We start from the raw sequence: 57,208 nt of genomic DNA, 5'->3' as shown, positions 1-57,208 counted from the left end.
AGCGGCGGCGAACCGTCGGGCCGGCGCGCGAAGGCGATGGCGCGGCCCGCGGCCCAGGTGCCGCCTTCCAGAATGCTGGCGAGCGGCAATGTCTCAGGCGTGCGGCCGAGTTTTGCGCGGACCAGTTCGGCCAGGCGATCGAGCAGCGCCACGGTCAGCGCGCGCCACTCGACGACAAGCAGGGAGTCCACCGCATGCGCACGTTCGGCGTCGGCGGCGTCGCGCAGGCGCAGCACCTCGTGATCGACGAACAGGCCGCCATTGCGATACTCGGCAAGCCCGGTCAGGCCGTCGATGTCGGTCACGTCAATTCCGGCGCGCTGGAGCGGTTCGATCAGCGAATAGCTCAGCCATTGCGACAGCTTGTGCAGGGGCACGAGGCCCGAGGTCGCATCGCTGGCCTTGATCGCCGGATGGCGCCAGCAATCGCCGAGCGGAATTCCGGCAAGCTCCAGTCGAGACGGCCAGATCGGTCCGAGCTGGTTCAGCACTGCGGATAGGATCGCGGGCGCGGGAACCGCGCCGCCATTCGCCTGTGCCGCGATGTGATCGAACAGGCCGCCCGGCCGCGGCGTGTCGTGCGAGCCGAACACGTCGGCGCGCTCCGCCACCAGCTTGCCCAAGCGCCGCAGCAGATCGGTCCGCCCCTCGAGCCCGAGCAGCGGATTGGTGTCGCTCACTTGAAACGCCGAGCTGAGCGCGGCGAGCGGCAGTTGCGCGAGCACGTCGGCATCGGCCCTGAAGGGCGCGCGGGCATCGCGGGAGAAAAGACCGCTCGCATACATGTCGAGACTTGCAATCGCGAGTCCCTCCGACCGGCCGATCTCTTGTCGCGTCACAGCGTCGCGGTATCGCCACGCCGCACCCGCGCCGGCATCGAGCAGCACGCTGACGATGGCAAGGTCGAACTCCGCGCGCGCCCGCGCCGCGCGATCGGGCCACGACGCCGCGTCTGCAAGCCGCGCCCAACGGTCGACGCCGCCAAGCACAAAATGGCGCCACCGCGCATGGAACGGAATCTCCAGCGTCGGATAGGCCTTTCGCGTCACCGCGAGCACGGCATCAGCAACGCCGTCCATGCGATCGAGATCAACAGTGAAATGGGTGAGTCCGCCGGCAAGGCCGATGTCAAGTATCTCCCCGGCACGCGCGCGAACCGCTGCTGCGCTGAGCAGCGAACGGGCCTGCAATTCCAAAGCGTCTGCCATCAATCGATCAGTATTTTTCCAGCGAACGCCCGACAACGCCGTCGACGTCCTTCTCCGGCGCGATGTCGGTGGAGTAATAGCCGGCGGCCTTCTTCGCGGCGATCTCGACATAGGCGTCGGCGGGAATGAGCTCGGGCGGGATCGGCACGCGCTCGACGATGTCGATGCCCTGCGATGTCAGCGCGTCGTGCTTCATGTCGCTCATCGAGAGGAAGCGGTCGATGCGCTTCAGGCCGAGCCAGTGGATGGTATCGGGCATCAATTGTTGGAAGCGGGCATCCTGGACGCCGGCGACGCATTCGGTGCGCTCGAAATAGGCGGCGGCCGCATCGCCGTCCTCCTGGCGCTTGCGCGCATTGTAGACCAGGAATTTCGTGACCTCGCCGAGCGCGCGGCCTTCCTTGCGGTTGTAGATCACGAGCCCGAGCCCGCCCTCCTGCGCGCCGCGCGCGGATTCCTCGATGCCGTGGATGAGGTAGGGACGGCAGGTGCAGATGTCGGAGCCGAACACGTCGGAGCCGTTGCACTCGTCATGCACCCGGCAGGTGATCTTGGTGCGATGGTCCGGCAGCTTTGTCACATCGCCGAACATGTACACTGTGGTGCCCCCGATCGGCGGCAAGAACACCTTCATGTCCGGCCGGGTCACCAGCTCGGGGAACATGCCGGCGGTCTGCTCGAACAGCGTGCGCCGCAGCTCGGTCTCGTTGGTCGCAAAGCGTTCCGCAAGGCCCGGCAGATACCAGACCGGATCGATCGCGATCTTCACCACCGACACACTGCCATTGGCATGCACGACGTCGCCGTCGGCGCGCAGGCGCTTGGCGGCGAGCGCCTCGCGGATCTCCGGCAGGTCGAGCCGCGCGCGCGTTACCGCGATGCTCGGCCTGATGTCGATGCCCTCAGCAATGTCCTTGCCGAAATTCTCGGCGACGAGATGCCCCCAGGGATCGAGCGCGACGATTTTTGCGGGATCGCGCCATTGCTCGAACGGCCCGATGGTCGCGGCCGGAAAGGTGTTGGTGAGATCGGGCCTGCGAATCGGATCGAGCGCGCCGGCGGACACCGCGAGCGCGCGGTACATCGCATAGGAGCCGCCATGGCTGCCGATCACGTTGCGATCGGCGGCGCGCGATACCGTGCCGATGATCGGCCCGCGGATACGCGCGTCGGCTGCGCCCCAGTGGATCGGGAAGGCGGCTGTCCTGCCCGGCTCCGGATGGGAGGTGAGGCGGATGTGGTCGGTACGGTTCGCGCGGCTCATGACCAAACTCCCAAAAAGCCAACGGCCCGCCGCTCGGACGGGCCTGGCTCTGCGGCGTTGCCGATGCGGTCACCGGCGACGCAATCCAACATATTGTAGCGGCCAGCCACGACAGACAAGTTAATCGTGCTGCGCAGGGCAGGCGGCTTGCGGCCAAATCCCCATCATCACCGAGCCAGCAGGGGCTGCGTGAGAGCCACGCTACCGCACGGGCCGACCCCGGTGAGATCGCTGTAAGCCGATGAAGTAATTATCTTTTTCGTGCTTTCAAGGGGGCGTGCACGGATGGTGCGGCGGGCGTCGAGTTTCCGGACAAAACGTGTCATCAAACCAAACCTACAGATCGCCTTTGCCTCTGCCTTGGAGACCGCCATGCCCGCCGCCGCCTACATCGACCCTCGCAACGGAAAGCTCTATCCGCTGGACCAGCCGCGCTGGTGTTCGGACGAGCGCACGCCGCTGCTGGTGACGCCGGGGACGGGGATCTCGCGCGAGGACATTGACAGCCGGGCGCGCTCACTCTGGCGCTACCGGGCGGCGCTCCCGGTCGAGATCAAAACTCCGATCACGCTCGGCGAAGGCTGCACACCACTGGTGCAGCAGGCCTGGGGCGAACTGCGCCCGTTCTTCAAGCTCGAATGGTTCAACCCGACCGGCAGCTTCAAGGACCGCGGCTCCGCCGTGATGCTGTCCTTTCTTCGGCAGATTGGCGTCGACGCCATTCTGGAGGACTCGTCCGGCAATGGCGGCTCGTCGATGGCGGGGTTAGGTGCCGCCGGCGGCATGCGCGTGAAGATTCTCGCGCCTGCATCGACGTCACCGGCCAAGATCGCGCAGGTCCGCGCTTATGGCGCGGCGGTGCAGCTCGTCGAGGGCCCGCGCGAGGAATCGGAGGCCGAGGCCATCCAGCAGTCGAGCCAAACCTTCTATGCCAGCCACAATTGGCAGCCGTTCTTTCTCGAAGGCACCAAGTCGCTCGCCTACGAGATCTGGGAAGATCTCGGCTTTCGCGCCCCCGACAACGTCATCGTTCCCGTCGGCGCCGGCAGCAGCCTTTTGGGTTGCGCCTTTGGTTTCCGCGAGTTGCTCAAGGCGGGCCAGATCGCCAGGCTGCCGCGCCTGTTCGCGGCGCAGCCGCTCAATTGCTCGCCGATCGATGCAAGCTTCAAGGCCGGCGTCGACACCCCTGTCGCGCGTGAGGTCAGCAAGACCATCGCCGAAGGTACCGCGATCAAGCATCCGCTGCGCCTGCGCGAGATCATCGCCGTGTTGCGCGAGAGCGGCGGCGGCACCGTAGCGCTCACCGAGGACGAGATCGTCGCCGCGCTGCGGCGTCTTGCGCGGCAGGGCCTGTTCGCCGAGCCGACCAGCGCCAGCGCTGCCGCCGCGCTGGACAAACTATCCGTCGCCGGTGCCATCAAGGCGAACGAGACCACGGTCGCGGTCCTCACCGGCACCGGCCTCAAGGCCGCGACCATCGTTGCCGATCTTGTGCAATAAGGCGGTCTCTTCCGTTCTCCCCTTGCGGGAGAAGGTGGCGCGAAGCGCCGGATGAGGGGTTGCTTCTGCGGATTCGAAAGCCAAAGGTTCGCGCGTGGAGAGAGACCCCTCACCCGTCTCGCCGCTTCGCATCGAGCCACCCTCTCCCGCAAGGGGAGAGGGAAAGCGTCGCCTCATTCCTTCAGATCGTTGACACGCCTCACCCACACGCGCACATCGGCGAGCACGTCGGGCAGCGCCGCCTTGACCTCCTGTACGGTCATGCCGGCCTTGATGCGGGGATCGTAGAGCAGGTTGAGGATGTACTGGTCGTAGACGTCGAAATAGCCCATCGAGACGTTGTCGTTGAACATGGTCCAGGGCACGCTCGCGGTGTCGTTGATCGGGCCGAGCGATTGCAGCAGCTCCTCATAGGCGCAGTCGAGGAAGGTGAAATCGCCGTTGTCGACCGTGAGAATGACGTCGGAATGCTCGATCTCGAAATTGTCGTTCTTGCGGAAGCCGGACAGGCATTGCGGATCGAGCGAGGTGCGGATCTCGCGGGCCTTCTCCGCACCGTAGAAGCTCGAGATGGTGCGGAACAGATCGCGGTCGCGCACGAGCTTCACCCGCACATTCGCCGCCTCGCTGCTGTCGATCATGGCGATGTCGAGATGCTGCACGTGCTTGCCGATGTCGGCCACGACTTTTGCGAGCTGCGCCTTGCGGTCGGCGCGGTCGCTCTCGGCGAACACGCGCACCGGCCCGTCAAACTTGCGGATGCGGTCGACACGACCGGCAAGGTGATATTCGGCGCCGAACGCCGTCTTCAGAAAGCCATCGACGATCTCGCCGTCGGTAAAGCTCTTCTTCTCGGCGCGCTGACGCGAGACGATCGCGGGCAATTCCCCCGCGACGGCGATGGTAGCGGTGTCAGGGGCAAACGCGACGGTGGCGAGCGCCAGCAGGGCGATGCGAAAGCCGGACGAAGGCGGGGCTAATGCGCTCATTGCCAAGCGACGCTGCCGTATTCGCGTCGCGCGCACAAGACCGCATATCCACGCGCCCGTCGGTTCCTGCTAGTTGTTCAGCACGACCACGGTGGTGCCGACTCCGACGCGGCCGTAGAGGTCGGTGACGTCGTCGTTGGTCATGCGGAAGCAGCCCGAGGACACCGCCTGGCCGATCGTCTCCGGCTCGTTGGAGCCGTGGATGCGGTAGAGCGTCGAGCCCAGATACATTGCGCGCGCGCCGAGCGGATTCTCGACACCGCCCTTCATGTGGCGCGGCAGGTCCGGCCGGCGGGCCAGCATCTGCGACGGCGGCGTCCAGTCCGGCCATTCCTTCTTGGCGGTGATCCTGTGCACGCCGCCCCAGCGGAAGCCGTCGCGGCCGACGCCGATGCCGTAGCGCAGGGCCTGGCCGTTCTGGAGCACCAGATAGAGCCGGCGCTCCGAGGTGTTCACCACGATCGTGCCGGGGGCGTAATTGCCGTTGTACATGACGGTGGTGCGGGGGACCGGGCTCGAGCCGCCGCGGAAGAAATTCGGGCCGCCGCCCATGATGTCGCGCGAGTCGAACTCCTCGGCGAAGGCGCCGCCGGCGGTGGCCGACAGCAGTGCGATGGCGGCAATCGGCGCGGCAAAATACCGGATCATTGTTCCCCCAGCAAAAAATCGATTCAACTGAAGTTACAGGCCATATTTGCGGGCTTTCCGCAAGCCACGGCCCCGTGAGGGAGGCATCCTTAATGAAGGAAGTTACCAAATCGGCAACCGCGCCAGTTGGAAGAAAACGTTAGTCAAACCGGCGCATCGCTGCGCGGGGCAGGGCGGCGATGCCGGCTATTGCTTTGACGAGACGAGCGAACAATGATTGATCGGACGGATTGTTGGAACATTGCCGGTTGCGGGAGCTGATGGATGAACGGTGCGGAAAGTCTGGTGCGGACGATGGTCAAGGGCGGGGTCGACGTCTGCTTCTCCAACCCCGGCACCTCCGAGATGCATTTTGTCGCAGCGCTCGACCGCGTGCCCGGCATGCGTTGCGTGCTCGGCCTGTTCGAAGGCGTGGTGACCGGCGCCGCCGACGGCTATTTCCGCATGAAGGGCACGCCGGCCTCGACGCTGCTGCATCTCGGTCCCGGCCTCGCCAACGGCCTTGCCAATCTGCATAACGCCAAGAAGGCGAATTCCGGCATCGTCAACATCGTCGGCCAGCATGCCGTCTACCACATCGGCTACAACGCGCCGCTGACCTCCGACATCGAGGGCCTGGCCCGGCCGATGTCGTCCTGGGTCCGCACCTCGCCGGACTCCAAATCGGTCGCCGCCGACGGCGCCGCGGCGATCGCCGCCGCCAAGAGCGCGCCGCCGCAGATCGCGACCCTGATCCTGCCCGCCGACACCGCCTGGAACGAAGCGGATGGCATCGCGGAGGTTCCGGCCGAGCAGCAGCGCGCGAGCTATTCGCCGCAGGCGGTCGAGCAGGCCGCAAAAATCCTGCACGGCGACGGCGAGGGCACGCTGCTGCTGATGACCGGCAGTGCGCTGAGCGAGCAGGGCCTGGCGCTGGCCGAGCGCATCGCCGCCAGGACCGGCTGCACCGTGATGGGCCCGACCTTCCGTCCGAGAATGGCGCGCGGCCGCGGCCGCTTCTCGATCGATCGCATCCACTACGTGATCGACAACGCGCTGCAGATGCTGGCGAGGTTCCGTCACATCGTGCTGGTCGAGTCCGACGATCCCGTGGCGTTCTTCGCCTATCCGAACAAGCCGAGCATCCTCAAGCCCGAGGGCTGCGACGTGCATCGCATGACCTCCTGGGGTGAGAATTCGGTCGCAGCGCTGGAAGCGCTCGCCGGCGCGGTGAAGGCCAGCGCGAAGGACGTCAAGCCGCAGGCTTCGGCCGAACTGCTCAAGCCGACCGGCGCACTGACCCACGCCTCGATCGCCCAGTCGATCGCCTATGCGATTCCCGAGAACGCAATCCTGGTCGACGAATCCCTCACCACCGGCCGCGCCTTCTTCCCGCCGACGGCGGCGGCTGCTCCGCACGACTGGCTCCAGAACATGGGCGGCTCGATCGGCTTCTCGACGCCGCTCTCGATCGGTGCCGCGATCGCCTGCCCGGACCGCAAGGTGATCTGCATGGTCGGCGACGGCAGCGCGATGTACACGATCCAGTCGCTGTGGACGCAGGCGCGCGAAAACCTCAACATCGTCACCATCGTGTTCGCCAACCGCATCTACCAGATCCTGCGCGGCGAGTTCGACAATGTCGGCGCCGGCGAGCCCGGCCAGCGCGCCAACGACATGCTTCGCCTCGACCGGCCGACGCTGGATTTCGTGGCGCTGGCCAAGGGCATGGGCGTGCCCGGCCGCGCCGTCACCAACGCGGACGAGTTCAACAAGGCGCTGGCCGAAGCCGTCGCCGAGCCCGGGCCGCGGCTAATCGAAGTCCAGATGTAGGTCTGGTCGATCGCGCCGCGAATTCCGGCCTCATCCTGAGGAGCCCGCGTACGCGGGCGTCTCGAAGGATGGTGACAGGCGGGATACGGGCCTTCATGGTTCGAGACGCGCGTTCCGCGCTCCTCACCATGAGGGTCCGGTGACGGCGCATCGGAATGCGGGTGATGAGCCGGGGGCAAGATGCAGACCGAGCTGAACAAGGTGATAGCGGCGCTCCGGGACTTCTACGCCCACGAAGCATTCCTGTTCGAGAAGGACATAGGGGAGCGTGCCATCACGCACCGCTTCGCCGTGCATCTGGAGAAGCAATTCTCCGGCTGGTCGGTCGACTGCAACTACGACCGGCTCGGCGAGCGTACGCTGCATCTGCCGCACGGCACCATCGTCTCGACCGACGATCATCTGGGCAAGTCGATCTACCCTGACGTCGTGGTGCATCAGCGCGAGATCCCGAACAACCTACTCACCGTGGAGATCCGCAAGGCGAGCAATCACACCGCGCTCGACCACGACCAGCACAAGCTGATGGCGCTGACCGATGCGCATGTCTGGTTCGCCTATTGGATCGGCGTGCTGCTGGTGCTGGACAAGCACCATGTGACGATCTCGGAGGTCTATGTCGGCGGCGTCCTCGATCAGCCGCTGTCGCGCTGGTTCGCGACGCGGCTGGAGGAGGTTGGCCTCGGGACGGCGCGGTAAGGCTCGTGCCGAGATTGTCGCCTTCAATTCGGCTATTGGGTCGGGTCATAACCCAAGCGCGATCTCGGCCCATTTCAGCATGCGGTCGCTATTGAGGAATGACAGCACCGCCGGCTCCAGTGACGCGGTCGCGCCCGGTGCGAGCAAGGCCGTCGCGGCGACCATGTCGCAGCGTTGATTGAAGGCGAGTGAGAGCGCGGCCTTGGGGGTCCCCTCGACGCGATAGGCCCTGCTGCGGCCGCGCATCGGACCGACGACGATCTCTCGGCCGGCAGCCGTCGGCGTTGCCTTCCCAATCAGCGCCAGGTCGCCCATCTGTTCGAGGTCGCCGTCGTCGGCAACGCCGGTGGCGCAATTGCAAAAGCCGAGCTTGGGGCGAACGTAGAGCAGGACCTCGCCGCCGCAATCTTCGGCCTTGCAGCGAAACGCCTTTCCTTTCCCCCAGGGATCCGCGCCGAAAGGCCAGTCGATTTCCGTCCACACCGGGCGGACCTCGCCGGAGGCCGCTGTTGCGCGTGCCGGTTCGCCGGATCGCGATATCCAGAGCGCTGCGGCTGCGCAGAGCAGCGCAGTGGCTGCGCTGATTGCAACGAATTTGCTTGTCAGGCGCATGGAAGCTGACGCGGCACCTTTGCTAATTCTGAGCCATCAACTTTCGAGCGGCCGCGAGGTCTTCTCGCGACGAGTCGCCATTTCTCGCCGTTTCGACGATCTTCGCGTAGTACTGGCGGGCCTTCACAGTATCCCCCGCTTTCTCGGCCGCGTGAGCGGCGCCGATCGTCGCGCCAAAGCGGTTCGGCTCCTTGCGCATGGTGCTTTCGAACGCGACCAATGCCTCCGTCGCCATGCCGCGTTCGAGCAGCATGGTCCCGTAAAGCTCGCGTGCGGGGGCGAGCGGACCCGGCGTCACGATGGATTTTTCGGTCTTGTCTTCGGCATCGGCGGCAAGGCGCATCGCTTCCAACGCATCCGCCTGTTTCCCCAAGGCGTTGAGCTGCCAGGCTGTAGCGACCTGCCGCTGAATGTCCACGATTTCGGCCCAATAGGCGTCCTTGTCCTGCTGCAGCTTGTCCCGCAACTCCGCCAGCTTGGCGATGTCCGCCGCTGCAGCGTCTGCATTGCCGGAGCGCGCGGCGCCAAGGGCGCGAGCGAAATAGGTGATCGCATCGACATAGGCAAACCGGCTCGGCTCGACTTTCAGCGCGGCAGCGCCCTGCCAATCACCGCGTTCGACCATATAGCGCGCCTGGCTGGCCGCTATCGCGTAGGGTCCGGCGCGGACAGCCGGCGCATAGCCCGTGGTCGCAATCATATCCGCGATGACCTCGCTGGCTCGGCTGTCCTGCGCAAGCTGGAGCAGGGCGTAGACCATATAGTCGTCGGCATGCAGCTGCTCGCTCGGGTCCTTGCCCTCCTTGGCAGCCTTGGCGGAACGGCTATTGGCGTCGATGGATTCGTTCCAGTAGCCGACGCGCGTGAAAATGTGCGACGGCATATGCAAGGCGTGCGGTGCCGCCGGCGCGATCTCGGAATAACGCTTGGCAGCGTCGAGTCCTTGCTCTGCGATCGCCGGATAGTCATAGAGATGGATCAGGTAATGTGCGACGCCGGGATGCCGCGGCTGGCGCTTGAAGATCGGCTCCAGGATAGCAGCGCCCTTGAGCTGGTTGGCATAGGTCTTGTCGTTTGGCGACGCCGTGACGTTCAGCGTGATGGCGTAGGCGATCTGTGCCTCGTCATCATCGGGATAGCGCGCGGCGACGGCTTCGGTTGCCTTGAGATAGGACTGCGCGCGCTGGCCAAACGTCGTCTTTTCGTCGCCCGAATAGAAGGCCCACAGCGCGTCGATATAGTCACGTTCGCGTTCGCTCTTAACGCCGAGTGCCTTGGCCTTCTGCAGCGCGGCGAGACCTGCGGTGAGGTTTTCCTTCGGCGCGGCAAAATGCGGATTGTACAGCAGGCTCAGGGCAATGCCCCAATAGGCGATCGCGCATTCCGGATCGGCCTGCAGCGTCTCCTCGAAAATTTCCTTTGCGGGCCGGTACCAGAACGAGTGCTGATAACGCATCCCGCGATCGAAGCGGCGCTGCGCCACCTCGTTGCAGGAGGTCTGGAAGTGCACCTTGCCAAATTGCTCATCGGTCCCGTCCTCCGCGCGTGCGGCAGGCGTGCCGGAAATCGAGCCTAGGGCAGCGAGGGCGAGAAGTGAGACGGTTCTCAAGGCGAGCGCGCGCATCGGCCCCTCCGTTTTCTGTTCAGAATAAATCTGGTCAGATGGCGCCGATAAAACCGAGGGCGCCGAAGTTCGTATTGCTGAGATTGGCAATGGCAATTGTTGCTAAAGGATTTCTCCATTCGAGATGCGAGTCAACAGGAAGCGGACAGATTTGCGTTAGGGAAGCACGCCTGCCAGGATCCATCCGCCCGCCCGTCGAGGCGAGTGGGCCACAAGGCCGCTCGCACGACGAGCGGCCTTGCATCATCGTCCGTCACCCGCTCAATGCAGCGGATCGCCCTGGCCGAGCGCGTAGGCGACGAGGTCCTTCAACGCGAAGCCGGAGCCGGTCACCGGCGTCCATTGCGGGTCGAGCGACAGCACGGAGGAATTGTCTCCGAACATCATGCCGAGGAAGACCTCGGCGACGATGCGACCGCCGACCGGTCCGAGCTGCGGTGTCCTGACCGTGGCGGGCCCGCCGGTAGCGGGGATCGCCATGTCCGTCGCGTTTTGCCGCGCCTCGGCCAGGATGTAAGCCCACAGCGGGCAGTTGCCGGCGAACACGCCGTTCGCGATGCTCGCGATCTTGACTTGCGGATCGCCCGTCCCGGGCTCGTCGACGGCCTTGCCGATGATGATCTCGTCGTCGGTCAGCGGCGTCAGGTTCATCGCCCTGGCGACGGCCTGGCCCGACGGCAGTCCGAGCCGCCAGCTGCGCTCGAGATTGCGCAGCGCCAGCGACGCCGGATTGGAGGCGACTTCCGGGGGCAGCTTGCGCAGCGGGTCCACCAGCGAGGCATCGATGCGATAGGCGAACTGCAGACGCCTCTTGTTGTCGGGATTGGTGTCGTCGTCCTCGATGCCGTAGGGGCGCGTGTCGAGATCGATGAAGCGGCCCCAATCCATGGCGCGTCCCGGTCCCATCGCACGGAAGCCGGTCAGTGCGTTTTGGTCGGGATTGTTGGGGTCGGGGAAGATCTGCAGCAGCATGTTGGCCGCGTCGTTCAGCCGGTAGCCGGGGCGGATCATGGAGTGCCCGAGCCGGTAGGCCGCGACCGAGAACTCGACCGGCATGAACGGATAGGTCTTCCAATGGTAGTAAGCGAGCTTGCTGCGGTCGTAGTGACCCGCGGTCTTCAGCTCGTCCAGCACGCTGGCGTGGACGATGCGCGGCAGGAAGTCGTTCAGCACGACATACTGATAGTGGAATCGAACGCGCTGCTGCACGTCTTCGAACGACAGGCTGTCATTGTCGTCGACCATGCGGTTGTGAAAGCGCAGCATCAAGGCCTGGAATTGCGAGACGATGCTGTTCTCGTCGTTGCGGGGATCGCCGATCAGCGCGCGGCCCTTGAAGCGCGGCAGGTCGACGGCATCGGGCACGCCCGCGCCGGTGACCTTCTCGCCGAGCCGGAATTTGATGCCGTCATACATGTAGGGCTGGTCGTTCGGACCGCGGCCGTAGACATTGTCCATGTCGAGCGACGGCGTGCGGAAGTCGACGAGCCCGTCGGGATCCTGCTGCTTGGTCAGAGAGCTGACCGGATCGAAAGTGATGTCGTGATCGACGAACTGGCCGAAATAAGTGTAGAGCGAAGGAATGCCGCTCTCTTCCGCGTCCGGCCCGTCCTTCGGCCCGTCGAAGCCGGCGATCATCTTGTCGGCGAGCGCCGACAGGTTTGCGATCGTGCCGGAATCGTTCGGGCCGAATTTGGCCGGTGCGAGCTTGCGGAACATGCGGCCGAAGCGGCCTTGCGAAAGCGGCGAACGCGTTGCGTTCAGACCGCGCGGAACAATTGCGTGGCGGCTGCTCATTGAAACACCTTCCTGAAAACGAATGAAACAGATCGGGCTAAAGTTTCTCGCGCTGGGGTTTGCAGCCTAGGCGCGATCACGCCTGCCACGAGCGAGATGGATCACAATTGCCCGGCATCGAAATTTTCGGAAGGTGCGCCTTGCCCGCAAGCCGCGGCTGCGCATCGTGAATTTCTCCGTGGCGATGACGGATAACATTCTCGTCATCGACGGACGCAGGCGGCTTCGCACCGTTTCAATTCGCCGGGGCGTCGGCGAAGCGGATCGGCTTCACGTAGAAATTGTGGCGGCGCGCGCGTCATGCGCGCACGCCGCCAATTCGTCAGTAGTCGCGCTGCTGCGAGAACGCGTAGCGCGGGTTGATGCCGCAATAAGACGATGTGCCGGAGGCGGTGGCGAGGCACTGCTGATAGCTGGCGAACTGGCAATTGCCGGGGTAACCCCACGAGCGGCCCTGGATGCAATATCGATCGTTCGCAGGATGTGCCTGGGCGGCCGGGGATGCTACGGCGAGCAGGGCCGCGAGCGATGCGAGAGTGAGGATGGTGCGACGCATGTCAGTCTCCTTCGAGAGCGAGTGGGTGGGAATGTCAGCGAGCCTGGCTCGTCTGTTGCGCAGTCATGCCTGTGTTGGTGTCGCCAGAATGCCTTGCGTTCGCGACAAGGCACATCATGACGCAGCCTGCCGCCGGCAATGTGATCTCGGCCACAGTTCACGGTGGGGTTCGAGCCTATCGTGAACGGACTTGCACGCGTCGATCCCGGAGAACTACGCTTGCCTTATTCGGATCAGGTATTTTGGAGGTTCTAATGCAGAAATCATACTTGCTGGCTGCGACAGCAGCGCTGGCGCTTCTCATGCAGACACCGCTCGCGTTGGCGCAGGGCGCACCAGCCGCCGCCGGAACCGCGGCGCCTGCGACGACAACCGCCGCGCCGGCAGCGACGACGACCGCGCCGGGCGCAACCAATGACGCTTCCAGCCAGCCGACCGACTCCAAAAAGAGTGCGTCGAAAAAGCCGGCGAAGAAGAAGATGACGCGGCAGCAGGAGATCGATCACTCGGTCGACAGCGGCACGGTGCCCGCGCGCTACCGCAGCTCGGTGCCCAAGCAGTACCAGCAATACATTCCGTTCGATAAGCAGTGACGGATCGCACGGCGGCGCGGCGTGATCGGGCATCGCACCGCCGGTGCCATCGCGTCAAAATAGGACCTTGGCCGGGCGGAATCCGGCCATACATCCCCAGTGGCGGTCCGCGCGAGCGGTGCTAGAGTAGGCCGAAGCCTAGGGGGAGTAATGAGTGACGACGTGAAGGATGCTGGCCTCGTGGCCATGATCAGCAGCATCCTGGGAGGCAACAGGCGCGCCGCAGACAGTATTGTGCCGCCGCCGCTCATCGAGGTTCCGCCGCCGACAGCGCCGACGAACGGATTTGAGCTGGCCGAGCCGCCCGCCGCCGATACGCCGCCGGCCAAGGCCGAGAACAACCCAGAGAACAATTCCGAGAACGCGCCCGGTGCGGCGGCGGCTGCCGCGAAGCCGGTCGAGCCGCCCGCGAAGATCGCTACGACGCCTGATGGCAAGCAGTTGCTGCCTGCTGAAGCGATCGCCGATCTCGTCCTGGGCGAGCTGCGCAAGCTGGAGAATTTTCCGGCGACCGGTGCCTCCGTCACGGTCTACGGTTACAGGCACTGGAATGCGATGATCACCTTCGCGCCGTTCTCGACCACATTCCGGGATGCCACGCGGTTCCGCCAGGCCATGCCGGACATCGTCTTCAAGCTGCGCCGTTTCGTCGAACTTGAGATATGATCCTGGCCATGAGCCCGAACAGTTCGACAGGAATTTCGACTTGAGCGTTGCCTTTACCAAAGAAGAGAGCGCGGAAACCGCCGCCGAGACGCTGTTGCCGGATCGGCCGATCTCGCCGCATCCAAACCTCGTGACGGAAGCAGGCTTGCAGGCGCTGCAAAGGCAGCTTCAGGACGCACGCGAAGCCTATGAAGCTGCGCAGGCGATCGAGGACGTCAACGAAAAGCGACGGCAATCGGCGGTGCCCTTGCGTGACGCCCGCTATCTCACCGAACGGCTGCGCACGGCGCAGGTCATTCCCGCCCCGGCCTCGACTGATGTCGTCGCCTTCGGCAGCACGGTGACCTTCAGCCGCGCCGATGGCCGCGTGCAAACCTATCGCATCGTCGGCGAGGACGAAGCCGATCCCAAGGCCGGCACGATCTCGTTCGTGGCGCCGGTGGCAAAGTCGTTGATGGGGAAGGCGGTCGGAGATGTCGTGGGATCGGGTGCGCAGGAGATCGAGATTTTGTCGATTGGGTAGGGGGCGTTTATCGATGGTTTCCGCTGTGTCCGCGCAACAAGGCGCGATAGCTGGATGAGGCGGTTTCTGTCGGGGGCGTTGCCGTTTTACGCGCTGGCCGGATTGGCCATGTGCATGTACCTCGTCCTGTACAAGACTGATCTGTTCGACTTGAACGCCGTCGTCCAGGATGCAACCGGTTCGTCGTGGTTTCCGGTCTTCATATTCGTCTGCGTGCTACTCGAGTCGGTCTTCCCGTATTTTGGCTATTTTCCCGGAACCGCTCTTATCCTGATGTCCGTAGCGCTCAATCCGAAGCCCGCGGACGTCCCCGTCTTCATCGTGGCGTGGTTGGCCATCATCGCGGGCGCCGTCCTGAGTTACGGACAGGCTCGCTTTTTCAGACCGCTGTTGCAGCGGGTTGCCTCAAAGGCGGCACTGAACCGCTGTGAGTCCCTCCTCGACGCCTACGGCCCTTACGCGCGCATTGCCCTGTTCGTTCATCCCAACGCCTGCGCGATGTATTTCACGGCGCTCGGACTCCTCGGCCGCAACCTGACGCGCGAACTCGCTTATCTCGGCGTGGGGGCAGCAGCCTCCGTGGGCGTTCTGTTCGTCGTCGTGAGCAGACTTGTGTCGTCCGTAGGCACCACCGACGACGGGGAATTGCAGCTGCTGCTGGCCGCAGCACTGGTTGCCATCGGAACCCTGGTCGGTCTTTACGCGGCTTGGCGGCCGGCGCGGGCGGCTTGAAGCTCGAGGAGGCGTGCGCGTCAGCCGGCGCGGTCTCACCCCTTGCTCCGTCATTGCGAGCGCAGCGAAGCAATCCAGTCTGTCTCCGCGGAAAGACTCTGGATTGCTTCGCTACGCTCGCAATGACGAGGGGAGATCATGCGCAAAACAAAGAGCTAGTGCCCCAAGGGCGATGGCCCAATACTCCCGCTCAGGCCACCGCGACGATGCCATCATGCCGGTGTTTTGCCCGACGAGTCAAATCCGATTTCGGAAAAATAGCATGGTTGTAACCCATTGATCCGACTGATGCCGGCTACTGTGCATGGGGTTGTTTTCGACATTTTGTGATTGAGACGGTCCCGACACGCCACTGTGTGTCGACGATAGGTCCACAATCAGCAGGGTTCAGGAAGGTGGATGGTGGGCGCACAAGGGATCGAACCTTGGACCTCTCCCGTGTGAACCACAATCCGTAGACCCGAGTCAACCAAATCCGGCCATAGTTGAAATGTAAAAACCCCTTTAATTAATGTGGGTTGTGGCCCTATTCGGCCATATGAGCCCATAGGTGACCTTGCTACATTTTGTATGCCCCCGTTGTGCCCGCCGTGGATTTTCCCTCGGGGCACAAAAACGGGGGGAGGTCTGAGACCCGTTCTGTTTGGGTCTGTGGATCCTCCCCGCGCGGGCACACGGCAAAAGGGGAGGGTCTGAGGCCCAGTTCTGTTCGAGGGCTGACCGCCGTTCTTGCGGGGCACGCTGGGCACAGAGAGAGGGAAGGAATCATGACGGAGCCGGCCAACCAGCTGACACTCACCGATGCGTTGATCCGCAACGCAACGCTGCCGCCGGGTAAGGCGCAGCATTATCTCCACGACGACAAGCTGCCCGGCCTTGCCTTGCGCATGCGCGCCACCGGCGGCCGAACCTGGGTCTACCTCTTCACCAAGCCGGGGGTGAGGGGGACCCAGCGCAAGACCCTCGGCGCGTGGCCCAAATATAATGAGAAGGCCGCGCGCAAGGCCGCCACCATCGCCGCAGGCGAGGTCGTCAAGGGCTTGGACCCGAACGACGCGAAGCGCGAGGCGAGGCGGCAACAGGCAGCCGATAAGCAGCGCACCACGCTCGCGGCCCTCATTGTTGAAGATGGTCCCTACCAGACGTCCTTGACCGAACGTCAAGTCGTCAACTGGAAGCCAGCAATGTCGGCGTTGCGGCGCGGGCTCAAGGATCACGCCGAGAGCGGCGTGGGGGACCTGACGCGACGGCAAATCATGGCTGCGGTCGACAAGATTGCCAAGACCGGCAAGCGCGGTGCCGCCAAGGACTTGCGCAAGCACGTGCATACCTTCCTCGAATGGTGCGTCGGCGAAGGTTACGTCGAGCACAACGTGCTCGCCGGCTATCGCGCGCCCAAGGAAACTCGCGCGCAGAGAGTCGGGCGCCGAACAAAGGGCCGCGCGCTGACCGATGAGGAAATCATCAAGGTCTGGGATGCATCCGGCAAGCTCGGGGCTTTCGGTTTCCTGGCACGCATGTGCCTGCTCGGCGGCCCGCGCCGCAGCGAGCCTACCATGATCGAGTGGCGAAAGCACATCATGGACGACCGGATCACCTTCGATGCGGCGTGGACCAAGATGGGGTTGCACCACGATGTGCCGCGCACTCACCTGGTTGACGAGGTGCTCACGGCCGCGAAACATTTCCAGCGCGCGACGTCCGACTATGTCTTCCCGTCACCGAAGACCGGTGGGCAGATGTCGGGCTTCACCAAGATGGTCAACCGCCTGGTCAAGGAAGCGGGCGTTGCCAAGTTCACTATGCATGACCTAAGGCGCAGTTTGCGCACCATCATGTCGCGCTGTGGCTACGACAACGAAATCCAGCGGTTGTGTGTTGGGCAGAAGCCAAGCGGAATCGATCAAGTCTACAATCACGACGAACAGTGGATCATCCGCAAGATGGCGTTCGAGGCGGCTCACGACTACATTGCAGAGCTGGTTGGCGCGAAACGCATCGGGAAGATCGTGCGCCTGCAGCGGACGAATCCACTTGACCCGATCAAGGCCGAGCTGCTCGGCCGTCTCCGTGAGCATTATGCGGCCGAGGCGTCCTAGTCGTCTTATCGCACTTGGCCAGATAGTCCCGCACCGCATCGACACGATAAAGGGGCCGGCCATCGACGTAGCGCCATTTCAGCGGGTGGTTCGGATCGCGCCGCCACTGCTCTAGGGCGCCGGGGGTGCGCCGGATGACCGCGGCTGCCTCCAATGCCGTCAAATTAGAGCTGCCCGGCAGTGTATCGATATCGAACATCGCGGGCGGCGGGATCCCACGGTTCTTGCGACGGCGCTTCGTGGCAAGCGGCATTTTGCTGTCATCTGGAGACCCAAATGCCTCGATCCGAGCCTTTTCGTCCTTGCCGCGCATGCCTCTGCCCCGAACCATGATCGGTCTGAGGCGATAAGATCCCAGCCATCTCCAGCAAGAAAGAAATCTTAGGCGCAGCTATGGCTGCTGGGTAGCTGTGGCGTACAAATAGGACGAATCACCCCTTGCCGAGAGGTTGTAGCGGCTTGGGGTCCGGGGGCTGATCGGCATCCTAAAATGTCTGATGGTCCCCATCTGGGGTCAATATTCGCCGACAATGATTGGTTTAGTTATCGAAAGCGCTAAACCTACAATCGGACCGATATGAGCGGGAGGATATCTAGCTCAGCCAAAGCTTTGTCCATGTCCATGTTTCACCCGGGGGCACCGGTTGCCTGGGCAGAGCTTTCCGCGTTTTTGAGATACTCGTTCATGAACTCGATTGAAGTCTCCATTCGCCAGTCCAGGTAAGGCTCGAAGTTGGAGACCAACTCCTGGATTTCGTCATCGGACATGCCCATTGCGCCAAGCAGGCAAATCTCAAGGAACAGGTGCGCTTTTTCTTTCAGGACGACTGCGTCTCGCGACCACAGGAAGTCTTTTGTAAGCGTCTTCTTCCCTCCATAGTGCGTGAGGAAATTTCGAACGTCTTTCAGCAGACCCATGTCATCGCCGCCGCGACGAAATAACGGTGTGAGACTTTTCGGGTAGAGAGAGAACAGCTGCTTTAGCCGATCAAGGAGTGTCACGGCTCCAACGAACTGGATACTGTCACTCAATTGCTTCCGCAACGAGGGATCCAGCGTCTTTGGAATTGCAGCACGCAGCGCCTTAAGCGTTGCTTTTCTTGCTTCGTCGTCGGGAAAACGGTCTGCTTTATAGAGCTCGCGATGCAATACCTCTAACGCTTGCAAGTAAGTTAAGAGGTTCGTATGCACATACGCGGAATCTTGATAGGCCGCGCCGGAAAAGATCAAGATGGCGAGGTCGATCTGATCGTGCTTTTGCCTCCAGCCTCTTAGGCGTTCCTCGATCCTGTCACTGAACGTCGATTGACGGAACAGAGCATCTCGCTCCCTGCGGCGACGCAGCTCGGGAATCTTGCGTCCAGACAGAAGAAGACCGAAACGATCGTAGCCCCGCGATGTGCGGCGCAGCAGATAGACCTCGTCGGTATACGATGCCTGCCGAAGACCAAAAGTTAGAAAGCTCTGCCATATGTGCAGTTCTTGTACCGTCGTTTTGATCGGCAGAGCGACCGGAAAGACCAGCTCGATGGTGTTCCGTTCCCTCAAGGTCACTTGCTTAGAGTTCTCGAATTGGCGCGGCCCTGCATACTCGGAAAGCAGGCGCAACGTGGTCCCGTTGCCCAGGTCATATCGTGGCGTCGCCCGTTCTTGAAAGGCAACGGTCAGGCTCCCGGTTGCCAATTCGTTTGGTGTCGTATTCTCGTGGCGGCCGGCAAATCCGGTCGCGTCGCACCATTCATCTAGGCCCGTAAGCTTGAAGATCGTGCCGTCGAATAGCGCCTCATCCTGACTTGCGAGGTGTCCGCCAACAAGCAGCGTATGCGTGACGAATTCCGCAATCGTCTCTGTCAAGGGGGCTTTGGGATACGAATGGCTTGGCCCCCGCCTCAGCGCCACGTCGAATAGCGTAACGTCATAAGAATAATCTGCCTCCAAACGACCAAAGAAAGTGGGTGGCGTCGCGCCGGTAGGAAGCTTGGCAAGATGCTCCTGAGTGCCGCTCAGAACCAGACGACCGTTGTTGTCGTCTCCGATCGTGAGCCGTCCCTTAAAAATAACATCGGGCTTCCCAGGAAGCCACCATGCGCCTGCCAACGGCTTGTTTCTAAACTCGTCCATAGATCCTCGCAGATTACCCCGATGCCAGCACCATAGAATCTGATGCTCCGGCGTCAAAAACTCTTTCAACAAGGCCTTCAAAGCCAATCACTTCGTCCTCGGCGATGATGGGCAGCGGCAAGAAGCGCTCAGCCGCGCCGCTTCGCTGGTCCGGGTTCGGCCTAACTGATCTTCGTTCCGGACAGCGTCGAACAGCAGGCCGGCGAGCCGATCATGACCTTTCGTTGCAGAGGGTCGCCTGAAACGGCCAGGCTCGAAATCGGCTCCCTTTAACTTATTGAAATACAGCGTTTTTTCTGTTGGTGCCTCGTGGGAGCCTGGAAACGCCGAATGGCCGCCCCGCGTTCTCCCCAAAAAATATGCGTCGTTCCGGCAGCGTGGGCTAGAGTTGCGCGCGGGCAATGTGCGTAATCCAGAGTTGAATACTGGAACCGCTATGGGTTGGGGGGAAGAGTGCCATTCGCGGATTGGTGTGAGCAACAGGAAGAGGCTGTTGGCGACCACAACCTCACAGTCCTGACGAGCTTAGCCGCAGGCCGCGAAGTCGGCCGGGATGCGACCGCGCTTTCACCTTGGCGCCACGCTCGCCTTCCGTGACATTCCCGGTCAACTCATCCGGCATAGCTAGATTGGGAAACAGAATAAGAAACGGGTAGATCTCCTGCGCCACCTCAATGAAGGAAAAGTCAGCATCCGGAGTGAGTTTAACTTTCAGGGGAAGCTTCTCGGGCCTTTGCTTCTTTCGGCGCGAGGGCATCGAATAATACATTCGCAGCGGTCCAAGCATGGCGCGAAGCACAACCCCCTCAAATGTGGCTGTGATGGCTGCGCAAGGTCGGCAACTCGCTTTCGGCAATAGCCAGCGGCCGCCAAGCCCCAGTGGAACAATATGCTCGTCCGTAAGAGCATCTTCGTAACCGCAGTAGATACAACGGTTCTCCGGTGGATACCTCCGGTCAGAATGAAGCGGCAATTGAAACATCAGCCATCTTAGCTGACGGGGCCTGATTCGCACTCATTCGGTGCTGGGCCGCATGCCGCGGCGGCACATGCCCAGCGGGCGGCGGACTTCCTGCGGCAATGTACCCCGCCTAACGGCGGGGTTTCCTCTTCGTTTTCTTTGCCTTCTTTGGCACTGGCCGTGCAGCTCCTTTTGCGCGCTTCGGCTCTACCTTGGACTTGGCCTTGGACTTGGCCTTTGACTTAGCCTTGGGCTTCTTGGCTGTTGCCGCGCGTGCTGGTCGTGAAGCGCCGCTCTTCCTAGTCGAGCCCTTCTTCTTCCCGCCCGATGCGGATAACGGCTTTTTCGCGCGAGCTGGTGGCACCGGCACGCCGGGTTCATCATAGAACCTTTCGAGCTGCTCACCTCTTGGCTGTTCACGCTCCACAAAATTCTTGCGATGGAATTTGCTATTAGCCAGCCAATAGATGGACGTAAAGCTCTTTGAGCCGCCCCAGCCCTCGCGGTGCTTTCTTCCGCCGTGCGCTTCCTTCTCCCCGGCGATAATCCAGACGGCTTCAAGCCCCTCGCGTGCGAGGAACGACAGAAACGCATCGCGGTCCACCAGAGCGGCACCAGGTCCCGCTTCATGCGTTGACGGATCGAAAAAGAGTATTTTACCCGCGTCATCCGAATATGAGAGGTCCCTCCCGTTTGAAAGGTGCATCTTAAGCCCGGCAATGAGCCCCGGTGCAGGCACGCTGAAGCTGAAGGATTCATCGATTGAATAGTCGTGACCACTGCGCTCAGCGAGATAGTCTGTAACCGTAGGCTGAATCTCGACGACCAATCCATTCCAATCTTCAGGGCTCATCCACACGGAAACATCATGGTACAGCGGATGCCAGGGGTATTCGCCGATATACCCGTCCGACGACTTGTCCAGTTCAGGAAGATCGGAATGCCTTCTAAACAGTTTTCCTGACAATTCCTGCACAACCTTGATCCGATCCGCGGCGCGCACCAGAAAACAGCGAATCTCAAACGCCGTCTGCCGATCGAGCATCCGCTCACCTTCTCGCATGACCCAGCAATTCCAGCGTTCGAACTCATCGACAACGAGCCAGGCCCGACCCGTCTTCGGATCCGTCACGCTCAGCAATGACGCGTCATTCACCATATCGTCCGGCGTATCGAGCCACGCGAGACGCGACTGTGGCGACATCGCGCGGAGCTTCACCAGAGCCGGCATCCACCATGTCCGGCCGCTCTGCCGGGCTTCCTTAGGGGTCTTTGTGACAAAAAGGGAGGGATCGATATCACGTCGGCCCACCTGCCATGGCCCCTGAAAGATACGCAGCCCGTCGTCGCGACTCGACCCAACGAAGCAAAAGTTATCGCCTAAACGAGCCAGCAACTCGTGAAAGGCTATCCATTGATACTTTTTCCCAATGCGCTCGATCCGATGGTTCGTCCTGCCTCCGGTTCCGTGATGTCGGTCAAATTCACCGAACAGTTCTGGAGTCCAGCCGAAATCATGCGCACGCTTGCAAACCCAACGCCGCGCCCGCATCCGGTCAAAGGATGGTGGCCAGGTGTAGTAACGCTTTGCGCCGCGCAAATCGTTGCGAACAACATGGCGAGCCCGGTTATTGTACTCCAGCCATTCGGCCTCACCCAACGCGGCCCGCAACCGCGCTTCCGCTTCATCGACGGCTTGCTCGAACCGGCTCACATCCTCTTCTTCAAAATCTCCGTCGTCTTTGACTTCATCTTTTTCCTGCCCTGAGTCATCGACGGTCAGGAGCTTGAATCTAAAAGGACCTATGGGCCCCTGATTGGCCCGCCACGCATCGCAGGCTACGATGAGTTCGCTGAGACGAGCGTCCGTTTCCGGAATTCGGCCAACCACATCACTGACCCAATCGCGATAGATTTGTTCCTGGCTCTGTTCAAGAAGCGCGATTGGAAACGCGCTGAATTTTCCCACCGGGCCGTCAATGACATAGCGTGCGAAATCGCCGTCATTCACGCTGGAGTCCACAATATCGTCGCGAAAGCTCTTTCCGGGAGCGTATTCCTGCACATAGGTCGCAATGAGGGCATCCGGCACATCTTCAATGCCCGATGGGCTGCGATACGGGGGCCGGGCGCGTGTTAAATCGACGCCTGCCGGCAAAGCGCCCCTCATATGGGCTAGCTCGATAATTCCACGTGCATGGTCACGGATAAGGACATGGACGAGCGCCTCATCGCGGTCGAACACGCAATGATATGCCGCTTCCGCCAGTTCACCCAGCCCATCGGTTGCTACACCCTGCAAGGCGGCTCCGTAGGCGGCGGCCATGACACGATCGAGGATATAGGGGTCGTCGATGTCTTGAAAACGACGAACAAGACCCGCAGCCACTGTCAGCCGCGTCGCAAGCAATGCCGCCAACGCCTTCGTAGCTCGGTCTCGGATAAGACGGTGGCTTGTCGTAAACAACCAGCTCAGTGTGATGGCGGCGAGTTCGGCGCGCTTCTCTTCGATTGCTTCAAAGCCGTTCTGGAGAGTCCAGCTGATCAAGGTTTCGATGGGGCTGTCCTCTTCGTCGCCCTCCTGAGCAACATACATCGACCACGTCTTGTCCCGCTCCGGCATCGCTCGCTTGACAAGCCTTCCGTGCAAATATTCAGCATTAAACGCGTTGTCCGGCTCGCTCGCGACGGCAAGGAGCGTCCGCATGGCCTCGTTGCGGCCCGAGGAGCGCGAAGCGTCCTTCAATAGATCGAGGGTTCGCTGAGTGAATGTACGCTGTTCGCGCCAGAGCACACTGCCAACAAATACGCGCAGCAGGAGCAGCGTGTTCCGCGGCTTGGGCATGGCGTCCGGGAGTTCGAGCCCGCAGCGCTCCGGTAACTGGACCGCCATCGCTTCCAGAACGCCAGCATGCTGATAAGCCTTCTCGCTTTCAAGGTAGGCCTCCAGCGGAGTACCCGACAGAAATGAATCCTTGGGCGCCAATACGTCGAGATGCTTGTCGAAAAGCTGTCGCGCAATACGATGGTCGCTATAGCGCTCAAACGAAAAGCGCACGGTAGGGACGATAGCGCCATCATCTCCCGTCACGGGTTCATCCGCCAGGATTCCTTCGCTCACTAACCTGGCGAGCAGACTGCGCTCAAAGACACCATGCGCCGGCGCGATGGCCTCCATGAGAGCATCGGCCTTTTCGTATTCGAGATAGCCGCGCTCCTCCCTATCGAAAGCGGCCGCAAGGGCCTCCAGCGCTTTGGCGACCTTGCCAAGCTTATGGTCGAGCCCGAGCTGCCGCTCGACAGATTTCGCGACGGCTTCCGAGTAGAAGCCGAAGATCTCCGTTACCCCGCGTAGCCCGCGCGGAAATTCCTGGAGCTGCTCCTTTTCGAGATAGTCGCAACAAGTCTTCAGAAAAAGCGGGTTCTCAAATTCCGGGATGAGGTTCGGCGCGGCCATGCGCACAATGCCGCGCTTGTCCAGATAGTAACGGGCGGCCTCTGCCGCACGGCCGGCAAATCCCACGTGCTCGACTTGAGTCAAATCGGGCCCAGGGCCCGCCGGCAGGATGTACGGTAAATAAGTCGAACGGCACGACAAGGCGACGGCGACGCGCGGGAAATCCTCGATGGTCTTGAGAAACGCGACCAGCCGGTGTGACCAGATGGCGATGCCATGCCGCTCATTAATCGCATCAATGAAAATCACCGCGCGGGTACCTGCCGCCTGTGCCGCAGCATCGAGGGCGCCGAGGAATTTCTCCGCAGAGATTTGCAGATCAAGCTGCTTGACGATTTGCGCCCAAGGGTCGTCGTCAATCAGCGTACCGCCGAGTATAAGAAGTGAGGGGCGGCCGTTCGCGACCTGATGATCGACGGCATCCCCGAACAGATGTGACTTGCCGATGCCGGCCGGCCCTGTGACCAGCGCCCGGCGACCGTTCACGAGCCGCCAGCTATCACCGGCCAGCCCTTCGATGATGGCGTCCAACGCCTCTTCGAGCCCGCGCATCTGGTGGTACAGGTACCGCACATCCTCGTCGCTTTTCGGAGGCGGCGGATTGAGATTACGAACGGCACGTATGGCTTGCCTGGCCGCAACCAACGCATCGCTCCCTAGCGACTGAAGGCGCCCAACGGGAAACATATAGGCGGGGTCATCCGGCGTCGCCGACAACAACGAGCTGAGCGCGCTCGTCGTTGCCTCAACCGCCGCGATTTCGGCTTCCAGTACCGCGCCCGCGTTCAACCGCTTGAGACGATCGGTTACATCGCGACGAGCCTCTTCCAGCTTCTCACCCCATGCCTGCACCTCATCCAGGAAGGCCGGGTCGCGGCACAGGCCGAGGATGGTCCGGCGGATCGGCAACTCGACGTTCGTTTCAGGCGTGTAGCGCTGGCCGAGGCTAACGCGTGCCCGTTCAAACCGACTCTTAAACCAAGCAGAAGTGAGAAAGGTCTCATCAAACCAGAAGGCCGCCCTGCCCGAATAGAGTGGATTGTCGCGGCCCAACCGTTCAACCAGTTCGGAATGCCCCCAGAGCTCGATGGTGAGTTTCCGTTTGGCCTTTGTTGCCGTGGCCTTCCATTGTTTTACCCAGTCCCGCCAGCGTTGAAGCTGGGTCTTGCCTCTGCCGGAACGCTGGTCAAACAGATCAAAGGGTATGCAGACAATGTACCGGTTAAGCCGCGGATGCTTGGCCAGCGCCTGCTTGATGGACTTATCCAGCTGCGCGACCTGGCTTGCGTCAAACTTGAAGAAATACTTTGCCTGCCAGCCCGTTTCCGTGCCGTCGGGATGCTGCATATAGCATTCGACGCCCGCGTCCGCTCCGACACCCTTCCGGTAGAAAACGTCGCCGGATGCCCGGGGCTCCAGAGCCGCAAGCTGCGAACATAGTTCCTCGAAGGCGTAATTTTGGGACCCTCCGAAAGAGCGAATGCGCTGAAAGTCGAGATTGACTGCTGCCACCTGGGCGCCTCGATTACTGGAATAATTGGGGCGGAAAATTGAGAGTACGCCTACCGCCTTGAGCGAAGGTCCCAAGGTTGCGCGACAATAATAGATTCGACCGTATTCAATCCACGGTTGGATACTTGCCTATGTTAGGAAAGAGCGGCAGGGGCTCCATCTCGGTCGACATCTTGGCGCGGAGGAGCGCCTCTTGCGACTGGTCATTGGCCCATACGAACCGCCTTGCCCGGCCAGTGACAAACTCGTTTACGCGATCGACCAGATCTGGTGGTTTTTGGGCGCCGACCAGCGCGATAGAGTCTTGTTCGTTCGCGGCGAGGAACAGCTTGGTCGGACTAATCGGAATGAAGATCACCCCATCGGGCCGGCGAAGATTATGAATGCACACCGGTCGGTCAGACGTAACGAAACGCCTCGGCGAACTTGATGCATCGATGACCGCCCACTGCATTTTGTTCAAATGCGTGATAAGTTCTTCGTTGTCGAAGTTCTTGATGATGAGATTGACGCGCATCTTCGCCGCGCTGAACGGATCGACAGTGGCAAGATATTCGTCGAAGGTTGCCGGCGCTTCCGGCGGCTTGATTTTTTCCCACTCAGACTGGAACGCGACGCCGCTTCCGTCCCAAATTGCGCTAGCTGCGGCGCGCAGCTCAGGCATCGCATGGGGATGCCGGAAGTGCACCCCGAAGACGAAGCGCGACCACGCGTTTATGAGTTCATTGGTCCACGGCAGGCCGTTTCCGATATGAATATCGAGGGCGTCGGCCGCCGTGCGGTCCAAGTAGTTGAAAAACACCGTTTCAAGATACTGGCGCTGCTCCGGTGGCAGATCGGTAAACTCGTAGAGATCGGTCTCGAACCCGGTTGCCCGCGGCCCGACAGGCTTCGCGATGAGCCTGCCGTTCTTCAGGCTGTACTCAACCAGCTTGCCGTTGGCGCCGGTCCACTGGGATAAATAGAACGCAGGAATAAAATGATGGTCGCGCGGCTCACTCATGGTGAGTCGCATAGTAGGGCGCGGCAGCGGTATTGCCAACGATCCTCCCGCAGCTGCTCACCATGAGTGAGCGGCCCGCCCGGCAATGCGGCCGCACGGCCGTGGCCCGCACGAAGCTGCTCGAGGGGCAGCTTCCGACACCAGTGGCGGATTTGCGGTCGGTAGGGATCTAAACCTGCCGCAACGTTGGGAACGACAGCACCTTGTTCTGCAGGCTGCCGGCAGGCAGCGAGCAGAGCGACTCTACATCGCTCGCATTGAGGAGCACGTCTTCTGCGATCTCAGTGGGCAGCTTGATATTGTTTTCGATCAGCATCCGCGCGGCCGAGCCGAGAACCGTCGGCTTCGACAGCGTAAAAGCGTTGTCGAGCGGTTCTCGCTTGCGGATGCCGCGGGCGTTCATTTGCTTCCACATATACTTGACCTGGTCCGGGTTCAGTATCCCGAGATCCTTGCTTCGGTAGATCATAGCCGCCACCGCCACGCGCCATCGGCCCTTGAGGGATAGGAAGTAGTCGATGGTGGTATTCGCGATTTCCCGCGCGAACGTTCGGCGCGGCAGGAGCAAGGCACCGGCGAACCGGTTGGCCTGGTTCTCAAGCCGGTCCAGGTTGCGACTGTTTACCTCGACAGCGTTGTGCAGGACGAGGTGGCCGAGCTCGTGTGCCATGTTGAAGAGTTTGCGCGAGTTACTCTCTTGGTCGGCGGCGTAGAGCACGTATGGTCTTCCACCCTGCCAGCGGGAGACGGCATCCATGTCCTCGCAGCGCACCGGCTCCTCGATCACGATGACGCCGTGGTATTCGAGCAGCGGAGCCAGATCGGTGATCGGACCGAAGCCGACGTTCCAGAACTCGCGCATTTGATCGGCGATCTCCTCGATCCGCTCGTTGCCGTCACGTTCGTAGTCGAATTCGATAGCGGGCAAGTGGACTGGCGGCAGCTCGACGTATTCCGCGAGGGACTCTGCGATGTAGAACGCCCATTCCAGCCGACGGCCGATCCGCAGGCGGTCGGGCCGCTGCATGCGCTTCAGGCTGCGCCACGTCGGCGTCAGGAAGCGCTCGGCGGTGTGTTTGCGCGGCGTTATAAAGAAACCCGGTGGCTGTCGGGTGATGGCGATGATCCTGCTGAACACGTCGCCGCGCGGTGCGAAGGCGCCAGTCTCATAGGTGCCAACGGACTGGCGGCTCACGCCGATCGCGTCGGCGAACTGCTCGTCGGTCATGCCGACGGACTCGCGCGCCTCCCGAATCCTCTCGGGAATGATCCTCGCAGACATGGGCACGCCTTCAACGCTTGGTGTCGTCGTTCTTTTTCTTCTTCTCGATCATCGAGACCACGTTGTCCTTGAGCTTCATCTTGGACTTCGGGTCAACCTCGGGCGGCCGTTTCGCGTCCTCCGACTTCTTTTGCACGACGACGGCCATCAGGTTAATACGGGCGAGCCACTCGTCAGCATTCGCCGACGGCGACTGCCAGAGCGCGTGCGAGAGCCGGCCATCTGGCGCTGCGCGGTAGGTCAACCACGTGTAGAGCTTCGGCGGTGCCAGGCGGATGATCCGTTCCTCCGCAGTCTCGAACAGGTTCGGCATGTTCGACGCCCGCGCGTCCTGGCGGTTCGGCGTGTCTTCCGGAAACTTGGTCGGGTCCTCGGTGCGGACAATGTGCCCGTGACAGTCGCCGCTGTAGATGTCGAGCCAGTGCCAGGTGCCGCGAGGCATCGGAGCCAGCGTGCACTTAAATGGGAGATCGCCGGCTTTGCACATCTCCTCGAAACGCATCAGGATGCCGGCCCGGCGGATCAGACCGCGCATGTCGTCGCCGACCTCTGACGAGAACATCGGGGTGCCCTTGATCACGTCATCGCCGGCGGCGATGCCCTCGCGCAGAGCTCGGATTGTGTTCGCGTAGGTGTCGTAGGGGAACGCAGTGTCCAGGCGTTGCTGAAAGGTCTTGGTCTGCATGGTGGTACGGTTTCCTCTGCCCCGGCGCGCGCCAAGTAACCCGCCCCTTTTTCTGTCCTGTGTCAAGTTTCGTGCCCCTTTTTCTCTCAGTTCGTGGAGGATGGGACAAAAGGTCCCTAAAGATCAGGGACTTAGGTTGCCGAAGAGCGAGGTCCGGCCGTTCGCCGCCTTACGCCGAAATCCACCGAAGTGCCCACACTGTTGCTAGTCATCCGATTCGTACCCAAAACCCGCGAACCCGAATCGGGGCTCAAGAGGAAGCAATGGCAGAAAAACGAAGCATTCCGAGGCGGCTATTCAAGTATCGCGCGTTCAACAATCTCACACTCGATATGATCATTGCGGACAATCTCTTCTATGCCGATCCGAGCACGTTCAATGATCCGCTCGACACGCGGCCCTCGCTCAACACCGATCTTCCTGCCTCGGATCTCGAGCGCGCACTACGCCAGCTCGTCGAGCGGCGCTTGAGCGCGGAGATGAAAGACGCGGCCCAGACAATCAGGTACAAAGGTCCGAAAACCCTGGATCATATCGATCGACTTAGCCGCCTACAGGCCGATCAGGTCATCTCGGAAATAAGCTACAACGCGACCGACCCAAGCTATGAAATTGATGATCCCCTTCAGTTTCTGCTCGGCAACTATCTGGAGAAGGAGGTGCTGCTGCAATATGACAAGGGCATTGTATCTTTGGGTCAGCGCGCTACCTGCCCGTTAATGTGGAGTCACTATGGCGATCAGCATCACGGGGTCTGCATCGGCTACTCGGTGCCGTCTGATGCGCTCGATGATCTCCATAAGGTTCAGTACGGCGGCATGCGGCTCGTCGATGCCAGCAAGGTCCTAGCTATGCTCGACGGCGACAAGGAAGCCCGTCGTCAGGTCGACGAGGCCGTTCTGTTGCGAAAGGCGGCGAGCTGGCGATACGAGCAGGAATGGCGTTTGATTGGATCGCGCGGGGTGCAGCGATCCCTGTTGGAGCTCGAAGAGGTGATTTTCGGAATGCGCTGCAAGGAGGCTGTGAAGTACGCTATCGTCACGGCGCTGGATGGCAGGCGACGCCCTGTTCGTTTCTATGAAATGCGCGAACTCCACGGGACTTTCAATTTGAAAAAGTATCCGCTGGAAGACGGAGAAATGAGGGCCTTTTTTCCGAGGCGATCTCGTGACATCCACGAAGCCTTCCAATCCATCGCCGCTGCCCAGAGGGAGGGGCAACCGTCCTGATGGCTCTGCCTTCACTAAGGTACGTATGCCGAAGCTCCTCAACATGTAGGGAGACGAGACTCAACCTACGTGCAAAGCATACATCGATAGATATTCTCCGGTCTCCGACTAGGTTATAGAGCGCTGCGGCTGCGTTCGATTTGATCCCGTGACGGTAGGAATCGCTCCGCCGGGGATATGATCCGAATGCTCGTTGTCGCCCGGGTCAGTGCGACGTACCAATCCTTCCTCGTCATCGCGTCTTCTGCGATGATGATCGCGCGTTCGAACTCCAGGCCCTTCACCAGCAGCGTGCTGCCGATGCTTCGGTTGCCGAGGCGGCGCCCCGCATGCCGCATCCGATTTTGAACTTCCCAAATCGCGATGCTCAGCGTGGCAAGTTGGCGCGTCGCCTTCAATTGCAGGGCTGATCGCATCGCATAGAACATCTCACGACGATACAGATAAGCGCCGGGTCTGTCGTGGAGCGTTTGCAGAAGGGCGAGAATGCTCGCTTCCGAACCGCTGGAGATCACGGCGTCGCTGAGTGGAAATAGCGAACCGAACTTGGCCTGTCCCAGGCGCCGACCTTGCTGGCGGGCTCCGAGCGCTTTGAGGAGTTCCGCCCTTTCGAGGCCCGTCAGGCATTTGGACGCGAAGTCGACGATTGCTTTTGCTCGGGCCAACCCGGTCGTCCGATCGATCGTCTTGGCGGCGGCATAGAGGGTCTTGCAACTGATTGCTTCGAGGCTGCCAAAACCCTGTTTGGCGAGTTTCTGTGCCAGTGCGGAACGCCGGTTCTCGCTTGTGCTGTCGCCAATGACGATCAGGCTGCCTTGCACGGGGTCGCGCATGGAAGCGAGGCATTCCCCGACGATGGCTCTCTGACGGCGTTGAGCGGTCGCGGGCAGAGACGTCCAAGTTATACATCCTGGTCTTGATCGCAGGTCGAGGTCGTTGCCGTTCTCAAGGGCGGTACGGACGCCCTGCAGCCACTCGGCCAATTCTAGATTTTCCGCGTTCTTCCAGCGCCATGGCGTCAGAAGCTCGGCCGAACGCTCAAACAGGGGAAATACGTCGCTATCCCAGTCGACCGGTTGCTGATCTCCGAAATCGAAGATCGCTTGCAATGGATCGCCGAACACGCAAGTCGGCAGAAGGTTGGCGAGCCGTGAAATAACTTGATGCTGCTGTTTGGTGCAGTCTTGATATTCGTCGACGAAGCATCCTCTATAGGATGCGAGCAGGACGCCGTCGACAGCGCTGCTATCGAGCAGGCGCGCGCCGGCATGATAGACATCGTCCCAATGGGCGCTTGTTGTCGGCACAACCCCAGCGAATCCGGAACGTTGTGGAAAGGATGCTGCAAATCGCAAGCACCATCCGGCAATGGTGTCGATGCGGTACTTCGCGGTCGGAATTTGGTGCTTACGAAGGCGTTTGGTCAGGGCATCAACGCCGGCATGTGTGTGCGTGAGGATCAGCCGGCGCCCATCGGAGATTCCGGCAGCCAGTGCAATCTGTTCCGTTTTTCCGCATCCAGCTGCAGCGACAATGCTGCCACGACGGATGCTAACAGCGAGCCGCGCAATATCGTCATCATTTGCCATCAACCCACTTCCTCATGGCGGCAATACCTGCGCTGAGAGGTTTGTCGGAAATCGCGCCCAGATGAGGCCCGATCAGCGCGGCCAGCCGTTCGCCGCGCTCGATGGTTTTGAACCATTTCTTGTCGTTCGCGACCTTGCCGAGGATGCGTCGGACCTGCGCGGTATCGCGGTCACTGCCAAGTCTGACTGCTGTGGCAGTAGGAAGTCCAGCCGTGGAAAGGGCGTTGTCGATGACGGCTCTCACGCTCTCCATGCTGCTGAATTCAATGGCAAGTGCGATCATCGAGCGTACACAAGCCCAGGGGAGGTCGAGAAACAGGCGTTCTTCCGTCGAGCACCTGTCAGGCCATTGGTGAACAACCACGCCTTTCCCCTTGGCGCGTTCCAGATCTGTCACATTCGGTTCTTCGTCGGAATCCAGGAGAAGCCAGACCTCATAGCCAAGATCGCGCAAATGTTCGGCGACGAGGGGCGCATTGTCCTTGCCTCCCCCATCGATTGCGACGGTCGCTTGTAGGGCAAAAGAGTCCTTGCCGGATGCCTGCCACCATTTATCCAGGCCACGGGCGAGTCCTTGTTCGGTGCGACCTTCACCAACCAATATCTTGCGCGCGAGGAATGCCTCGGGATTTCCTCTGAGATGGCGTTGTGCTGTGTCGGCATCCTTTGCAGAGGCAGAAACGGATTTAACGGTCGTGATGCCGGCATCCGACCGGACTGAAAAGATATCGGCCGCAGTCAGCTCGCGGATCACGACCGGGGAATGTGTAGTTGCAAATATCTGAGGCTGAGCCGCGTCGGGGGCGGCTTTGGGCGCCTTGAGGTATCTCAGCAGGCGAGCGATACGGTGCGGCTCGAGGCCGTGCTCGATCTCATCGATGATCGCAACATGCGGAGGACCGGCGTCGTGCTGGAGAGCGGATACAAGGAGACGTGCGGAGCCTGTGCCGAGCCTGCGCAATGGCAGATCGCCATCATGAAGTGAGATGCCACCTGAAGTGATGCTGACACCCTGTACGTCGAGCTCCGCGGTAAACTTGCCCCGCACCGGGACTGCAAAGAGCTTGCTCAGTTCCTCCGCTCGATCGACTGCGCTCTTGAAGACATTCTGGTCGCCGGCTTTGAACGACGAACGGGCGGCACGCGCCGCTTCCGCGAGTTGCAGGCTGAAGCCATCGCCTGCCTCGCCGATGCGAGTGAGCACAGAGGTCCGGCCCCAACCGAGGTGTCTCTCTGCGTAGGGACCGAGGCGATTCGTCGCAAGCTGCTTGGCGTCCTTGAATCGGACCGTCGGTGGATCGCTGTCGAGCGCGTCGATTCTGTCATTATTTATCGACCACCGGGCTTCCAGGGTCTGATCGATAACGACACTGATCGAGAGCACTTCCTCCAAGCCTGCTCCCGGTTCATCGATGATTTTTTTGGCCGAGACATCCCAGCCGCGGAGGTGGAGGCCATATCGATCTTCGGCCTTGAAGTGCGGCGGCAGGTCAGAAAGCGTTACGGTGATCCGGATTGGCTCCTTGATCTCAAGATCGAAGAAATCGCAGTCGTCAGCAAAAATGTAGGACCTGGGATTGAGACACAGCTCGATTGCGTCCAACACGGTGGTCTTGGTCGAATCCCCGGGGCCAATGAGACAATTCATACCTGGGGAAGGTGCCCATCTCAGCCTTTTGATGCCGCGGAAGTTTTCTACTTCCAAGTAGACGATGCGCATTCATTCCCCCAGGCCGTACCGCACAACCTGTCCTTCAGTTTAAGATTGCCACGATCTCGGGTTCCTCCACGAAAGGTAATACAGTAGCGCAACCTGAGGTCCTCCCGTGTCCTGGGGGCATCCTTTCGCGAAAGTCTCGGTCGTGGTATCCTTCGACTCGGCTCCCGGCAGGAGCCTGCCGCCCGTCGTAGCGAAGCCGTTGAGGCGCTGTCCAGATCAATCGTTCCCGCCATGTCATGTCGGGCTCGAGAGGTGGTTGACGGGCGACGCTTCGCTAAGGGCCGGGAGACCTGACGTGTCGAACGATCACATTCGTCCATCCTCTATTGAGGGCATCAAGCAGCTCGCCAAGCGATTCAAGAAGTCTGACGGCATTCAGCATGCTGTCGCCTTGGACAAGGCATCAAAGACGGCCGGCTTCGAAAATTATAAGCACGCACTGCGCAAGCTTGGAGACGGCCTCGCGGCCCCCAGGCCGTCGGCCGAACTGTACATCTCCGTTCTTTGGCGGGATCGAACGACCAAGGTTACGGGCTGCGAGATCCTGAAAATGCCGCTGGGCAGACCTCTGGACGCGCTTGTTAAGCCGGCGCAATACAAAGCATCGCGGGGGCTGGGTACGATGCGTCGAGAAGGTCCTGATCATCTCGCAGACACATATACCGCGTCGTCGCAGGAGGCGGCGCGGGAGGCTGCGTGCGAGGCTGCCAGAACTATTCAGTTTATTGAAGCGGCCCAATTGGTCCCGTCAAAGGCGAAACGATCTTTCCCCCGAGGACAATTCCAGCATCGGATGCCGGGCTCCGATCACGATGCAGCGTGGTTCGACCCCGCAGCGAAGATCTTCATCCGTACCAATGAGCCTTATGCCCACAGCATCACTCGCGAGCAGAAGGAATGGGCTGACCGACACGGTTGGGCGGTCGCGATTTCACCGTGGAAGGGAATGTATCGCCCTGACGGGGGGACATCGCTCTTCCTCTTGGCCGATATGTCCAAGGGGTATTTGCTGGAGCCAATTCTCTCGCGATTAGCGGAGGCACCGGCTCCCATCGTGACGTCGGCCTGGGATGGCGAGTCGAGGCCGATCGCGCCAGCTTTCGTCAGCCCTGGTCAGGCGGCGGAGATCGAGGCAAGGGCGCGCGAGGCCAAAACGGCTGGCGAGCGGCGCGGCTCCAACAACTCTGTCCCATATAGCATGTTTCTTTCGGGACCGCAGCGCCGGCCGAAGACACGCATGCCGATTGAGGGGCACAAACTGGTCGGGCGACTGCTGAAGTCGGTCCTGATCGGGACGAGAGATCGCGCAGGCGTTCACCGACGCGTCGACGCGATCCGCTGCGAGCTCGATAACTGGGTCCAGAGTGAGTATAGGCGCGACGAGCTTTCGGATGACGTGTTTTTCGATCTCTACTATCATGAGCTTCCCGAAGGGGACGTACTCGCTGCGGTACCCCCAAGCTGGGATCGGCACATTGTGAATCTTGACGACGTTAAGGCTACGCTCGTCCGATACTATCCCGAGTGCCCACCGCTGCGCCAGTTGCTGAAGAAAGCCGATTTGGCGATCGCATCTCTTCGCACTTGGAATGTCGTCCCAACACATACAGGAAGATTGGAGAGTTCGGACATCAATCGAAATCGAGGTCCCGACGATGGTGGGCGCCTCTGACCGAACAACAAGCGTCGCCTCTGGATGAATAAGCACAACGCCGGCGTTTGATCCGGCATTGTGCCTACAATCCCCTCGAGACAAGTCGTCGATCCCGCCGAGATTTCAGCATCGAGCAGCACCGCGCCCCCACTAACCCCTGACAGAAAAGCGATTGAATGCAGTCAGGCTCTGAATGCGCGGTTCAAGCTCCCGTTGATAGATCGTCTTTTGCAAGTACTCGATTTCTGCGTGTTGATCGCCGTCATCGACATCGATGTACCAGGACTTTGGTCGTCCATCGTTGCCGTCACTCCAGCGATATCCGCGCCGCTTGAGTTCATCCTTCAGCTCGAACGGTGAATGTTCGGCCCAGATCCTAATGGTCTTGCGCCGCGCGCGTTCCAGCAGAGCGGAGAGGACAGTCCGATTATGATGGGGGAGCTGCAAGGCTAGGATCTCTAGGAGCGCGAGGCAGTCATCGACGGCGCGATGAGCCTCATGAAACAGGCCCGCCTTCATCAGCAAATACGGCAGTCGTGAGCCGTCGAAGCCATGATTGCGCCATTCAATCTCATTGACCGAACACGCCCACGCTCGATCTTCAAACGACGGACAGAAACGCTCGATGAACTTGCGATCGAAAGCGGCATTGTGAGCAATGACGACAACGGCATCTGACGCAAAGGCGGCAACGCGATCCGGGTCAAGGCTGTGGCCATCGACCATTTCGTCGGTAATCCCGGTGAGAGCTGTGACCTCCGCGGGGATGGGCACCGAGGGCTGGTTGAAGCAGCTGAAGGTATCGAGAACTCGGGTGGTCCGGCCGTCCGGTAGATAGGCGAACTTGACCATTCCGAGCTCGATGATCTGATCGCTGGCGGGATTCAGGCCGGTTGTTTCGACATCCAGCAGGAGGGCAGTCTTGACTGCATCACCGTTGCTCGCAGCGAATTCTGACCGCGGAACGAGCCGGCGCAAGACGCGATAATCCGGCGATTGCTCGAGCGCTGCCGCCATTTCGGCCAGGGTCAGGGAATCGGTCATGTTCATGGCCACTAGATGAAACCGCGCTCCGTGCGCGCCTGAGTGCATTCTATCGGATGCGATCGGGCGAGGCATCGGAGCCTGTGGATAGCTCTTCGCCGGTGTACGTCTCGCACCTAACGATTGGATGGAAATAAGCCGATGCAAATGCCCATCCTTGATGGGCTCCACCGCGAGCATCGATCCAGAACGTGCGATGACCGATCGTCACTGTTGCGTAGGTGACTCTAGCGTGGTTGGGGCGACTCACGCTACCCATCATTCCCAACCACCTCACCGCAAAATGGAAATGAAATGGTTGCAGCCACGCGTGAACTGCCGGCTTTTGGTTATGCGCTTGAAGTGGACGGCCGACTCAAATCCGAATTTGCGACCAGAGACGGCGCCAAGGCAGGTGGAGAAGAGCTCAAGAGGCGGTTTCCCATGCTTCAGATCAGAATCTATGACGCGCAAACGCATGAGCGCGAGGAAATCTAGATCCGCTGGTTTAAGTTTAGCGGAGTTGCTCCGTTTGCGCTCGTGCGGCCGTTGCCGTAGCGGGCTTTCGTGAACCGAGCCGCTTCGCGTCTCGGCCATCCGGCTTCGATCCCTCGCGCAAGGACTGAGGAGCTCCTCGCCGGGGGCACTCGGGAAAGGGCCCCGCCTCGGCGAGCGCTATCACTGCCCCGTTCCCGGGTGCCGCTATTGAACCGGTCTCGTCGCTGCAATCGGACCCGCGTGCCCCTTCGGGTCGCTATGCTTCACGCTCTCCGGGTGCCTCTTTTGATTCTCTCACTCTTTCGCTTTGTCTTCGTCTCGGCCGAATTCCCCAGCATTCCCACGAGAGTTCTGAGGACACTGCCGCGCGCGCGCCGGGCAATGCGCCGGCCGGCGCCCGTGCGACGCGGGCGGCTCCTTTCCCTCAAGTGCGGGTGGGGCGGCGCTTCCGCGTGGACCCGAGGCAGCAAATCTCGAGTCTACCATGGAAGGTGACACGCGATGCACGCAACACGTTCAGTGGGAGCGAGGTCTTACTGGTTGCCCATGACGGTGAACTGGACGTCGTTCAGATAATCGCCATTTCCGCGTTGCGACCCACCCAGAACATAGAGAATATTGTTGTATTGCACTGTGGCCTGACCCCAGCGGGGCACAGCGAATTGATGTGTGTCGAACACAAACCGCCCGGTTTCCCTGTCTGGCGCCAGGGGGGCAAATTGCACGTTGTTAAAGTAGTTGCCCTGTCCGGCATTACCGCCGAGCACAACGAGCGATGGCCTCCCAGCCGCTAACGTGACAGTCATTGTATGACCGTACAGCGGCATGTTCAGTCTTGCAGCATTGGTGCGCCAAGCGTCAGGACAGCCGTCGTCCCTGATTGGAGCATATTGGACATCGCTAAAAGCGTCTTCAATTAGCAGGTCACCCCATCCTCCAACGACATAAAGTACGCCTTTGTTCACGGCTACGCTTGGAGCTGAACGGCCACCCTGAGGTGAAATGGACATAGTTTCCACTGGCCGAGCGAGCCATCGGAATTGATCTCTGCGGTCTCGATCGTATCGAAATGAACGGTATCCTTGCCAACCTCCCCGACGCCGGCTATCGCCGCGAGATAGCTCGTGCCCGACGTCGTGGCGAATATCTCCAACGCGAGATTCGAACGAGGTGTTGCGAGCTGGTTGGGACTGGTAGTCCACGAGCCAAGCATACCGTCGGGCATCACGCGGGCGTACTGAGCGTCGGCACGCGTCCCCTTATTCGAAAAGCCGCCTACGACGTAGATGAACCCCTTGTGGACAGCTACGCCCATTCCCGAGCGGGGCTCGACGAAGGGTGTTGTCTTCGCCCATGCGCCTTCGGAGATCGCACCGTCGTTCCCTAAAAGCGCAGTTTGAACATCGTTGTACAGGGTGAAGTTGCTTCCCGAAGCATACAGGCCTCCTAGGAGGTAGACCCTGTTGTTGACGAGAGCCGCGGCATGCGAGGTCCTAGGACCCTCGAACGGCGTTGTCGCCTTCCAAGTGGAAAACGTGAGTTGGTCGCCACGCGCGGCGGCCAGCGTCGCAAGCAGCGACATCACAACAATGGCGCAATATATATGCACGGCATTTCGCATGAGACTGCCTCCGACAGATCAGTTGAGCGCTTTGCTTGTAAGCACCGTTGAAAGAACCAACCGATGCTGCAATGACTTCGAGAGAAGACTTATGACGATGATCAGTCGCACTCAATGTCAGGCAGGCTCGAGCTTCCTTTCGCAAGAGCTGCATTTAGCGCCTTCTTGATTTCTGCCACGCTCCAGCCGCGTACGCCTGCTTCGCTTTGGCCGAGATAGATAGCCTTCGTTGCACCGCAAACGGTCATTTGATCAACCGCCGTTCCAGTCGGTAGCAGCTGGGTCAACAGTGCAGGATCGCCGTAGATTGGCTGGCCGCCAACCACGACCAATGCAATGTCGGCAGGAGTGGCCTTAACAACAGGGTCGAGAGCAGTTGGCTTTGTCGGATCGACGGCAACGTTGACGACGACAAAATCCGCGAAATTGTTCGGAGCAAGGCTTCCGACATGGTCTGAGATGCGCGCCATCTTCGCCGGTGTTGACGTGGCCATCTTGATAAGGTCGTCCGACTTCACGCCGTAGTGCCGCGCGGCGTAGCCCATCTCTTGGAGCATCCCGGCGCTGCCAGACGGGCTCCAATCCGGAGCGATTGCCATGTCGATGCCCGCTAGATGGGCGGCTGCGAGGTTAACCGTCGAGCCGTATAGTTCATCGTTGCTGCGTGGAGACCACACTAGCCCAACCTTACTCTCCTTCATGCCTTTGAAATCTTGGTCTCGCAGCGCCGTGCCATGTATGAGGATGAGACCTTCTCGCTCGATGGCGGACTCGATGCCGGTCTTCAGGTCCTTCTGCCGCAGGATTTCCTTGCTCAGCATGGTGTATTCGCGATGAGCCGCGGAATCAGTTGTCATTCGGCCTGCAATATTGACCCCCTAAGCCGGGGGATGATCGGCGTCCAAAATTTGCAAACGATGACGTAATTGCGGTCGGCGCTCGTGGCAGACAACCTCCGCTATCGTTGAGCCCTCGCAATCAAATGATTCGAAGGAGCTCCCATGAAGCAGTATGTCGGGCTGGACGTCTCACAGAGAGAAACCGCTGTGTGCGTTGTCAACGAGACCGGTCAAGTAATATTCGAAGGGAAAGCCAGGTCTAATCCTGGTGCCTTGACTGACCTGCTTAACAAACATGCGCCTCATGCCGAGCGTATCGGCTTCGAGACCGGTGCGATGGCAAGTTGGCTATGGCATGAACTCCGCAGGGTTGAACTTCCGGTGGTCTGCATCGACGCTCGGCATGCGCACGCAGCTTTGTCGGTCCGAATGAACAAGAGCGATCAGAATGATGCGCGAGGGCTTGCCGAACTGGTGCGGGTTGGATGGTATCGAGAGGTAAAAGTCAAAAGTGAGGAAAGCCAGAAGATCCGAGCGATCCTTGTCGCCAGATCTCGGCTAGTGTCCATGCGCCGAGACATCGAGAACCAAGTTCGCAGCTTGATCAAGGAATGTGGATTGCTGTTCCCTCGCGCGATCGGCCAACAATTCCGCAACCAGGTCAGCGAACTCTTGGGCGTCGATCATTTGCTTCTCAGCGTGATATCGCCGCTGCTCTCGATCCATGAGAACGTTTGTCAACAACAAGGTAAGTTCGACAACGAGGTCCGCCGGTTGGCAAAGCTGGACGACACGACGCGTCGCCTGATGACAGTCCCGGGGGTCGGTGTCGTGACGGCCCTAACGTTCCGCCACACGATCGATGACCCCTCGCGCTTCCGATCGGCTTCGACGGTCGGCGCCTACCTAGGCCTTACGCCGAGGCGCAGCCAATCCGGCGAAACCGACACCAACGGAAAGATATCTCGATGGGGCGACCGGCTTCTCCGAACTTACTTGTTCGAGGCCGCCACTGTCCTTCTTTATCGAACCAAAAAGTGGTCTTCCCTAAAGGCCTGGGGCATGAAGCTCGCCAAGCGGATCGGCATGAAGAAGGCAAAGGTCGCCATCGCCCGAAAGATCGCCGTGATTCTCCACTGCATCTGGGTCGATGGCACGTCGTTCGACTGGGGCCAGCCGAAGCCAATCTGATATTTGCTCGCAAGTTCCTGGTCCGGTCCGCCGGACTGGCGATGTCCCGCTGGGACGGTGGTCGTGGTGACCTCGGTCAATCGGCTGGTGGCGGTTCGCCCGCACTCCGCTGCAAACGTTGAGGCGCCCGATCCGGACATCATCATGAGGCGCTCGCGACCTCGGAAAGGACCATGACCCCAGCTACGACATCAACCCAACCCGACGAAGCCGCCAACGACGTCGATTGCCAAGCCCGCTAGGCAATCGTCTCGCCATCCGCGATCGCTCCGTCTCCGCAACCTGACCAGCTCCGACGGAGCAATCGCTACCGGCGTGTCACTCGAGAGAGGAAGAATGGTAGCTTGACAACAAACCGCAATTAAAGGGCCGATTGACAACCATGTTCTTCGGCGCAACGGCGGGATACTCGCGCCTCAGTGTCTGGTCCCCGACATTAACGTCTTCAGCCGGACACGGCTGAACACGACAAACGCGGAATGTTGAATGATGATGGAGGCCTCTCATGTTCAATCGCGAACATCTGCTGCACGACGAGCTTACGACCGAGTCGCTCGGCTGATGCAGGCAGCGTCGCTGCACGTGACGGATATGCAAATGAATTCGTCACATTGTTGCGGCGCGGGGTGGCCACGTAGAAAGTCCGCTTGCTGCCATCGGGGAAGCGTTCAAGTCCGACGCCGGTGTGAGGAGACTGATATTTGCTGTGTGCGCTTTCCAGTCAGTTGCGGGCGGTTGCACGCGGCGCCGCGTCGTCAAGATCACCGGCATCGCCTTGACTGGGTGTCGACACCCCGGCGTCCCCCCCCCGTTGTCAGGAAGGCACAGCCGCTCATCGAGAAGGTCTGGAGGCACTGCGAGGACAAAGGTTCGCGGGGCCGGACGGTTAAACTGAGGGGCAGGTTCAACGATCTCGAGATCATCACGCGGAGCAGGACCGGACGCGTCCCGATTTCGAGCCGCTGCGAGCTCGAAACTTGTCGCTCGTCTTCCTTCAAACGAGATACCCGCTCCAAAGCCGATCCGCCTTCTTGTCTTCACGCCAGGGCGAACCGTAGGCCGAGCTGCAGCTCGGCCTACCAATTTGAGTCCGCATCGATCAGAATCAAGACCGCGGTACATCAGTAGAGCGCGAGCCCTCGTGCGCAACGCGGCAGAGTTTACCTCAACTGCGGGAATCCCAAGGTCGAAAGACTTACGGTAGGATAGGCGTCCATGTTTGAACACCCCACGACCGCTCTATCGCAAGCGGTACTTGACGAGGTCTGCCAGACGCTTCCGCGCAAGGGGAGCGGCGCTGGTTTGGCCTCCGAGATCGTCGAAGCCGCAAAGACCGACGAAACAACGCCGAAGCTGCTGCGGCATATAGGGCGTAAAGCCCTGGCCCGAGCGTCGATCATGTGGCGTTGATCGGGCGAGGTGCGGAGTGAACTTCCAGGTCACAGTCTTGAAGATCCTGGTGAGTTACCCCCAAGGATTTGCCGTGATGGCGGACCTCAAGCGGGACATGGCAATCCTCGCGACCAGCGGCCCGGAATGGGCCGAGCGCACCAAACGGCTGGCCGCGCGCGTTCCCGGGCTGGACATTTTTTCGGACGGCCTCGTTGAGCGCCAAAACGGCGGTTGGAGAATCACGGTGAGAGGGCGAGTTGTGCTCGAGACCATGGAGGCGCGCCGAGGCCAAGACGAGCCGACGGAGAAGGTCCCAGTCGAAACGGCCGGGGCGGTGCCATCGGTGCCCAGCCCTCGGAACGAGCGAACCGCTGACGCGAGCGCTTCCAGCGTCGCCGCGAAGCCCGCGAACGCGCGCGAGCGCATGCATCTTGAGGAGCAGCCGCCGAGTTCTCCCAGCGGCTCAGAAAGTCAGGTCGTTGACTCGCCTGTGGCGCACACGAACAGGTCCCCTGGGTAGGGGGTGTGGGAGCGAATTGGACTATGTCCGCCAGCAGCGGCGAAGCGCATCTCCATCCGGCAGCGCGACCCGCGCGTCAAACCGAACCGGTGCCTTTGGCGTACCGTGCGGCACGAGCGCTGGTGCTGTTACGGTTGCGGAGTTCCGGATGCCCAACTGGCCCCGTCAGCGTCCAACCATGACCCCGGCCTACTGCTGATTTCGTCCAGACCAGTACTGACTTGCGATGGAATAGCTGGGGTCAGCGTTCGACGCACGGGGTGAAGTTGCTCTCCGATTCTACAATGTGACGCTTGCCAACACGCTCGACTATCTGGGATCGCTGAGGTCGTAAGAGCGGCAATGTGTGGGTGAGAGATGGGTTATTGTTCGATCTGGCATCGTCAAGCCTCGAGCAGTCCACCGGTGACGACTACAGGCGCCTGGAATGCCGCGAGTGCGGCAGGTACCGGATTACGGGTTCGGTATTGCAGATGCTGGACTCGCGACTGAGTTGAGCCATGCGACGCGTGCGATGTCGAAGGCGGAGTTCGAATCGCCGAGATAAACTCGTTCAACATGGACGACATGATCAAGGTTTTACAGACGCTGTGCGGTGATCTTCGCCGATCATGATTTGTGCATTCCAAAAAAACCGTAGCTTCGTAAGATTGGCAACAGCTCATGAAGGTTGTTAATCGTGTAGTCTGGATGCGCCGCTTGCAGGCGCGCCTCGGAAACAAATCCCCCGGTAATGGCTATACTTATCAGTCCGAGATTCCGTGCAATATCCGTTTCGATCGGCATATCGCCGATGATGAAAGTTGACGCTGGTTTCAAGTTGTTCTTCTGCATGTATAGACGAAGTCGCTCTCCTTTGCTTGTCGATTTGTATTGCGTGTCGCGGCTTTCGAACGCGAGCACATCGTCGATGCAGTCATTGATTCCAAGTCTTCTCAATTGGTAGCGCAGAGGGTCGACTATATGGTTGCTCACGATGATGGACGAAGCCCCTTCTCGGCGCGCCAACTCCAAGACTCTGCGCGCGCCCTCGCGTAGATCGGCTCTGCCCGCAAGAGCCTCATAGGCGTCGTGAAACATTGCACTCCCATCGCGATCCACCGTCGCAAGCTCGTCTCGCGATAGTCCGAGGCTGCGATAAAGAAGAGACAGCGGAACGTCGCAATGTTCCCGAAGCGTCTTCATGTCGATCGTTGTACGACCAAAGCGATCTAGAATTGCATTGGTGGTTTCGAGCAGTGCGTATGCATCATCGAGCAACGTTCCATTCCAATCGAAGACGAGAACCGGTTTCATGATCTGACCTTAAGCATAGATTCCGTGCGGGTGCCACCGTCGTTCGCCACGTATAGTAGCACCGAACTACTACGGCATGGGCATCGACACACTAGATGAGTTGAAATGCTGGCGAGAATGGAGATGATTGACGCCCGCGATCAATCGAGCAAGTTTCATTTGGACTCCTGGGCCGGCGACTGCGAGGCCGTCATGATCGTACGGGCTCTTTTCGGTGTCCCAGCAATCCACGTGCCACCAAAGCCATTTGCGAGCCCCGCTTGAAGAGGGCAAAACCATGTTCTTCGGCTCAGGCGACGGAATACTCGCGCGTTAGTGTCTGGTCTCCGACATTAACGTCTTCAGCCGGATACGGCTGAACACGACAACGCGAAATGTTGAGTATGAAGGAGGCGCCATTCGCAAGTGTTCGCGGGCGGCGCTCCATGGAGACGGGGCCTTTGCGCTGAAGACGCTCCGGTTGGCATGGGGAAGTCGGGCTTCAGCAGGCGACTGCCTGAGCAACACGCGATTTGAGGACCGCGAAGCGATCTTTCGTGGCGAGCACTCGCGGTCCTTGGCAGACTCGAGCTTCGCAGAATGCGCCTCAGGTCCGCTCATCATCCGGCTTGGGGACGCGGCCCTTGGCATCGCACTTATGTCAACGGTTACATCCAACGCACGGGCAGGGCGAAGAGGCTAAAGCCCTCGCACAATTCCCGCCAGAATATCTGCCCGCTTAAGACATTTTCGACCGTAGCAGCGCAGAAGCTGCATCGCGTGTCGCGCACGTTACGTCATCTAAAAGCGCACGTTCCTGCGACCTACGGTGATCGCGAATCGCTTCGCAAGACTAGGTGGCCGACAGTTGACGAAAGCAACAGGGGCTCAGACAGAAGAAGTTGAGCTGCTGCAAGAACACGCAAGGCTTAGAAATATGATCTAACCTGGGCATCTCCCTGCCGGGTTAACTTTGTAACTGGCCGCCCGGCAGCGCCCCTGGCAGCCTTATTGTGTTCCGGCTTGTGGACCGTGGAGGATGGTGCGCGTCAAGACTTCGACCCGTTCGGCAATTTGGCGAATTCGCCTCGCCACGTCCTCGACTGCGGTCATGTCCACCGGCTGCGTGCAGGAAATTGAGCTCATCTTCGCGTTAAGGTCCCTCAGCTCAGCCTTGCAGCGATCTAACTCCGCGTTGAGCATCGTAACTTCATTCATCGCCGTTGCCCGTATTGCCGTTGCTTCCGAGAAGATGTTTGTTCGGAGCATGCACCTGATTGCAATCTTTGTCGCGCTCGCGTGGTTCCACATGGGTAGGGCATCTCGAAAGGCACAGAACGGCCAACCCAAACACCGACCGGGTCGTTCACGCGCACAGCTGCAAATGGAGTCCCCATAGCCAATTTATATAAAGGAATGAATTTCAATGGCACGCGCATGCGTTCCTCTCAGCAAAGCCCGGGCGACCGGCCGCACTCGCAAGAATCCAAAACGATTTTCGGGCCGCAAAGAGCCAAACGGCTTGGGTCCGTTAGGCGAACCGCCGAAATGCTTAGGCAAACCGCACGAGCGCGAGGCGCGGCGAACGCTGTCTGATGACCTTCGATGGTTCAACCCGGAGCCACCGGACGCTAGTGGCAATGGCAAGTGGGCTGGTTGCGCGGCAAATCGGAGGCGAAGACGTTTGCGAAAGCTCTGAATCTTCTCAGAATGATGCTGAATTCCATTGGCGGCTCGCTGTCCGATGCATCGAAAGTAATGATGCCGGAAGTGGAAGATGCTGAAGACCCGGCCGCGAAATACTTCTAGCTCATTCTCAAGTACTCTCGCCTGAATGGGCATCTCCAAACAAGAGTGTAGAAGCCCGGCTGAACCGGACTTCCGCTGTTGTCGGTCGCTCACTTCGGATTGTGATCTGCCCATACGATCAGACGCCATCGAATGGTGCTTGTGCTGACGTATGCGCATGATTGCTTTGCGGAGGCAATGTGTGGCCTGCTGCAATTCCGATTTCGCGATGACAGCCCGTGCATCGGGCAAAGGGAGCCGCGACTCCCGGCCCTTGATCCTGATCGAAACAGTCGCTGTTAGATTGCGGTAGGTAGTTGGCGTTCTTATAGGTAGCCATTCGACTTCTGTCACTAGAGTAAAGCCGGACTTGACCTCTCGGGGCTTACCGAATCTAATGCTGTTGCTGCTAACATCAGCGTTTGGCCCGCAGTCCGCAGCGTTGCGCGGGCAATCGGGGCCGCCAGTCGCAAGCTGGCGGTTCTCCCCGATTCGTTACGAGCAGTGGAACACGTTTCCCGGCGTGCAACCGCAAATAGCGGAACCTTACGCCGGCTATTCACAGCTTCCTGTGGACAACCTCATTATTCGGAAGAGATTTCGCCGCGCACCGCACGCGCTCGGCGCATGGATTAATTATGACACCCCAACAGAAAGCCGCGCTGGCATCTAGCACTACGATGCCGGGATAAAGCAGGGAGGCGAAGTTGCCCTGTCCATCATAAGGGAGTTTCCAGACGGGTTCAGCGAAACGAAATGACGCAGAACTCGCCTCACAGGCTGGTGCTTCCCTTTCGACCGCCGTGACGGCAACTCATGAGCGCTTCCAGTTTGGAGTGGGCCTTCGCGCTGGTGTCTCGCGATATCGAGAAACCCTTTTAAAGTGCGGCTTCGGTCACTGCCGGCTTTTGCGTTGAGCGCGTCTTCATCGAGCGATCCGTCGGGGAGATGATCCGCCTCCACGGTGCGGACTGGCATTCGGCGGAGAACCGACAGCTCGAGTCATGAACGTCACCCGTCGCAAGCTCGTCGTTTCACCATCCGATTGTCTACCCGAGGTATGCTAAGTTCCATGACGGCGCCCTTGAACACATCATAACAACATCACGAGGACCGGCATGCTTCGAGCGAGGGCAGCTTGTGAAGCCAACCGGGTTGCTGGGGTGATCAGAACCAGGAATCCATCAGGTGAACAAGCTGGGAGCCCGCCGTATAAAACGCCTCCTGCGCTGCACGAAAGCGCTGGGCTTCAACGGCGGTGACCGGCAACGGCAGGTCGTTCTCCGCGATCTGCCCCAATACATACGAAGCCAAAACACTGCCAAACACAGTGCCTGGGGCGATTCCGCGGCCGTTATAGCCACTGAAACCGATGACTTGGCGGTCCAGCTTGTGAAGCCGGGGCAAGTTGTCGGAGGTCATTCCAATCATGCCAAACCAGCCGGTTTCAAACTGGACGCCCCGAAGTCCTGGAAAAAGCTTGTGCAACGATCTTTGGGCCCAAGCGCGGTGAATAGATCGCCCAATCCCCTCAAGCGCACCAACACTGCCAAACACGAGTCGCCCGGAGCGATCGAGACGAAACGAAGAGAGGACTTCTCGAGTGTCCCACACACCCTGCCGCTCAGGCAGGATCGACTTTCTCAGATCATCGGGCAGACATGGCGTGCCAAAGTTGAAATAGGGCAGTTGAATCTGTTCCTGCCGTACCTCAGACCAAAGTCCCTTGCTATAAGCGTCCGTCGCGACGACCACCCAGTCGGCCTCTACAGATCCGCTTTCGGTGCCGACTCTCCAGCGGAAACCATTCTGTTGCGCCATGACGGCCTCACTATGCGTAAATATCCTGGCTCCCATCGCAAGCGCGGCCCGCGCTAACCCTCGCACATAAGCCAATGGCTGTATGGTGCCGGCGCGCTTATCGAGCAGCGCGCCGGTGTAGTCGCCACCGCCTACTTTGCTGCGTGTTGCCTCCGCATTTAGCACCAGGACGGGCGCTCCACGCTTCTGCCACTGTTCGGCACGGGCCTCAACCTCCTCCAAGCCCTTACGTCCGACCGCACAATGCAAGGTGCCGGCACGTTCGACTTCACATTCGATGTGGTGCTTTTCGATGAGCTCGAATACCGTCTGCGGTCCGCGGCCGAGCTGTTCAAGTAACCGTTCTCCAAAAGGCGCGCGGAGCGCGGCCGGAAGCGACTCAGGCATGAGCCACATGCCCGCATTCACGAGTCCGACGTTCCGCCCGGACCCGCCGAATCCTATTTCAGACGCCTCCAAAAGCGCAACACGCGCTCCACCTTCAGCTAGATGAAGGGCCGCCGACAGCCCGGTATATCCACCGCCAATCACGACGATATCCGCTGCAATTTCATCAGTAAGTGGAGCAGTTTGTGGCGCTGGTGGCGCAGTCAGCACCCACAGTCCGTGTGATCGTCGATTGTTTCGCATCCGCCAATCCTCTTACAAGTAGCTTCTTGATCGACCCGAGCTCCAGCAGCCATCGTGAATACCGCTAAGTTCTGGCGGACCTCTCTAGTATCCAAGCGGACCTCCCTAGTATCCAACACTGACGTGCCAGCGCCACACCGGCAGGCAAATCGCAGGCCAAAAGGGCAGTTCGTCATCACCCCGAAGATCAGGCCGAGCTACTAAGTTGTTGATCTGTTGAGGGCACGCGCAGCACCCACGCGGCGGTGCGCCGGAGCTCCGACTGCGCGAACAAAGCCAAAGCCCCTCGGCGCTTGCTCTGGAACGCGCCTTTGTGCGAGACAATGGGTCCCAAAAGGGCAGCAAGGGGACCACACCGTGAGAGCCTCTCTTGATGGCGAAATTCGCGACGGCCGCCATCATATGCAGATCCGGGTCTATTTCGAAGATACCGACTCCGGCCAGATTGTTTATCACGCAAATTTCTTGCGCTTCATGGAACGCGGCAGAACGAACTACTTGCGCCTGCTCGGAACGAATCAGCAAGCATTACTCAAAGAAGCCAAGAACGATGCGCCCGGTGTTGCCTTCGTTGTGCGCTCGATGACGATCGATTTTCTAAAACCGGCGGTCTTGGATGACATTCTTGACGTCGTCACAGTCCCGCAAGAGGTGAGGGGCGCGTCGATTGCCTTGCTGCAGGAATGCAGGCGTGGCGACGATCTCCTGGTCACAGCACGTGTACGGGTAGCGTTTATCTCAGCTGGAAAGGCGCAGCGCATCCCGAAGTCGCTGCGGCTCGCTATGGAAGGGCATAGATAAATCTGCCGCCTCATTCACGCGTTTGCCTTGCAGCGCTCCACCGAAATCAAGTCATCATGGCGGCGTAAGTTAAAGCAAATGGGCTGCGGCAAACCCGGGGCGGCTCAATTGCACAGTCCAGCCGAATGAATCAGAAGCCGGCGAAGAACGAAAATAAATCGGACTTCGTCGGCCGCTTTGGTCACAGCGACCACAGCGAAACCCACGTCAAGGATGACGGGCCGATTGGCGACTGGCGCGGCTATCCCGGCGGCGCTGCCGTGGCGAACTTGCGCGATCGCATTTCGCGGCTCTTCTCAAATGGCGGCACCGTCTCCATTGCCCCATGCTCCATCTGGCTGACGGCAGCGAGGCGGATGGTTTCCGGGCTGCGCGCCAACGCTCGGTGCTCTTGCCACTCCGGATAAAAAATCATGTAAGAGGGCGGAACCGAGCGCGATCATTTTCGACGAGATGGTCAAGACGGTCCAGGAGCCGGCCCAATCGAAGGCGGCCGGCGGCCTCGTCCTTGGGTCTGAAAACATCAAAGGCACGTTTGTCGGATTCATTAGAAGGTACAATCTTTATGTTGTTTTCTGGAATGCGGATCAGCACGATCGAGCGATCGTCATTCACCGTCGCTCAAAGAGGATGGATATCGTCGCGGAAATGCCGCTTACGTTCGAGACCGCGCATCGGCTAGCGCTCTTCATGCCGCGTGCCGTGCCGACAACCACATTGCGCCGGATGCGCCGCCAATCGAATGAAGGGCCGCGCGGCGATTTTCGAAGTTGGTCCGGGCCTCCAATAGGCAAAACTGTTTCGTGGGGCGCCCACTTTATGTCAGCGAGTGCCATGATATCAGAATGGCAACCGGTGGTCTGTGGGCTGCCATACCTTACTTCACCGCTTGAACGCGCGAGGATAGTGCCGTGGCTAATGACGTAGAGCTTCTGATCTCGTATTTCGCGCTTTCGGGGCACGTTTACCCGCTGGGGGCCTGCTGAGGTCACTCCATTCCAATTCAAAGGCAGGGTCGAAGGGGCAGCGCGCGCGGGGCTCAACGGGTTCGGTCTTCACTACGAAGACACGATGGTCGCGCAAAGCAAGATTGGTTTTGCGGAAATGAGACGCATTCTTCAAGACAATGGCATCAAATATCTGAAGATTGAATTTCTGCTCGATTGGTACAGGACTGACGAGAAGCGAATGGAATCCGACAAATTCCGTCAGCAAACTGCTCGATGTCTCCGCCGAACTTGGAATGCGGGATATCAAGGTGGGCCCGGGATTCCAAGAAACGCATGCCGATGTGGCGCTCCGCCCATGGTGGCCTCCGTAAGGGGACACTTGGGAATGATCTGCAACGCAGAACCTAACGCAGCGTCCGGTTCACGCATTTCTTTCGGCACGAATGTTGTGACGCAGCTACAGCAATTCGCGCGCACGTTGTTAAGACGCATGAGGCTCGGGGCACTCAAGACATGAGAGTAGAAATGAAGAACTTCTTGCTTACGACTGTGAGCATTGTGGCGCTTGGCGCAATTGCGTCCGCATCCGGTGCAGACCTGGCTGCGCAGCCCGTCCAACCTCTCTACTCCAAAGCTCCGCCGCCTGTCGCGGCTGCAATTTACGACTGGAGCGGCCTCTACGTCGGTGTGAACGGCGGCTTGGGCTCAAGCTCGAATTGCTGGGACTACAATGGTCGCACCCCTGAGGGCTGTCATGATGCCACCGGCATTACCGTCGGCGGGCAGATCGGCTATCGATGGCAGATCGGCCAGATCGTGCTGGGCGTTGAAGGTCAGGGGAACTGGGCTGATCTGAGCGGATCCAACGTCAGCATTGCGTTCGGCGATGTCGACCAGAGCAAGATTGGTGCGTTCGGTACGATGACTGGGCAGATCGGTTATGCGCTCGACACCGTACTGTTTTACGCCAAGGGCGGCGTCGCAGTGGCGAGCAACACGTATCTAGTCAACTCCGCAGTCACGGGCGCGCAGTTCGCGGGCGCTGATAGCAGCCCTTGGGGTGCTACTGTGGGCGCCGGGATCGAAGTCGGTTTCGCGCCGAACTGGTCGGTAAGCGTCGAGTACGACCACTTGTTCATGCGGGATGCCGACGTGAACTTTGTCGTGGCTGCTGGTTCGCTGGGCGGCGACCGCATCCGCCAGGATTTCGATCTTGTGACTGCGCGGCTCAACTATAAGTTCGGCGGCCCGATTCTGCTCAAATATTGATCTGAAGTCGGACTGGTGAATCGAAGGCCCCGGCTAGACCGGGGCCTTTCAGGCATCGCGCGTGCGACGCGACTGGCGGGTGACCGGAAGTCAGGAACAGTTAGCGAAACCGCGGCGAGTTCATCTTCTGAGCTGAAGTTCTAAGTCGATAAAGGACGGCGAGCATGTTCGTTTCATTCTTCCCTCGACCAAAGTTGTTCTTTGCGTCGTCAATTCTTTGGACGGCGTTGGCGATGGCGTTTTGGTATGTATTTGCCGGCAATCTCTTTCCAGCCCCGGAGAAGCCGGTCGGGATTGCGACGTTCTGGTCGGCCTCGGCGCTGTGGTTTGATCTCTATTTTGCGCTGACCGTTACGGCGTTCGCGGCGGCATGGATGTTATTTGCCCCGCATCCCTGGGCGACGTGGTCCATTCTTGGTTCGGCGTTGATCCTGTTCACCTCTTACTTTCAGGTCCAGGTCTCGGTCGCGATCAACAGCTGGTATGGACCGTTCTATGACATGATCCAGGCTGCGCTTTCGAAGTCGGCGCCGGTCACGGTCGAGCAGTTCTACAGCGAGTTGTCGACCTTTGCCGGCATAGGCGCTCGTGGCCGTCGTGGTCGGCGTGATGACGCGATTCTTCGTCAGCCACTACATCTTCCGCTGGCGCACGGCGATGAACGATTTTTATGTCGCCAACTGGCCGCGGCTGCGCACGATCGAAGGCGCCTCCCAGCGGATTCAGGAAGACACCATGCGCTTTGCCAGCACCATGGAAGGTCTAGGCGTCAATCTCATCAGCGCGGTGCTGACACTGGTGGCCTTCCTGCCGGTTCTGGTGAGGTTGTCCAGTAACGTCACCGAGCTGCCTCTGTTCGGCTCGATTTCCTATCCGCTGGTGTTCGCCGCGGTCATCTGGTCGATCCTGGGCACCGGCGTTCTCGCGCTTATTGGCATCCGCCTGCCCGGAATTGAATTTTTCAACCAACGGGTCGAAGCGGCCTATCGCAAGGAGCTCGTGCTCGGCGAGGATGATACGGCGCGTGCCAATGCGCCGACATTGAGCGTACTGTTTAGAGACATTCGCAGGAATTACTTCCGGCTCTATCTGAACTTCATGTACTTCAATATCGGCCGGATCGTCTATCTGCAGACTGACGTCATCTTTCCTTATCTGCTGCTTGCGCCCACAATCATCGCGGGCAGGATCACCCTCGGCGCGATGAACCAGATCCTCAACGCGTTCAAGCAAGTGCGAACCTCGTTTCAGTATCTCGTCAACTCCTGGAGCACGATCGTCGAACTGATCTCGATTTATCAGCGCCTGCGGAGCTTTGAGGCAAAGATCCACGGTGGGCTACTGCCGTCGATCGAGATAAGGAAGCAAGCCACATGATTCCTATAGCTGTAGGGTGTTGACGGACACCTGACCTTCCGTTCCGCGTCAATCGGTCGCAACGCTGCTGAATTGCTTAAGTTGTGAGAAGGGGCACTCGAGAGAATGGCGCTCGGCGTGGAGGAACTTAGCAGCTGCATATCGGAACCCCCGTGACGTGTTGTTGTGGATGACGGCTAGCGCGCTGTTGCAGCGCGCGGACTGAGGCAAAGGGGCGGCGGATGGCTGTAGGGGCCATTACAGCCGCCGCGGGTAAGCTACAAAGCAGCCGCGTCGCGTTCGACCTCCGGTCGACCCAGCGGGTTCATGACACCGAAGACTTGCTCCGAGAAAACAGCCATGAATCTGATTTTCTCCTGGAAATGGGTTCTCAGAGTCCACACCGCCTAGTTCTACAAATAAGTACCACCGTGTCGTAAGTTCGACAGTGTGAGTCAGACACGCCTCAACGGTGTTGTCCCGCGAGCAATCATAATTGTGTCACACATGGCACCGGACAGTGACTGACTAGCCAGGACGACCATGCGGGATGCTTCAAACTTGATCCGCTCCATGGAATACGGTGCTAAACAGGGGGGTAGGCATTATGTGGGGCGGCGAGCCCTGGTGACCGCCGGATGTGTTGGTGTCCATTCTGGTTCTGGCGGAACGGTAATCGAGCCCAGTGGCACCCAAGCACGTTCTAGCGTCACTGGATCGCGCAGCTGGGCGAAAGTTTCGGTGCGAATATCGAGCCACTCGAACCAGCGATCCTGGACGGCGACAAGCTGGGCTGGCCGGAGCACGCCGAAATTATCTCGAAGAGAAATTCTTATCACCGTAAGCTCAACTGTGAACCGTGCCAGAAGAGTTCAAGATGATGTTGCGTCGTGTTTCAACTACCAGAACCGGGATTTGACAACTCTGAGCCTGCGGACCAATCCGTTTCCGCCGAGCCGGAGCTCTGGCCGTGAACATGACCGCCAGATTGAGCAGCGTGGATTCACAAGCGTGGCTCGCCGACTATAGCAACCGCGCCGCACATCCGGCTCAAAAGGCGCGACGAGCTCCTAAGCTGGAATTGGCGCGATCGGAACAAGCAATCCACTAAGGCTGCCCAATTCACGGCTCGGCGATCCTCACCAAATGCTTTACGAACTTTTGTTGATAGCGTCAGCAAGCGTCGACTTGAAAACCAAAGGACCTATCCGCAGGATGCTTTCTTAAGCCGTCATGCATCCAGAATGAGCGGAGCACGAACTGTCACATTACCGAAACCTAGCTCTTGTACTAAGGCTCGGCCGTCTCCCTTATTCCTCCCGCTCCCTGGAGCGAAGAAGGTTTATTCCGCACGGCTTTCCGGGGGCCACCGGCCAGGCGGGCCGGAGCCGAGGTCGGCCAGATCTCCGTTGTTTTTGGATTAGCGCCATGACACCGAAAACCAAACTATGCGCTTTGTTGCGAGGTGTTCTGGACGATGCGATCGGGATGGTGCCCGAAGCAAACCGGACGTCTTCGTTGAAGGCGTGCCTCGCCGAAAAGGTATTAGCTCTGGCCGCAAAAGGTCACTTGGATCCAACTGTCTTGACGCGTCTCGCGCTACGGAGTCTGCAGGAATCCTGTTGTGGTTGCTACGGGTGCGAACTGCAGAACCCCTTCGAGGTGTGAAGGACCGAGAATGAACTCCAAACCTATTCCCCGCGCTCTGGCGTGGCTGACCGCCTGGGTTTCGGCGGGTTGCAAGGCGACGCGAGATTAGAGGTCTGCCCGGCCATGGAGCTTGCGCCCGGCAGCGATGCCATCTGAGCGCGAGGGTTATGGCGTCCTGGCCGGAGAAACTCGGGTCAGTCCTGCTGTGGATGCCGCCTTGCTTCATCATGAGGTCGCCCGTGTCCGCGGCTTTCACTGACGTCATTGCGCCCCGCCCGCGGCACAGATGGATTTCTCCTCTGTCCGCATCGGCGCTTGGCGCGCGATATCGGCGATGTCGGAGGGCAGGCTGCTCGCCTGCTCGGTTGCCGCTAGTAGCCGAAGCGGGCGATGCCGAGTGATCCGAAAGATCGGACGGGCCGGTGAGATGTTGGAAAGCCGAGCTGCCTATCGTCCGGGTTCGCGAAGACGCGGATGAGTCGATCTATTATGTCCTCAACGCTTGCAGGCGGACTCTTGCCGTGGCCGCCTCAGCGGAGGCAGCTGTGTTCGACGATCTCGTCTGCCTCGATTGCGACGGCGATGCGCCGCTTACCCTGGCAAGGCGGCAGCCGCAAGCCAAGCAGTATCATTCCCGCGGCATCGACGCAGGTTCCGAGCTCGTCGCCCTTGCGACTACCCCTCTCCACGATTACGGCTGACTTTCGGTGTCGAGTGTGCTCAGCGCTGAGCCGGCGGTTCCCCGCGAAGTGCTGAGCTTGCCGTCCGGAGAAGGAGGGGTCGCAGGCCAGCGAAAGGGGCCGGGATCGCGCAGGCGGCGCTTGAATCTCACGTCGGAATTGCCTGAATGGCCGGGCTCTGAGCGGGCCATGCTTCCCTTCAAATGGCCCCGGCTAGGCCGGGGCCATCGACGCAACTAGGGATCAATATTTCAGGAGAATCGGACCGCCAAACTTATAGTTGACCCGTACCGTGATAAGGTCGAGATCCTCGCGGATGCGATCGGCCCCACCAATGTTCCCGCTGAATTTCACCGTGCGGGGTTGGAAGAACAGGTGGTCGTACTCGAAGCCCACCGTCCAGTTCGGTGCGATGCCGTGCTCGAATCCGACCCCCAACACACCGCCCCAAAGAACGTCACTTTTCCTAGCGGCTCCTGCCACGGTCGAGCTGATCTGATGGATGTTGCTCGTGACTGCGGCGCCGCCTTTGCCGTAAAGTACGTTATTCCCAAAGGCATAACCAATCTGCCCCGTCATGAGACCGAACGCGTCAATCTTAGTCTGGTTGGTAGTATCGGAAAACGCGATGCTTTGATTGGACCCGGTCAAATCAGCCCAGTTGCCCTGGCCCTCAACACCCAGCACGATCTGGCCCATCTGCCATCGATAGCCGATCTGGAGGCCCACGCTACCGCCTGTCGGATGATGACAGCCCTCGGGCGTGCTGCCAAGGTACTCCCAACAACTCTCGCCTGAGCTCAGACCACCGTTCACGCCGAAATAGTAAGCACTCCAATCGTAGATTGCAGCCGCGACAGGTCCTGGAGCGGTGGTGTAGAGAGGCCTGATGGGTTGCGCAGGCAGATCAGCACTGAATGCGGGGGCCACCGCAGCAAGCGCCACCGTACTGACTGTCATAAGCAACAAGTTCTTCATTTCTATTTCCATGTCTTGAGTGCCCCCGAGCCGGCTGCGTCTTAACAACGTGCACGCAAATTGCTGTAACTGCATCGCAACATTGGCGCTGGAAGAAATGCGTGAATCAAACGCCGCGTCAGGTTGCGGCGTTGCACATATCTCCAACTCCTTGACATGCCCCTTCGCTTGCGAGCGTAGATCAGCGCGGTGTCCTGCCTCTTGCGCACCCGACAGCTTGACGGCATCGCTCCACGTCGCGACGTAGTAGCGTGGTAGGTCGACGGGGCGCCCGGTAAGTGCGTGTTCCAGCCGTTCGTGATCACGGAGTCCAAGCCATCGTGATCGCCCATTCCAGAGCATCGTGATCACCGTTTCCAGCCGATCGTGATCGCTATTTCAGCGATTGCGATCGGGGGGAACCAGGAGGCGCGCACCGCTGACAGTCTGCAACCCAGCTACCTTGGTCTTTTGCCTAACTCCGACTGCTTCAGCTATGCGAACGCTACAAGCAATGGGCCGGCCCCCTCAAGCCCATCCTGTCCCCAGGTCCATGTCGCCGGCGAGAAGCTGTTCGTCGACTATTCCGGCCAGGCCATGGAGCTGGGTTGACGGAGTACGATACACGCCAGTCCTGCTCCGGCTCCGCGGACGAAACCGTCAAAGCAGGAGCGATCGGTTGGGCTTTCGGTCAGGGGCGGCGCCGACGGAGCAACGAACCCGGAAACTCTCACGCAAATAACCGCACACGTTCTTAATGTGGGTCAGTGGTGTGAGGTCCGCGATAGGATCTCCCGAAATCAGGCTCATAAGTGCCGCGGTTTCGCCCATGGCACAAGTACGGGTCTAATTAGGTTGTGGGCGCGTCCGCTCCGCGGACGGGGCTCTATGAGCCAGCTTGCCGAGCCATGCTGTCTCGGCCCTTCGGATCACGATGCCTCGCGCAAGCCATAAAGTGCTCCTCGCCGGGGGCACTCGGAAAACGGGCTCGCCTGTGGCGAGCGTTATCACGGCCCCGTTCCCGCGTACCGCTCAAACACCGGTGTTGTCGCTGCACTCGTCCCGCATGCCCCTTCGGGCCGCTATGCTCGCGGCCGGGCTGACATTTCTCTCGAGGCGAGCTAGGTGAACACTGAAGCTGATCCCGAAGGCGCTGCGGCTCGCCATGAAAGGGACGTAGAAAAATCTGCGCTTGTTCACGCTATCGCCCTCCAGCGCCCCAACGAAATCAAGAACTTGGCATTCTGTTGCGATATCGTCAAACCAGAGTTTTCCGGCATCGTCTATCACGCCAACTATTTGCGCTTCATGGAGCGCGGACGGACCAATCATCTGCGGCTGATGGGCGCCGAGCAGCAGGCATTGTTCGAGCAGGCCGAGGCGGAAGACACAAGCTTCGCCTTCGTGGTGCGCTCGATGCATCTGGATTTCCTCAAGCCTGCCCGGATGGACGACGTGCTCGATGTCGTGACTTGGCCGGTCGCGGTAAAGGGCGCCTCGATCATGCTGGCGCAGGAGGTGCGGCGCGGGGAAAACGTGCTGGTCAAAGCCGAGGTACGCGTCGCCTTCATCAGCGGCGGCCGCGCCCAGCCGATCCCGAAATCGATCCGCGCCTTGATGAAGGCTGATCTGATTTCGTGATCGGGCGATAGCGGGCGGCCCCTCGACTCCCCCGCGCGCGGCGATAGATTGCACTCCCGCCAACCGATGAGGTCCTCATGTCGCGCCCGCCGCTTCCGCCCTTTACCCGTGAGACCGCAGCGCAAAAGGCCCGCATGGCCGAGGATGCCTGGAATTCGCGCGACCCGGTGCGCGTCTCGCTCGCCTATACCGAGGACAGCCGCTGGCGCAATCGCTCCGAAATGTTTCAGGGGCGTGAAGCCATCGTCGCATTCCTCACCCGCAAATGGGAGAAGGAGCACGACTACCGCCTGATCAAGGACCTCTGGGCGTTCGACGAAAACCGCATCGCCGTGCGCTTCCAGTACGAATGGCACGATGCGAGCGGCCAGTGGTATCGCTCCTACGGCAACGAGCAGTGGGAGTTCGACGAGCACGGCCTGATGCGGCGGCGCGAAGCGTCGATCAACGACGTGGTGATTACGGAGAAGGACCGGCGGTTTCACTGGCCGGCACCGGGGCCGAGGCCGGCGGATGTGGCGGGGTTGGGAACCGATCCGTTCTGAGATTTCAAGCCTCATGGTGAGGAGCCGCGAAGCGGCGTCTCGAACCATGCGGGCCCCCGTTGCTGTAGCGGGGCCTCGATCCTTCGAGACGCGCGCAAATGGCGCGCTCCTCAGGATGAGGAGATGGGCCTGCGCGCCAGAAATCTCGTAATCGCCCCACCAAGCTTGGCGTGGTCCATCGGCTCCGCCAGCGACTCCTTCGCCGTGGCAACGACGGCGTCCGGCG

At 60.2% G+C, this 57,208-nt stretch carries 47 protein-coding genes and 1 pseudogene (2 of these 48 running past the window's edge); 22 read left to right on the top strand and 26 right to left on the bottom strand.

Features of this window, described 5'->3' with window-relative positions:
- Together BRA1253DRAFT_RS17615 and BRA1253DRAFT_RS17610 are read right to left on the bottom strand one after the other, a co-directional pair.
- On the bottom strand, positions 1-1,208 hold the 5' portion of the coding sequence (locus tag BRA1253DRAFT_RS17615) for a URC4/urg3 family protein (protein WP_007596480.1). 31 nt of this gene lie to the left of the window's left edge; only the first 1,208 of its 1,239 coding nucleotides appear in the window; its start codon is at positions 1,206-1,208; its stop codon lies beyond the left edge, outside the window.
- Positions 1,209-1,215: 7 nt separating this feature from the next.
- Positions 1,216-2,472 carry a GTP cyclohydrolase II gene (locus tag BRA1253DRAFT_RS17610; RefSeq protein WP_007596478.1) on the bottom strand — a complete coding sequence of 419 codons (1,257 nt, stop codon included), beginning with the start codon at positions 2,470-2,472 and terminating at the stop codon, positions 1,216-1,218.
- 372 nt (positions 2,473-2,844) lie between these two features.
- Between BRA1253DRAFT_RS17610 and BRA1253DRAFT_RS17600 the strand changes: the two genes are divergently transcribed.
- Entirely contained in the window at positions 2,845-3,972 is a 1,128-nt protein-coding gene (locus tag BRA1253DRAFT_RS17600) for a threonine synthase (protein ID WP_035993571.1), read from the top strand.
- Positions 3,973-4,145: 173 nt separating this feature from the next.
- Here BRA1253DRAFT_RS17600 and BRA1253DRAFT_RS17595 read toward each other — a convergent pair whose 3' ends face one another.
- Both BRA1253DRAFT_RS17595 and BRA1253DRAFT_RS17590 read right to left on the bottom strand, forming a co-directional pair.
- The gene (locus BRA1253DRAFT_RS17595; protein WP_007596475.1) at positions 4,146-4,961 is read right to left on the bottom strand and encodes a DUF2927 domain-containing protein; all 816 of its coding nucleotides are present in this window, start codon (positions 4,959-4,961) and stop codon (positions 4,146-4,148) included.
- A gap of 69 nt (positions 4,962-5,030) precedes the next feature.
- On the bottom strand, positions 5,031-5,609 hold the full coding sequence (locus BRA1253DRAFT_RS17590) for a L,D-transpeptidase (protein WP_007596474.1): 579 nt from the start codon (positions 5,607-5,609) through the stop codon (positions 5,031-5,033).
- A 264-nt stretch (positions 5,610-5,873) separates the two neighbouring features.
- Between BRA1253DRAFT_RS17590 and BRA1253DRAFT_RS17585 the strand changes: the two genes are divergently transcribed.
- Both BRA1253DRAFT_RS17585 and BRA1253DRAFT_RS17580 read left to right on the top strand, forming a co-directional pair.
- Positions 5,874-7,421 (top strand): acetolactate synthase large subunit, encoded by a 1,548-nt coding sequence (locus tag BRA1253DRAFT_RS17585; protein ID WP_007596473.1) that lies wholly within the window; start codon positions 5,874-5,876, stop codon positions 7,419-7,421.
- A gap of 180 nt (positions 7,422-7,601) precedes the next feature.
- Positions 7,602-8,120, top strand: a complete 519-nt coding sequence (locus tag BRA1253DRAFT_RS17580; RefSeq protein WP_007596472.1) for a hypothetical protein — start codon at positions 7,602-7,604, stop codon at positions 8,118-8,120.
- Positions 8,121-8,165: 45 nt separating this feature from the next.
- Here BRA1253DRAFT_RS17580 and BRA1253DRAFT_RS17575 read toward each other — a convergent pair whose 3' ends face one another.
- The 4 genes from BRA1253DRAFT_RS17575 to BRA1253DRAFT_RS17560 form a co-directional block, all read right to left on the bottom strand.
- On the bottom strand, positions 8,166-8,732 hold the full coding sequence (locus BRA1253DRAFT_RS17575; protein WP_007596470.1) for a hypothetical protein: 567 nt from the start codon (positions 8,730-8,732) through the stop codon (positions 8,166-8,168).
- Positions 8,733-8,754: 22 nt separating this feature from the next.
- The gene (locus tag BRA1253DRAFT_RS17570) at positions 8,755-10,356 is read right to left on the bottom strand and encodes a hypothetical protein (RefSeq protein ID WP_007596468.1); all 1,602 of its coding nucleotides are present in this window, start codon (positions 10,354-10,356) and stop codon (positions 8,755-8,757) included.
- Positions 10,357-10,617: 261 nt separating this feature from the next.
- Complete coding sequence (locus tag BRA1253DRAFT_RS17565; protein WP_007596466.1) at positions 10,618-12,153, bottom strand: heme peroxidase family protein; 1,536 nt, start codon at positions 12,151-12,153, stop codon at positions 10,618-10,620.
- Between the two features lie 322 nt (positions 12,154-12,475).
- Positions 12,476-12,709, bottom strand: a complete 234-nt coding sequence (locus BRA1253DRAFT_RS17560) for a DUF3551 domain-containing protein (RefSeq protein ID WP_007596464.1) — start codon at positions 12,707-12,709, stop codon at positions 12,476-12,478.
- Positions 12,710-12,963: 254 nt separating this feature from the next.
- Between BRA1253DRAFT_RS17560 and BRA1253DRAFT_RS17555 the strand changes: the two genes are divergently transcribed.
- The 5 genes from BRA1253DRAFT_RS17555 (at position 12,964) to BRA1253DRAFT_RS17535 (ending at position 17,322) form a co-directional block, all read left to right on the top strand.
- Positions 12,964-13,302 (top strand): hypothetical protein, encoded by a 339-nt coding sequence (locus BRA1253DRAFT_RS17555; RefSeq protein WP_007596462.1) that lies wholly within the window; start codon positions 12,964-12,966, stop codon positions 13,300-13,302.
- Between the two features lie 150 nt (positions 13,303-13,452).
- On the top strand, positions 13,453-13,968 hold the full coding sequence (locus BRA1253DRAFT_RS17550) for a hypothetical protein (RefSeq protein WP_007596461.1): 516 nt from the start codon (positions 13,453-13,455) through the stop codon (positions 13,966-13,968).
- A gap of 40 nt (positions 13,969-14,008) precedes the next feature.
- Positions 14,009-14,491, top strand: coding sequence for a transcription elongation factor GreA (greA, locus tag BRA1253DRAFT_RS17545; RefSeq protein WP_007596453.1), 483 nt, complete (start codon positions 14,009-14,011; stop codon positions 14,489-14,491).
- A gap of 54 nt (positions 14,492-14,545) precedes the next feature.
- A complete protein-coding gene (locus BRA1253DRAFT_RS17540) occupies positions 14,546-15,223 on the top strand; it encodes a hypothetical protein (protein ID WP_007596452.1) in 678 nt (225 codons plus the stop codon).
- A 767-nt stretch (positions 15,224-15,990) separates the two neighbouring features.
- Positions 15,991-17,322: an integrase arm-type DNA-binding domain-containing protein gene (locus BRA1253DRAFT_RS17535; RefSeq protein WP_007596451.1), complete on the top strand. Its 1,332-nt coding sequence runs from the start codon at positions 15,991-15,993 to the stop codon at positions 17,320-17,322.
- Positions 17,323-17,949: 627 nt separating this feature from the next.
- Here the strand turns inward: BRA1253DRAFT_RS17535 and BRA1253DRAFT_RS17530 are convergent.
- From BRA1253DRAFT_RS17530 to BRA1253DRAFT_RS17505, 6 genes are all read right to left on the bottom strand, one after another.
- On the bottom strand, positions 17,950-19,530 hold the full coding sequence (locus BRA1253DRAFT_RS17530) for a HEPN domain-containing protein (RefSeq protein ID WP_157158608.1): 1,581 nt from the start codon (positions 19,528-19,530) through the stop codon (positions 17,950-17,952).
- Positions 19,531-19,951: 421 nt separating this feature from the next.
- Positions 19,952-20,425 carry an HNH endonuclease gene (locus BRA1253DRAFT_RS43640; protein ID WP_157158607.1) on the bottom strand — a complete coding sequence of 158 codons (474 nt, stop codon included), beginning with the start codon at positions 20,423-20,425 and terminating at the stop codon, positions 19,952-19,954.
- 109 nt (positions 20,426-20,534) lie between these two features.
- The gene (locus BRA1253DRAFT_RS17520) at positions 20,535-25,373 is read right to left on the bottom strand and encodes a hypothetical protein (RefSeq protein WP_007596448.1); all 4,839 of its coding nucleotides are present in this window, start codon (positions 25,371-25,373) and stop codon (positions 20,535-20,537) included.
- A gap of 106 nt (positions 25,374-25,479) precedes the next feature.
- Positions 25,480-26,376: a DUF4238 domain-containing protein gene (locus BRA1253DRAFT_RS17515; protein ID WP_157158606.1), complete on the bottom strand. Its 897-nt coding sequence runs from the start codon at positions 26,374-26,376 to the stop codon at positions 25,480-25,482.
- A 169-nt stretch (positions 26,377-26,545) separates the two neighbouring features.
- Positions 26,546-27,658 (bottom strand): XRE family transcriptional regulator, encoded by a 1,113-nt coding sequence (locus BRA1253DRAFT_RS17510; protein ID WP_007596444.1) that lies wholly within the window; start codon positions 27,656-27,658, stop codon positions 26,546-26,548.
- Between the two features lie 10 nt (positions 27,659-27,668).
- Complete coding sequence (locus BRA1253DRAFT_RS17505; protein ID WP_007596442.1) at positions 27,669-28,343, bottom strand: hypothetical protein; 675 nt, start codon at positions 28,341-28,343, stop codon at positions 27,669-27,671.
- Between the two features lie 263 nt (positions 28,344-28,606).
- On the opposite strand from BRA1253DRAFT_RS17505, the gene BRA1253DRAFT_RS17500 reads away from it, so the two are divergent.
- Complete coding sequence (locus tag BRA1253DRAFT_RS17500; RefSeq protein ID WP_007596439.1) at positions 28,607-29,572, top strand: DUF2971 domain-containing protein; 966 nt, start codon at positions 28,607-28,609, stop codon at positions 29,570-29,572.
- 113 nt (positions 29,573-29,685) lie between these two features.
- On the opposite strand, the gene BRA1253DRAFT_RS17495 is transcribed toward BRA1253DRAFT_RS17500, so the two are convergent.
- Complete coding sequence (locus tag BRA1253DRAFT_RS17495; RefSeq protein WP_007596438.1) at positions 29,686-31,161, bottom strand: UvrD-helicase domain-containing protein; 1,476 nt, start codon at positions 31,159-31,161, stop codon at positions 29,686-29,688.
- On the bottom strand, positions 31,151-32,881 hold the full coding sequence (locus tag BRA1253DRAFT_RS17490) for an ATP-dependent endonuclease (protein ID WP_007596433.1): 1,731 nt from the start codon (positions 32,879-32,881) through the stop codon (positions 31,151-31,153). Before BRA1253DRAFT_RS17490 ends, BRA1253DRAFT_RS17495 begins: the two co-directional genes overlap by 11 nt.
- 295 nt (positions 32,882-33,176) lie before the next feature.
- Here BRA1253DRAFT_RS17490 and BRA1253DRAFT_RS17485 point away from each other — a divergent pair, with 295 nt between their 5' ends.
- A complete protein-coding gene (locus BRA1253DRAFT_RS17485; protein ID WP_245285939.1) occupies positions 33,177-34,553 on the top strand; it encodes a DUF5623 domain-containing protein in 1,377 nt (458 codons plus the stop codon).
- A 132-nt stretch (positions 34,554-34,685) separates the two neighbouring features.
- Here BRA1253DRAFT_RS17485 and BRA1253DRAFT_RS17480 read toward each other — a convergent pair whose 3' ends face one another.
- Complete coding sequence (locus BRA1253DRAFT_RS17480; RefSeq protein ID WP_035995256.1) at positions 34,686-35,579, bottom strand: 3'-5' exonuclease; 894 nt, start codon at positions 35,577-35,579, stop codon at positions 34,686-34,688.
- Between the two features lie 294 nt (positions 35,580-35,873).
- Here BRA1253DRAFT_RS17480 and BRA1253DRAFT_RS17475 point away from each other — a divergent pair, with 294 nt between their 5' ends.
- A complete protein-coding gene (locus tag BRA1253DRAFT_RS17475) occupies positions 35,874-36,056 on the top strand; it encodes a hypothetical protein (protein WP_007596429.1) in 183 nt (60 codons plus the stop codon).
- Positions 36,057-36,589: 533 nt separating this feature from the next.
- Here the strand turns inward: BRA1253DRAFT_RS17475 and BRA1253DRAFT_RS17470 are convergent.
- The 3 genes from BRA1253DRAFT_RS17470 to BRA1253DRAFT_RS17460 all read right to left on the bottom strand — a co-directional run bounded on the left by BRA1253DRAFT_RS17470 (position 36,590) and on the right by BRA1253DRAFT_RS17460 (position 38,534).
- Entirely contained in the window at positions 36,590-37,021 is a 432-nt protein-coding gene (locus BRA1253DRAFT_RS17470; protein ID WP_035993561.1) for a hypothetical protein, read from the bottom strand.
- A gap of 2 nt (positions 37,022-37,023) precedes the next feature.
- Entirely contained in the window at positions 37,024-37,677 is a 654-nt protein-coding gene (locus tag BRA1253DRAFT_RS17465; RefSeq protein WP_007596427.1) for a hypothetical protein, read from the bottom strand.
- 101 nt (positions 37,678-37,778) lie between these two features.
- Positions 37,779-38,534 (bottom strand): amidohydrolase family protein, encoded by a 756-nt coding sequence (locus tag BRA1253DRAFT_RS17460; protein WP_083869870.1) that lies wholly within the window; start codon positions 38,532-38,534, stop codon positions 37,779-37,781.
- A 144-nt stretch (positions 38,535-38,678) separates the two neighbouring features.
- Between BRA1253DRAFT_RS17460 and BRA1253DRAFT_RS17455 the strand changes: the two genes are divergently transcribed.
- The 4 genes from BRA1253DRAFT_RS17455 to BRA1253DRAFT_RS17445 all read left to right on the top strand — a co-directional run bounded on the left by BRA1253DRAFT_RS17455 (position 38,679) and on the right by BRA1253DRAFT_RS17445 (position 41,619).
- Complete coding sequence (locus tag BRA1253DRAFT_RS17455) at positions 38,679-39,707, top strand: IS110 family transposase (RefSeq protein ID WP_007596425.1); 1,029 nt, start codon at positions 38,679-38,681, stop codon at positions 39,705-39,707.
- Between the two features lie 486 nt (positions 39,708-40,193).
- On the top strand, positions 40,194-40,835 hold the full coding sequence (locus tag BRA1253DRAFT_RS46225) for a hypothetical protein (protein ID WP_371261323.1): 642 nt from the start codon (positions 40,194-40,196) through the stop codon (positions 40,833-40,835).
- 87 nt (positions 40,836-40,922) lie between these two features.
- Positions 40,923-41,117: a hypothetical protein gene (locus BRA1253DRAFT_RS17450; RefSeq protein ID WP_007596423.1), complete on the top strand. Its 195-nt coding sequence runs from the start codon at positions 40,923-40,925 to the stop codon at positions 41,115-41,117.
- Between the two features lie 16 nt (positions 41,118-41,133).
- Positions 41,134-41,619, top strand: coding sequence for a hypothetical protein (locus tag BRA1253DRAFT_RS17445; RefSeq protein ID WP_007596421.1), 486 nt, complete (start codon positions 41,134-41,136; stop codon positions 41,617-41,619).
- A 609-nt stretch (positions 41,620-42,228) separates the two neighbouring features.
- Here BRA1253DRAFT_RS17445 and BRA1253DRAFT_RS17440 read toward each other — a convergent pair.
- Positions 42,229-42,915, bottom strand: a complete 687-nt coding sequence (locus tag BRA1253DRAFT_RS17440) for an HAD family hydrolase (protein ID WP_007596419.1) — start codon at positions 42,913-42,915, stop codon at positions 42,229-42,231.
- Positions 42,916-44,541: 1,626 nt separating this feature from the next.
- On the opposite strand from BRA1253DRAFT_RS17440, the gene BRA1253DRAFT_RS43635 reads away from it, so the two are divergent.
- Entirely contained in the window at positions 44,542-44,703 is a 162-nt protein-coding gene (locus BRA1253DRAFT_RS43635; protein WP_157158605.1) for a hypothetical protein, read from the top strand.
- A 1,146-nt stretch (positions 44,704-45,849) separates the two neighbouring features.
- Here BRA1253DRAFT_RS43635 and BRA1253DRAFT_RS17430 read toward each other — a convergent pair.
- Positions 45,850-47,133, bottom strand: coding sequence for an FAD-binding oxidoreductase (locus BRA1253DRAFT_RS17430; RefSeq protein ID WP_007596417.1), 1,284 nt, complete (start codon positions 47,131-47,133; stop codon positions 45,850-45,852).
- Positions 47,134-47,490: 357 nt separating this feature from the next.
- Here BRA1253DRAFT_RS17430 and ybgC point away from each other — a divergent pair, with 357 nt between their 5' ends.
- Both ybgC and BRA1253DRAFT_RS17420 read left to right on the top strand, forming a co-directional pair.
- A complete protein-coding gene (gene ybgC / locus BRA1253DRAFT_RS17425) occupies positions 47,491-47,934 on the top strand; it encodes a tol-pal system-associated acyl-CoA thioesterase (RefSeq protein WP_007596415.1) in 444 nt (147 codons plus the stop codon).
- Positions 47,935-48,059: 125 nt separating this feature from the next.
- A complete protein-coding gene (locus BRA1253DRAFT_RS17420; RefSeq protein ID WP_007596414.1) occupies positions 48,060-48,341 on the top strand; it encodes a hypothetical protein in 282 nt (93 codons plus the stop codon).
- 4 nt (positions 48,342-48,345) lie between these two features.
- On the opposite strand, the gene BRA1253DRAFT_RS43630 is transcribed toward BRA1253DRAFT_RS17420, so the two are convergent.
- Positions 48,346-48,549: a hypothetical protein gene (locus tag BRA1253DRAFT_RS43630; protein WP_157158604.1), complete on the bottom strand. Its 204-nt coding sequence runs from the start codon at positions 48,547-48,549 to the stop codon at positions 48,346-48,348.
- A gap of 860 nt (positions 48,550-49,409) precedes the next feature.
- On the opposite strand from BRA1253DRAFT_RS43630, the gene BRA1253DRAFT_RS17410 reads away from it, so the two are divergent.
- Both BRA1253DRAFT_RS17410 and sbmA read left to right on the top strand, forming a co-directional pair.
- Positions 49,410-50,153: an outer membrane protein gene (locus tag BRA1253DRAFT_RS17410; RefSeq protein WP_035993548.1), complete on the top strand. Its 744-nt coding sequence runs from the start codon at positions 49,410-49,412 to the stop codon at positions 50,151-50,153.
- A 164-nt stretch (positions 50,154-50,317) separates the two neighbouring features.
- Positions 50,318-51,530 (top strand): annotated as a pseudogene (gene sbmA, locus BRA1253DRAFT_RS17405) (peptide antibiotic transporter SbmA).
- Between the two features lie 2,159 nt (positions 51,531-53,689).
- On the opposite strand, the gene BRA1253DRAFT_RS46220 reads toward sbmA, so the two are convergent.
- On the bottom strand, positions 53,690-53,791 hold the full coding sequence (locus tag BRA1253DRAFT_RS46220; protein WP_369126693.1) for a hypothetical protein: 102 nt from the start codon (positions 53,789-53,791) through the stop codon (positions 53,690-53,692).
- Positions 53,792-54,082: 291 nt separating this feature from the next.
- Complete coding sequence (locus tag BRA1253DRAFT_RS17395; RefSeq protein ID WP_007596410.1) at positions 54,083-54,817, bottom strand: outer membrane protein; 735 nt, start codon at positions 54,815-54,817, stop codon at positions 54,083-54,085.
- A 1,215-nt stretch (positions 54,818-56,032) separates the two neighbouring features.
- Here BRA1253DRAFT_RS17395 and BRA1253DRAFT_RS17385 point away from each other — a divergent pair.
- Together BRA1253DRAFT_RS17385 and BRA1253DRAFT_RS17380 are read left to right on the top strand one after the other, a co-directional pair.
- Complete coding sequence (locus BRA1253DRAFT_RS17385; RefSeq protein WP_245285938.1) at positions 56,033-56,437, top strand: YbgC/FadM family acyl-CoA thioesterase; 405 nt, start codon at positions 56,033-56,035, stop codon at positions 56,435-56,437.
- A gap of 77 nt (positions 56,438-56,514) precedes the next feature.
- On the top strand, positions 56,515-56,982 hold the full coding sequence (locus BRA1253DRAFT_RS17380) for a nuclear transport factor 2 family protein (protein ID WP_007596408.1): 468 nt from the start codon (positions 56,515-56,517) through the stop codon (positions 56,980-56,982).
- A gap of 110 nt (positions 56,983-57,092) precedes the next feature.
- On the opposite strand, the gene BRA1253DRAFT_RS17375 is transcribed toward BRA1253DRAFT_RS17380, so the two are convergent.
- On the bottom strand, positions 57,093-57,208 hold the end of the coding sequence (locus tag BRA1253DRAFT_RS17375; protein ID WP_007596407.1) for a type 1 glutamine amidotransferase. 604 nt of this gene lie beyond the right edge of the window; 116 of the gene's 720 nt are visible here — the last part of the coding sequence; its start codon lies beyond the right edge, outside the window — the gene reads right to left on this strand; the stop codon is at positions 57,093-57,095.

Origin of the sequence: Bradyrhizobium sp. WSM1253, from assembly GCF_000244935.1 — a bacterium.
Classification (GTDB): Bacteria; Pseudomonadota; Alphaproteobacteria; order Rhizobiales; family Xanthobacteraceae; genus Bradyrhizobium; species Bradyrhizobium canariense.
Note: the sequence above shows the minus strand (reverse complement) of the source record. Positions and strands in the feature narration are given on the sequence as shown.

Bases quoted from the DNA above. Each gene is read 5' to 3' on its own strand.
- BRA1253DRAFT_RS17410 (WP_035993548.1), top strand. From the start codon at position 49,410: ATGAAGAACTTCTTGCTTACGACTGTGAGCATTGTGGCGCTTGGCGCA.
- BRA1253DRAFT_RS17580 (WP_007596472.1), top strand. From the start codon at position 7,602: ATGCAGACCGAGCTGAACAAGGTGATAGCGGCGCTCCGGGACTTCTAC.
- BRA1253DRAFT_RS17455 (WP_007596425.1), top strand. From the start codon at position 38,679: ATGAAGCAGTATGTCGGGCTGGACGTCTCACAGAGAGAAACCGCTGTG.
- BRA1253DRAFT_RS17395 (WP_007596410.1), bottom strand. From the start codon at position 54,817: ATGAAGAACTTGTTGCTTATGACAGTCAGTACGGTGGCGCTTGCTGCG.
- BRA1253DRAFT_RS17610 (WP_007596478.1), bottom strand. From the start codon at position 2,472: ATGAGCCGCGCGAACCGTACCGACCACATCCGCCTCACCTCCCATCCG.
- BRA1253DRAFT_RS17600 (WP_035993571.1), top strand. From the start codon at position 2,845: ATGCCCGCCGCCGCCTACATCGACCCTCGCAACGGAAAGCTCTATCCG.
- BRA1253DRAFT_RS17460 (WP_083869870.1), bottom strand. From the start codon at position 38,534: ATGACAACTGATTCCGCGGCTCATCGCGAATACACCATGCTGAGCAAG.
- BRA1253DRAFT_RS17465 (WP_007596427.1), bottom strand. From the start codon at position 37,677: ATGCGAAATGCCGTGCATATATATTGCGCCATTGTTGTGATGTCGCTG.
- BRA1253DRAFT_RS46220 (WP_369126693.1), bottom strand. From the start codon at position 53,791: ATGATACTGCTTGGCTTGCGGCTGCCGCCTTGCCAGGGTAAGCGGCGC.
- BRA1253DRAFT_RS17380 (WP_007596408.1), top strand. From the start codon at position 56,515: ATGTCGCGCCCGCCGCTTCCGCCCTTTACCCGTGAGACCGCAGCGCAA.
- BRA1253DRAFT_RS46225 (WP_371261323.1), top strand. From the start codon at position 40,194: ATGATGATGGAGGCCTCTCATGTTCAATCGCGAACATCTGCTGCACGA.
- BRA1253DRAFT_RS17550 (WP_007596461.1), top strand. From the start codon at position 13,453: ATGAGTGACGACGTGAAGGATGCTGGCCTCGTGGCCATGATCAGCAGC.
- BRA1253DRAFT_RS17595 (WP_007596475.1), bottom strand. From the start codon at position 4,961: ATGAGCGCATTAGCCCCGCCTTCGTCCGGCTTTCGCATCGCCCTGCTG.
- BRA1253DRAFT_RS17515 (WP_157158606.1), bottom strand. From the start codon at position 26,376: ATGAGTGAGCCGCGCGACCATCATTTTATTCCTGCGTTCTATTTATCC.
- BRA1253DRAFT_RS17495 (WP_007596438.1), bottom strand. From the start codon at position 31,161: ATGGCAAATGATGACGATATTGCGCGGCTCGCTGTTAGCATCCGTCGT.
- BRA1253DRAFT_RS17590 (WP_007596474.1), bottom strand. From the start codon at position 5,609: ATGATCCGGTATTTTGCCGCGCCGATTGCCGCCATCGCACTGCTGTCG.
- BRA1253DRAFT_RS17475 (WP_007596429.1), top strand. From the start codon at position 35,874: ATGGTTGCAGCCACGCGTGAACTGCCGGCTTTTGGTTATGCGCTTGAA.
- BRA1253DRAFT_RS17450 (WP_007596423.1), top strand. From the start codon at position 40,923: ATGTTTGAACACCCCACGACCGCTCTATCGCAAGCGGTACTTGACGAG.
- BRA1253DRAFT_RS17490 (WP_007596433.1), bottom strand. From the start codon at position 32,881: ATGCGCATCGTCTACTTGGAAGTAGAAAACTTCCGCGGCATCAAAAGG.
- BRA1253DRAFT_RS17535 (WP_007596451.1), top strand. From the start codon at position 15,991: ATGACGGAGCCGGCCAACCAGCTGACACTCACCGATGCGTTGATCCGC.
- BRA1253DRAFT_RS17420 (WP_007596414.1), top strand. From the start codon at position 48,060: ATGAATCAGAAGCCGGCGAAGAACGAAAATAAATCGGACTTCGTCGGC.
- BRA1253DRAFT_RS17510 (WP_007596444.1), bottom strand. From the start codon at position 27,658: ATGTCTGCGAGGATCATTCCCGAGAGGATTCGGGAGGCGCGCGAGTCC.
- BRA1253DRAFT_RS17500 (WP_007596439.1), top strand. From the start codon at position 28,607: ATGGCAGAAAAACGAAGCATTCCGAGGCGGCTATTCAAGTATCGCGCG.
- BRA1253DRAFT_RS17560 (WP_007596464.1), bottom strand. From the start codon at position 12,709: ATGCGTCGCACCATCCTCACTCTCGCATCGCTCGCGGCCCTGCTCGCC.
- BRA1253DRAFT_RS17540 (WP_007596452.1), top strand. From the start codon at position 14,546: ATGAGGCGGTTTCTGTCGGGGGCGTTGCCGTTTTACGCGCTGGCCGGA.
- BRA1253DRAFT_RS17430 (WP_007596417.1), bottom strand. From the start codon at position 47,133: ATGCGAAACAATCGACGATCACACGGACTGTGGGTGCTGACTGCGCCA.
- BRA1253DRAFT_RS17575 (WP_007596470.1), bottom strand. From the start codon at position 8,732: ATGCGCCTGACAAGCAAATTCGTTGCAATCAGCGCAGCCACTGCGCTG.
- BRA1253DRAFT_RS43640 (WP_157158607.1), bottom strand. From the start codon at position 20,425: ATGTTTCAATTGCCGCTTCATTCTGACCGGAGGTATCCACCGGAGAAC.
- BRA1253DRAFT_RS17565 (WP_007596466.1), bottom strand. From the start codon at position 12,153: ATGAGCAGCCGCCACGCAATTGTTCCGCGCGGTCTGAACGCAACGCGT.
- BRA1253DRAFT_RS17585 (WP_007596473.1), top strand. From the start codon at position 5,874: ATGAACGGTGCGGAAAGTCTGGTGCGGACGATGGTCAAGGGCGGGGTC.
- BRA1253DRAFT_RS17505 (WP_007596442.1), bottom strand. From the start codon at position 28,343: ATGCAGACCAAGACCTTTCAGCAACGCCTGGACACTGCGTTCCCCTAC.
- BRA1253DRAFT_RS17480 (WP_035995256.1), bottom strand. From the start codon at position 35,579: ATGACCGATTCCCTGACCCTGGCCGAAATGGCGGCAGCGCTCGAGCAA.
- BRA1253DRAFT_RS17555 (WP_007596462.1), top strand. From the start codon at position 12,964: ATGCAGAAATCATACTTGCTGGCTGCGACAGCAGCGCTGGCGCTTCTC.
- BRA1253DRAFT_RS17570 (WP_007596468.1), bottom strand. From the start codon at position 10,356: ATGCGCGCGCTCGCCTTGAGAACCGTCTCACTTCTCGCCCTCGCTGCC.
- BRA1253DRAFT_RS17440 (WP_007596419.1), bottom strand. From the start codon at position 42,915: ATGAAACCGGTTCTCGTCTTCGATTGGAATGGAACGTTGCTCGATGAT.